This is a genomic window from Pseudomonas sp. PDM20 (assembly GCF_014852575.3).
Classification (GTDB): Bacteria; Pseudomonadota; Gammaproteobacteria; order Pseudomonadales; family Pseudomonadaceae; genus Pseudomonas.
In genome coordinates this window covers 3,213,987-3,270,693 of record NZ_CM181224.1, presented here as the reverse complement: position 1 = coordinate 3,270,693, position 56,707 = coordinate 3,213,987, and the positions used below count along the sequence as shown (strand labels likewise).

Genomic DNA, 56,707 nt, shown 5'->3' with positions numbered 1-56,707 from the left:
AGGGACAGCCCGATCCACAGCGTCGCCGAGCTGAAGGGCAAGCGCGTGGCATTCCAGAAAGGCTCCAGCTCGCACAACCTGCTGCTGCGCCTGCTGCAGAAGGAAGGCCTGAGCCTGAAAGACATCCAGCCGCTGTACCTGACGCCGGCCGATGCCCGCGCCGCGTTCGAGAGCGGCCGGGTGGATGCCTGGGCGATCTGGGACCCGTGGTATTCGGCGCTGCTGCTGGACGGCCATGCGCGCTTGCTGGCGGACGGTTCGGCGGTTGGCCTGAGCGGACCGTTCTACCTGTCCAGCCGGGAATACGCGGGCGCCAACCCGGCGTTCATTCACCAGGTACTGGAAGCCCTCAACGAGGCAGAAGCCCTGACCCGCAGCGACGAAGCCGGCAGCGTGGCGATCATGGCGCGCGTGACCGGGCTGGCGCCGGCGGTGATAGAGGAAACCTTCAGGCACCGTCCGCCCTCGCCCATTCAACCTGTGGGTGATGCGGATATTGCCGCGCAACAGCGCACCGCCGACCTGTTCCTCGCCGAGCGTATCCTGCCGCGCGCCGTGGATATCAGCGCGGCGCGCTGGAATCCCTGACTTGTGGTGCCGATGCACGCTGGCACACGCGGACTTTGTCCGCGCTCGCGGGAATGGCCCGCTCCTACAGTGAGAGTCCGCCGCTGGCCGGTGTAGGAGCGAGCCATGCTCGCGACCCGTAAGCAGGGCTTACGGCGCCGATGCACACCGGAGCTGCGCGGACTCCGTCCGCGGTTCGCGGGCATGGCCAGCTCCTATAGGGAAAGTCCGCCGATACCCTCAGTACTCGTCGTGCCGGCGCCACCAGACGCCCTGCTCGTTACGCCCCAGCGGCGCACGGTCGAGCCACTGGAACAGGCCCCAGAGCGAGTCCAGCCCACGGGCATAAGTGGAGTAGCAGTGGTAGATGCGGTCACCCTCGCGGATGAAGCTGCTCATCCCCGGCAGATCGCGGGTGAAGGTCGCCACGTCGGTGCCGCAGCAGGCGGCGGTTTCCACCACGGGCGCCGGCGCCGGCCCCGCGACGGGGCCTTCGCGGCGGAAGTTGTAGTCGACTTCCCCGCCTCGCTGCTGCGCTTCGGTGAACGACACGTTGAAGTCGTAGTTGAAGCCGCTGCCGTGGGATGACGCCCAGGGGAAGCTCCAGCCCATGCGCCGGCGGTACGCCAGCAACTTCTCCAGCGGCGCGCGGGAGACCGCCAGCAGGCTCACATCGTGGTTCGCCAGGTGGGTGGCGTAGCCATCGAAGCCATCGGCGATGTTCGAACAGGACGGGCAGCCGGCGCGGTAGTCCGGGCCGAACATGAAGTGGTAGACCAGCAACTGCGAGCGGCCGGCGAACAGGTCGGCAAGGCTTGCCGGGCCGTGCTCGGTGTCGAAGCGGTAGTCCTTGTCGACCAGCACCCAGGGCAGCGCCTGGCGCTTGCGCGCCAGTTCGTCACTGCGCCGGGTCAGGGCCTTCTCCTCGGCCAACAGGTCCAGGCGTGCGGCCAGCCATTCTTCGCGGGTAGCGGTGGGATGGGCAGTCATGACAGTTCTCCTCCGCCAGCGGCGGCTCGGTGGGCATGGCTTAGACTAGGCAGCGGGCCGTGCTCGACGGGAGTGACAAAGTTGGCAGGATTTCCATGGACTCGCTGATCACGGCGGCAGCCTGTGCCCTCGCGGCCGGCGATCCGCTGGGCGCGCTGAACCGCGTGGCGCTGCGCGAAGACGCGCCGGCGCTGGCCCTGCGCGGTATTGCCATGGCCCAGCTGGGTGATTTCCCTCGCGCACGTACCCTGCTGCGCCGCGCCGCCCGCACCTTCGGTGCCCATGAGCCGATGGCGCGCGCCCGCTGCTGCGTGGCCGAGGCGGAAGTCGCGCTGGCCAGCCGCGAGCTGAACTGGCCGACGGTACCGCTGGAGCAGGCGGCGCGGGTGCTGCAGCTCCATGGCGACAGGATCAACGCTGCCCACGCCCATTACCTGCTGATCCGCCGCGCGCTGCTGATCGGCCAGCTTGATCAGGCCCATGCAGCACTTGCCGAACTGGAACCGGAATCACTACCGGCGCCGCTGCGCGCGGTGCATTGGCTGATTGCTTCCGGCATCGCTGTGCGCCGGCTGCAGGCTGGTCAAGCACGCACGGCGCTTCGCAGGGCCGCCGAGGCAGCCGCCGCGTCGGGTATTCCCGCCCTGCGCGCGGAGATCGACCAGGCGGCGCGCACGCTCGCAGCGCCGGCCGTCAGGCAGATCGACAAGCAGCACACCCGCCTGCTGTCGCTGGATGAAGTGGAAAGCCTGCTGCATTCCGACGCCCTGGTGGTGGACGCCTGCCGCAACCGCATCGGCGACCTGTCGCTGAGCAGCCGCCCGGTGCTGTTTGCCCTGGCCCGTGTGCTGGCCGAAGCCTGGCCGGGCGATGTGACGCGCACCGAGCTGATCGGCCGGGTGTTCCGCACCCGTCACCCGGACGAAACCCACCGGGCACGCCTGCGCGTGGAAATCGGCCGCCTGCGGCGCCTGCTGCAGCCCGTGGCCAGCATCGAGTCGACTCCTCGTGGTTATCGGCTGGTCGCCGCCAATCCGGTGGTCCTTGCGCCTCCGCTGGAGGACGCCAACGCTGAAGTGCTGGCGCTGCTCAGTGACGGCCAGGCCTGGTCCAGCTCGGCGCTGGCCCTGGCGCTGGATACCAGCCAGCGCAGCGTGCAGCGCGCCCTCGAAACCCTGGCCGAAGCCGGCCGGGTACAGGCGCTCGGGCAAGGGCGCGCCCGTCGCTGGACGCTGCCGCCAGCGCCGGGATTCGCGACGACCTTGTTACTCCCCGCGCCCTTCGGTGTCTGAATAGGCTGAAGGCTCCCACCCACAACGTGCAGGGCTACACCATGACCACCCACTACAAGCAATCTCCGGCGCAGGTACTGCAGGAGTACGGTCCCTTCCCCGGCGTCAGCACCGTCCACGGCCTGACCTTCGACGGCCAGCGCGTCTGGTTCGCTGTCGGCGAGCGCCTGCAAAGCCTCGATCCGAAAGACGGCCACCTGGAACGTGCCATCGAAGTGCCCGCCCACGCCGGCACCGCGTTCGACGGCACGCACCTCTACCAGATCGCCGAAAGCCGCATCCAGAAGATCGACCCGGCCAGCGGCAAGGTCCTCTCGACCATTCCCGCGCCGGGCAACGGCGGCGATTCCGGCATGGCCTGGGCGGAAGGTTCGCTCTGGGTCGGCGAGTACCGCGCACGGAAGATTCATCAGATCGACCCGGAAACCGGCGAAGTCCTCCGTACGATTGATTCAAATCGTTTCGTCACCGGGGTGACTTGGGTCGAGGGCCAACTCTGGCATGGCACCTGGGAACCGGAATCGACCTACAGCGAGCTACGCCGTATCGACCCGCAGTCCGGCGCTGTTCTGGAGCAGCTGGACATGCCCGAAGGCGTGCATGTTTCCGGCCTTGAGGCCGATGGCGGCGAGCGTTTCTACTGCGGCGGCGGCAACAGCGGCAAGGTCCGCGCAGTACGCCGGCCGCGCTAAGGGCAGCGATCTGGGCTAGTGTGGGCACCTCACTGGAGATGGCCGCACCGGCCCGGAGACCGAGCATGGATTGGCTGGAACACCGTATTCCCCCACCCCTGGTGGCAATTATCACCGCCGTGCTGATGTGGCTGGCGGTGCGCCCGATCGAGCCGCTGGGCAACCGGCTGTGGCTGGCCCTGCTGGTGGCGCTGGCCGGGATCGCAGTCTGCCTGGCGGGCGTTGCGTCGTTTCGCCGCGCACGCACCACGGTCAACCCGTTGAAGCCGGAGTCCGCCTCTTCGCTGGTGGTCGCCGGTATCTACCGGCATACGCGCAATCCCATGTACCTGGGCTTCGCCATCGTCCTGCTGGGCTGGTGCGTGTTCCTCGGTTCGGCGCTGGCGGTGCTCGGTGTCGCGGTCTTCGTGCTGTATATCGGGCGCTTTCAGATTCGGCCGGAAGAGCGGGCGCTGCGCGAACTGTTCGGTGCGGAGTTCGAGGCTTTCTGCAGCCGGGTGCGGCGTTGGATCTGAGGCCGTTTCTGACAGATGCCAGGCAAATCGCCATTGCCTTCTGACAGAAAGGGGTGAGATATTTGCAAATGGTAAATATTCGCATCAAGGCCTGCTTTGTCCCCTTCGCTCTTGCTGGTGGAAGACGATTCCCGTCTTCGCCTGGACCTCGAACGTCATTTCTGTCAGCGCGGCTTTGTCGTCACTACTTGCGCGAACGGTGATCAGGGGCTGGTGGCCGTCCACCAGAACGACTTCGACCTGGTCCTGCTGGACATCATGTTGCCCGGCGTCGATGGCCTGTCCCTGCTGGATACGCTGCGCAGCGCGCGCACCACGCCGGTGATGCTGATGTCCGCCCTGGGCGCGGAACAGGATCGCATCACCGGCTTCACCCGCGGTGCCGATGACTACCTGCCCAAACCCTTCAGCCTGGCGGAACTGGATGCGCGCATCGATGCGCTGCTGCGCCGGGTCAATCTGGATCGCTCCCGCGAAGTGCCACGCCCGCAGGGCTCAGTGCAGTTCGACGATGAACTGCAGGACGTTTCCCGCAACGGTGAATACGCGGGTCTTACGCATTCCGAGTACCGCCTGCTGGTGACGCTGAACGCCCATGCCGGCGAAGCACTGAGCAAGAGTTTCCTCTACCAGAGCGTGCTGCACCGTGCCTACACGCGGCTCGACCGGGGGCTGGACGTGCATGTCTGCAACCTGCGCCGCAAGCTGGCGGTCATCGGTGCGCAACAGGTGCAGATCCAGGCCGTGCGCGGCCAGGGGTACATCCTGGTAGACGCGGAACGTCACTGATGCGTCGTCACCCGCTGCTGTGGAAGATCGCCGCGCTGCAGGTCGGTTTCTGCCTGCTGCTGACCTGGCTTATCTGGACCTGGGGCCTGTCGCTGGAGCGCAGCACCTACTTCCTCGGCACCGAGGATCGCGACTACCTGGCACGCTATGCCGAGCAGGCCGAAAGGGTCTGGGAGCAGCAGGGCGCCGAGGGCGTGGAGCAATTCCGCCGAGAGCTTTCCGCTGCCGAGGACACCTGGGTTGCGGTGATCGGCGAGCACTTGCAGAGCCTGGGCACCACGCCGCTGACGGCGGAGGAATCCAGCCACCTGACCTTCATGCGCATGCTGCACTGGCCGATGAGCCGGCGCCTGCAGGACGAGCTGCCCTATGTCAGCATCGAATTCCCCCGGCATCCCGAGCGCGGCCGGCTGGTCATGCAGTTGCCCGAGCGCCTGCTGCCGGGCGGCCTGACACCCTGGACGCACCTGTTCAGCCACGGCGTAGTGCCGACCCTGCTGGCCGCCCTCCTCGGCCTGCTGATCTATCGCCACCTGGTGTTGCCGCTCAATCGCCTGCGCGCCCGCGCCGATGCCCTGCGCGCCGACGACCTGGACAGCGAGGGCCCCGGCACACCACTGGCCCATCGCCGCGATGAGCTGGGCGAACTGGCGCTGGCCTTCGATCACATGGCCGACCGCCTGCGGCACAGCCTGGCGCAGCAACGCTTGCTGCTGCGCACGCTATCCCACGAGCTGCGCACGCCGCTGGCGCGCCTGCGCATCGCCCATGACAGCGACCTGCCGGCGGACCAGCTGCGGCAACGCCTGGACCGCGAGATCCAGGACATGCAGCGCCTGCTGGAAGACACCCTCGACCTCGCCTGGATGGACACCGAGCGTCCGCAGCTCGAGCGCGAGCCGGTACTGGTGTTGTCGGTCTGGGAGGCGCTGCGCGAGGACGCCTGCTTCGAAAGCGGCTGGGAGCCCGAGCGACTGCCCTGCTCGCTGGGCACCGAGTGCGTGGTGCAGGTGCACCTGGACAGCTTCGCCCAGGCCATCGAAAACCTGCTGCGCAACGGCATCCGCCATTCCCCGCGCGGTGGCAGCGTGCGCCTGGACGGCTGGCGCGAGGGCGCGTTCTGGCACCTGTGCGTCAGCGACGACGGCCCCGGTGTGGCCGAAGCAGACCTCGAACGCATCTTCCAGCCCTACCAGCGGCTGCAGCCGTCGGAGTCCAGCGGATTCGGCCTCGGCCTGGCCATCGCCCGGCGCGGCGTCGAGCTGGCGGATGGGCGGCTCTGGGCGGAAAACGGCACAGCCCATGGCAAGTCGGGGCTTTGCCTGCACCTGCTGCTGCCCGCCGCACTCTCGCCAACGAGCAAACTGGGCCAACAAAGCGCCGCAAGTGTTTAGAAAGTTAATGCGCTTTACTAGCAAATAGCAGTCATTATCATTTGGCGATCTTTCAGTTGCCGGAGATCACCGATGTCGTCCCGTCCGATGCAGTTCCTTCCGCCCTTCCTGCTGCTGTCCAGCTGCCTGCTGTCCTTCGCCGTGCAGGCCGCCAGCGCCGATTCCGATGTCGTCGAGTTCGACAGCGAGACCATCGTCGCCACCGCCGCCGAGGAAGCCAAGCAGATGCCGGGCGTGTCGATCATCACCGCCGAGGACATCAAGAAGCGCCCGCCGGCCAGCGACCTGTCGCAGATCATCCGCACCATGCCGGGCGTGAACCTGACCGGTAACTCCACCAGCGGCCAGCGCGGCAACAACCGCCAGATCGACATCCGCGGCATGGGCCCGGAAAACACCATGATCCTGGTCGACGGCAAGCCGGTCTCCAGCCGCAACGCGGTGCGCTACGGCTGGCGCGGCGAGCGTGATTCGCGCGGCGACACCAACTGGGTGCCGGCCGACCAGGTGGAGCGCATCGAAGTCCTCCGTGGCCCGGCGGCGGCGCGCTACGGCAACGGCGCGGCGGGTGGCGTGGTGAACATCATCACCAAGCAGGCCGGCAAGGAAACCCACGGCGACGTCACCGTCTACAGCAACTTCCCGCAGCACAGTGACGAAGGCGCCACCCAGCGCATGACCTTCGGCCTCAACGGCCCGCTGACCGACACCCTGAGCTACCGCGTGTACGGCAACGTCGCCAAGACCGACTCGGACGACTGGGATATCAACGCCGGCCACGAATCCAACCGCACCGGCAACCAGGCCGGCACCCTCCCCGCCGGCCGCGAAGGCGTGCGCAACAAGGACGTCAACGGCCTGCTCAGCTGGCACCTGACGCCCGAGCAGACGCTGGACTTCGAGGCCGGCTTCAGCCGCCAGGGCAACATCTACACCGGCGATACGCAGAACACCAACAGCAACGCCAACGTGAAGTCCATGCTCGGCCACGAGACCAACCGCATGTACCGCGAGAACTACTCGATCACCCATCGCGGCGAGTGGGACTTCGGCAGCTCCATGGCCTACCTGCAGTACGAGAAGACCCGCAACAGCCGCATCAATGAAGGCCTGGCCGGCGGCACCGAGGGCATCTTCAGCAACACCGATTTCTACACCGCCACCCTGCGCGACCTGACCGCCCACGGCGAAGTGAACCTGCCGCTGCACGCCTGGCGCGACCAGACCCTGACCCTGGGCAGCGAATGGGTGCAGCAGAAGCTCGACGACCCCAGCGCCAACACCCAGACCACCAGCGAAGGCGGTTCGGTGCCGGGGTTGACCAGTAGCAACCGTGACACCACCTCGCAGGCGCAGATCTTCTCGCTGTTCGCCGAAGACAACATCGAGCTGATGCCCGGCACCATGCTCACTCCCGGCCTGCGCTGGGACCACCACAGCATCGTCGGTGACAACTTCAGCCCGTCGCTGAACCTGTCCCACGCGCTGACCGATACCGTCACCCTGAAGGCCGGCATCGCCCGCGCCTACAAGGCGCCGAACCTCTACCAGCTCAACCCCGACTACCTGCTCTACAGCCGTGGCCAGGGCTGCTACGGCCAGAGCACCAGCTGCTACCTGCAGGGCAACGAGGACCTCAAGGCGGAAACCAGCGTCAACAAGGAGCTGGGCATCGAGTTCCAGAAGGACGGCCTGATCGCCGGCCTGACCTACTTCCGCAATGACTACAAGAACAAGATCGAGTCGGGCCTGTCGCCCATCGATCAGGCCAGCGGCGGCACCGGCAGCTACGCCAACGCGGCGATCTACCAGTGGGAGAACGTGCCCAAGGCGCTGGTCGAGGGCCTGGAAGGCACCCTGACCATCCCGCTGATGGAGCAGCTGAAGTGGAGCAACAACTTCACCTACATGCTGCAGTCGAAGAACAAGGAAACCGGCGACGTGCTCTCGGTAACGCCGAAGTACACCCTGAACTCCATGCTCGACTGGCAGGCCACCGACGCGCTGTCGCTGCAGGCCAGCGTTGCCTGGTACGGCAAGCAGACGCCGAAGAAGTACGACTACCACGGCGACCGCGTCACCGGCAGCGCCAACAACCAGCTCTCGCCGTACGCCATCGCCGGACTGAGCGGCACCTACGTGTTCACCAAGAACCTGAGCTTCACCGCCGGGGTGGATAACGTCTTCGACAAGCGCCTGTTCCGCGAAGGTAACGCCCAGGGCGTAAATGGCATCGAAGGTGCCGGTGCCGCCACCTACAACGAACCGGGCCGCACGCTGTACACCAGCCTCACTGCGTCGTTCTGATTAGAGAAAAAGCCTGATGAGCATTCGCCTCCTGGCCCTGGCACTGGCGTTCGCCGTGCCGGGGCTGGCAGCGCACGCAGCGCCTGCCCCCGACCAGAAAATGGACACCCACCTGCTGCAACACAACGACCTGGCGTACCGCTTCAGCGAGCTGAAGCTGGACTCCGCCGACGGCCAGCGTCACTACCAGCTGTGGATCGCCCGCCCGAACCATCCCGCCCCCGCTACCGGCTACCCGGTGGTGTGGATGCTCGACGGCAACGCCGCCATCGGCGCGCTGGACGAGAAACTGCTGACCGACCTGAACAGTGGCAAGGCACCGCTGCTGGTCGCCGTCGGCTACCAGACGCCCCTGCGCATCGACCGCAGTGGCCGTACCCGCGACTACACCCCGACGCGCCCGCAGCTTGCCGAGCAGAAAGACCCGCTCACCGGTGATCCCAGCGGCGGCGCCGACGCCTTCCTCGATCTGATGCGCGACCGGATGCTCCCGGCGGTAGCCGCCCAGGCGCCCATCGACCGCTCGCAACAGACGCTCTGGGGCCATTCCTACGGCGGCCTGCTGACGCTCCACGCGCTGCTCACCCGGCCGCAGCAGTTCAGCTTCTACGCTCCGGCGAGCCCTTCGCTGTGGTGGGGCGACGGCGCCATCCTCAAGGAGCAGGACGGCTTCGCCCAGCGGCTGGCCGGTCGCTCTGCGCAACTGCTGCTGATGCGCGGCGGTGAAGAACCCTTCCGCCCGCGCGAGGACATCACCCCCAGCGCGCCCCGCGCCGCCCAGCAACTGGTGGAAGATGTCGCCAGGGCTCCCGGCATGCAGGCGCAGTTCCATGCCTTCGACGGCCTGAGCCATGGGCAGACGCTGGCCGCTTCGCTGAAGTATCTGTTACGGCTGCGCTTCGTGGACTGATACGCCAGGACGCACTTGTCCTGCGTACTTGCTCGCGAACCCACCCAGAACGCCGAAGCCTCTTGTAGGAGCTTGTAGGAGCGCGCCATGCGCGCGATCGCGGGCATGGCCCGCTCCTACAGGTGTGTTCCGTTGTTAGACCGATGCGGCAATCCGCTCGCGCAACCACCGATGCGCCGGATCGCGGTGCGAGCGCTCATCCCAGAGCATCGACATCTCATAGCCCGGCACCGCCACCGGCGCTTCCACCACCCGCAACGCCGGGTTATCCCGCACCAGCCGCGCCGGCACCATGGCCACCAGGTCGCTGCTGGCCAGCGCCGAGATGACGAACAGGAAATGCGGCACCGACAGCGTCACTCGCCGGCTCAGGCCAACCTCCGCCAGCGTCTCGTCGGTCACGCCGCTGAAGCCGCCGCCGTCGGGCGACACCATCACATGCTCCAGCTGGCAGAACTGCGCCAGGCTCGGCTTGCGCTTGAGCTTCGGGTGCCCGGCGCGGCCGGCCAGCACATAGCGTTCGCTGAACAGCGTACGGCGGCGCATGCCTGGCGGGCTGCCTTCGCTGGTATGGAAGGCCAGGTCGATATCGCCCTGCTCCGCCTGCCGCGCGATGCGCGGCGGCGACAGCTCCAGCAGGGCCAGGCGGGTGCCCGGCGCGCTGCCGCGAATGGCGCTCAAGGCCGGCAGCAGGATGGTCGATTCGCCGTAGTCCGTCGCCGCGATGCGCCAGGTGTTGTCCGCCTGTGCCGGGTCGAAAGGCGCTGAGGGCGCCACCGCCTGCTCCAGCGCTTCCAGGGCGATGCGCAAGGGTTCGCGCAGGGATTCGGCCCGCGCCGTCGGGCGCATGCCGCGCGGGCCGGGCAGCAGCAACGGGTCGTCGAAGATGTCGCGCAGCTTCGCCAGGTGCACGCTCACCGAGGGCTGCGAGAAGTTCAGTCGCTGGGCCGCGCGGGTCACGTTGTGCTCGGAGAGCAGCACGTCCAGGGTCACCAGCAGGTTGAGGTCGAGCCTGCGCAGATTATTCATTCATATACCTGGGATACCGGATATTCATTTCCACTATACCTGCGGCAATCGCATCCTGCGCACACCCCCTTCTCAACGGAAGCAGCCGCCATGAATGTACTGATCGTCTACGCCCACCCCGAACCGCGCTCGCTCAATGGTTCGCTGAAGGATTTCGCCGTGCGCCGTCTGCAGGCCGCCGGCCATGAGGTTCAGGTCTCGGACCTCTACGCGATGAACTGGAAAGCCACGCTGGACGCCTCCGACAGCCTCGATCGCGATCCCGAGGCGCGCTTCGATCCATCCCTGGATTCCAAACGTGCCTACGCCGCCGGCCGGCAGAGCAGCGACATCGCCGCCGAGCAGGAAAAACTGCGCTGGGCCGACACGGTGATCCTGCAGTTCCCGCTCTGGTGGTTCACCATGCCGGCGATCCTCAAGGGCTGGTTCGAACGGGTCTATGCCTACGGCTTCGCCTATGGCGTCGGTGAGCACTCCGATGCCCGTTGGGGCGACCGCTACGGCGAAGGCAACCTGGCTGGCAAGCGCGCCATGCTCGTGGTCACCACCGGCGGCTGGGAGTCGCACTACAGCGCGCGTGGCATCAACGGACCGATCGAGGACCTGCTGTTCCCGATCCACCACGGCGTGCTGCACTACCCCGGCTTCGACGTGCTGCCGCCTTACCTGGTGTATCGCACCAGCCGGGTGAATGCGCAGCGCTACGCGCAGATCGAGCAGGAGCTGGGCGAGCGCCTGGACAACCTGCAGACCACCGCGCCCATCCCCTTCCGCCGGCAGAACGGCGGTGATTACGACATCCCTGCGCTGACCCTGCGCGAGCAGATCGAGCCGCAGGCCAGTGGATTTTCCGCGCATCTGGAGTGAGCTGCTGTTCGCGTGCAAGAACCCGCAGTAGGGCGCATAACGCGACAGCGTTATCCGCCGAGTGGCCGGCGGATAACCTGCTCCTGGTTATCTACCTTTCTGCGCCCCCTCAGGGCTTTACCCGCGGCTCCGCCTCGAAGGCGCGGCGCAGCAGTTCGACAAACTCCGGCGCCGGCGGAATCTCCGCGTCGCCGATGCGGCTCACCGGCACAGCCGGCGTCCAGGAGTTCATCACCACGGCGCCGGCCAGGCGCGGCAGGTCCTGCTGATCGATGCTCAGCGATGACTGGCGCGCGCCGAGTCTGTCCAACTGGCGCTGGAGGATGCCCATGGTGGTGCCGGTGAGCATCTTCGCCCGCGGCCAGATCACCGATTCACCGTCCCAGAAGGCCAGGTTCCAGATGGTCGCCTCGCTGAAGCGGCCGCGATGGTCGGTGAATACCGCATCATCGAAACCGGCGGCCACCGCTTCGCGCAGGTACCAGGTCTTGGCGATCTCGCCGACGTGCTTGATCTCCGGCAACACCCGCTCGTGCCCGGCAATGGCCAGCGACAGCGGTCCCTGTGGACCATCCGACGGCGGCGAAGTGCGCACCAGCAGCTCGGGACGGTGTTCAGGACCCGCGACAGTGAACTCCCCGGCGGGCGAGTACACCGTCGCCATCAGCGAAGTATCGTCCGGCGCCTGCTCCAGCGCGGAGCGCAATGCCGCGCGGATTTCCGCGTCGGCGTGGCTCTGGCCGAACAGCCGCAGCGAGGCATTGCGCAGACGCTCCAGGTGCAGGTCCAGACCGCGGATGCCACCGCCGCGAACTTGCATGGCGGTGAAATGGGCGTAGCCGGCGAAGGCCAAGGGCGCGAGGTCGTCGGCGCTGGCGGGCTGGGCGTTGCGTTGGGTGATATAGGGATGGATGGCGGCTGACATGGCTTTGGCTTCCTCTGCTCGGTGTTTCACTGCCTGGACATCTGCATGCCCAGCATCAAGTGGAATCACTATCGGCCTTTGACGAAGCCAGGAGAAACGAGTATTTCTCGACAGATCATCAAGCAGGATTTGAAGATCGATGAGCCGTCCCTTCCCCGGCATCCGTTCGCTGCGCACCTTCGAGGCCGCCGGCCGCCACCTGAACTTCACCCGCGCCGCGGAAGAAGTCGGCCTCACGCCGGCGGCGGTCAGCCACCAGATCAAGGAGCTGGAAGACCAGCTCGGCCTCGGCCTGTTCGTGCGCACCAGCCGCAGTATCCAGCTGACCCCGGCAGGCGCGCTGCTGCTGGAAGCGGCGGCAGAATCACTCGGCCTGCTGCACCGCGCCACCGTGCGGGCGCGACGGCTGGCACGCACTTCGGAGCAATTGCGGGTCTCGCTCACCGCGCGCTTCGCCACCCACTGGCTGCTGCCGCGCCTGCCCAAGTTCCGCGCGCTGCATCCGGGGCTGAAGCTCAGCTTCGACGTCAGCGACGAGCTGCGTGACTTCGCCGTCGACGACATCGACCTGGCCATCCGCTTCGGCAGCGGGCGCTATCCCGGTCTGCTGGCCGAGCGCCTGTTCGACACGCAGATCGTCCCGGTGTGCTGCCCGAGCCTGCTGGAAGACGGCCCGCCCTTGCGCGAGCCGCGCGACCTGCAGGCCCACACGCTGTGCCATGTGGTGTGTGAAACCGAGGGCGCGCCCTGGCCCGACTGGTCGCGCTGGATGGCGGCGGCCGGCGTGGAGGACTTCGACGCCAGCGGCTGCGTCACCTTCGAGGACACCAGCCACGTGGTGCAGGCGGTGCTCGAGGGCGGAGCGGTCGGCCTGGCCGACCACGCCATGGTCGCCCGCGAGCTGGAACAGGGCCTGCTGGTGCAACCGTTCGAATTGGGCGTGCGGGTCGCCGAGGACTACGCCTACAACCTGGTCTATCCGCAGGCCAGCGCCGACGAGCCGCGCGTCAAGGCCTTCCGCGAATGGATTCTTGGGGAAATGGCGGTGTAGGCCCGCCGCGCCATTCACCCACGGAGGTATTGCCGAAGGATCTTTCCCGTCTACGCTGTGCGACGACGGAGTCAACGGACTCGGATTGCTCAGCGTACCGATAGGGAAGATTCGCCTATGACAGAAAACATCGATACTGCTGCTGCCTTTGGTGCTCCCAAGGAAACCGCCCGCGAAGGCCGGCTCGGCTACCTGCCGGTCGCCCTGTTCGGCTCGGTGATGGGGCTCGCGGGCCTGTCGTCGGCCTGGAAGCTGGCCACGCTGATCTACGGCGCACCACCGTGGGTGTCGCAAGCCATCGGCCTGCTGGCGCTGCTGGCGTTCTTCGCCGTTGGCATCGGCTACGCAATCAAGGCCGTCACCGGCCCCCATTCAGTGAAAGCGGAATTCCTCCACCCTATCGCTGGCAACCTGTTCGGCACACTGTTCATCAGCCTGTTGCTGCTGCCCATTCCCCTGGTCGACTACAGCCTGTTCCTGGCCCGCGCCTGCTGGCTCATCGGCACGGCCGGCATGCTGCCGTTCGCCTGGCTGATCATTTCCCGCTGGCTCGGTCAACGCCAGCAAGCGGCCCACGCCACACCGGCCTGGATTGTCCCGGTGGTGGGCCTGGCGGATATCCCGCTGGCAGTGCCGCTGCTGCAGTGGCCGGGCGCCGCCGACGTCGCCTTCTTTTCCCTCGCGGTGGCGCTGTTCTTTGCCGTGCCGCTGTTCACCCTGATCCTCTCGCGGTTGCTGTTCGAAGAGCCGCTTGGCGTTGGCCTGCAGCCTTCCCTGCTGATCCTGCTGGCGCCCTTTGCGGTGGGCTTCTCCGCCTATGTCAGCATCGTCGGCGAGATCGACCGCTTCGCCAGCGCGCTGTACATGCTCACCCTGTTCATGCTGGCGGTGCTCGCCGGGCGCCTGCGCCATCTGGCGCGCAACTGCCCGTTCCGCCTGGCCTGGTGGTCGGTCGGTTTCCCGCTGGCCGCCGCAGCCGGTTGCGCGCTGCGCTACGCGGGTCATGCGCCCGGGCCTTTCACCAATGGCGTGGCGCTGTTCCTGCTCGCCGCCGCGACGGTCGTCATCCTCGGCATGGGCCTGCGCACGCTGATCGGCGTGGCGACGGGCCAGCTGCGCAACCTCGCCACCTGAGTCGCACGGCTTGCCATTGCCGACGAATCCTGCGAAAACGCACGCCCTCGCGGCGCTCGTGCCGCACCCGCAGCACCGGAGAACGCCATGAGCAGCGAACTGCAGATCGAAGATATCGTCGTCGGCGACGGCAAGGCCGTGGTCAAGGGCGCCCTGATCACCACCCAGTACAGGGGCACCCTGGAGGACGGCACCGTCTTCGACTCGTCCTGGGACAAGGGCCGCCCGTTCCAGTGCGTGATCGGCACCGGCCGGGTAATCAAGGGCTGGGACCAGGGCCTGATGGGCATGAAGGTCGGCGGCAAGCGCAAGCTCTTCGTGCCCGCGCACCTGGCCTACGGCGAGCGCCAGGTCGGCGCGCACATCCAGCCCAACTCCAACCTGCTGTTCGAGATCGAGCTGCTGGAAGTCCTCACCCGCGACGACTGATCGCCCGCTTCGGGCTCAGGCCGGCGCGGTTTCCACGTTGCGCCGCAGCGCCAGGATCGCCGTGGGCCCCTGGGCCTTGCGGGTGAACCAGAAGACCCGGCTCACGCCACGGGTGATCGCCACATAGGCCAGGCGCAGCTGCTCGTCCTGCTGGGCCTGCTCGTAGCTGCTGGCGAAGAAGCCGCAGGCCACGTACAGGGCGCCGCGCAGCGGGTGTTTCTCCGGCGGCGCGCAGTCGTCGACGATGATCGCCACTTCCGCCTGCAGCCCCTTGGCGCGGTGGATGGTCATACCCTTCACCGGCAGCTTGCGGTCCAGCTCGCCGAGGATGGTCTGCAACGTTTCATTGCGCCGGCTGAGCAGCAGCACGGCGGTTTTCTCCCGCGAGCCGCGCGCGGCGACGTGTTCGCACTGTTTGCGGATCTCCTCCAGCAGGAGTGGCAGGCTGTTGCGCGCGTCGAAGCGCTGCACCAGTTTCACCCCGTGGTCGCCCGCCTCTGCTGTCTTGAACGCCCGGCAGGTCTTGGCCTGCTTGTTGGCCACGCCAACCAGCACCCGCTCGCCGTCGCGGATCACCGGGTCGATGCTGCGGTAGTTGGTCTCCAGCAGCAGCACGCGGCTCTTGCGCCGGCCCTTGCTGGGGAAGTGCCGGTCGAAGTCCATGAATAACTCCGGCGAGCTGCCGCGCCAGGCGTAGATGGACTGCCAGTCATCACCGATGGCCATCAGACTGACCGCTTCGCCGCGCTTGGCGAGGTCGCGGTGCAGCGCCTGCAGCCATTGCACGATCTGCGGCGAGACGTCCTGGAACTCATCGATCAGCAGGTGCTGGAACGGCGCAAGCGCTTCGGCCGGCAGCTTGCCGTCGCCGAGCAGGTCGGTCAGGCGCTGGAACGCCAGGTTGAAGGTCAGCAGGCCCTGCTCCTGCAAGGCCGCATCGAAGGCCGCCCAGAACAGCTGCAGGGCCTCGACGAACTGCCGCTCGCGGGGCGGACAGGCGAGTTTCTGCGGCTGTAACTGGTCAATGCGCAGGCCGATGCTCTCGATGAAGCCGGACTGGGCGTAGAACGCCTCGAACAGCGGCAGCGCGGTGAATTCGCCCGGCAGCTTGAAGGCATCCAGCGGCGCCTTGCCGATGCGTGGCGGCTTACCGTCTTCGCCCGCTTCCGGCGGTGGCGGCAGCTCCAGCAACTGGTGCACCAGCGTGCGGAACGCCGGCTGTTCGGCGTAGCACTGCTGGTAGACCTGTTTGAGCAGGCGCTGCTGCGCCGGGCGCAGGCGGCCGGCGAGCAAGGGGTTGTCCAGTTCGCTGGCGGGGTCGCGTTCGTCCAGTTGCTCGAACCAGCGCGGGTTCTTCAGCGCGACTTTCGCCAGGGTCCCCATGGCCGAGTGGAAGGTGCGCACACACTGCCGCGCCTGCGCCGCATCGAACGGATGTCCCCAGTAGCCAAGCACCTTCACCAGTTGCTCGCGCAGCTGTGCGCAGGAAGCGTTGGTGAAGGAAATCACCGTCACCTTCTCCGCGTCTATCCCCAAGTGGCAGAGCATGTAGACCACCCGCAGCACCAGGGTGGTGGACTTGCCGGACCCGGCGCCGGCGAAGATGCGCGTCAGCGGCTCGGGCGCGAGGATCATCGCCCACTGTTCGTCCGAGGGCAGGCTGACTATCCCGTGGGCAGCCGCCTGGGCCACGCGCTGGCGCATGTCGAGGGCGCGCTGCTCATCCGCTGCGCTGGCGGTGCCGTAGATACCGGCAACGGTCGGCGTGCGCTGGCGCTTGGGCGCAGGCGCGTCGCCGTCCTTCCGGGCCTTGGCGCCGCGCTTGGCGGGTGCCTTGCCCGCTGCTTTCGCCTTGCCCTTTGCCTTGCCGCGCGCGCCGGCCTTGGGCTGCGCCGCCTCGCGCTCGGCGCGCAGGTATTCGGTGGTACGGGGGAAATAACGCGCAAGGGCTTCGGCAACCAGCCGCTTGTAGCGTTCGACAGCAGACTCCATGGGCCCTACCAGATCAGTTACAGCGTTGAATCATAAGCGGTTTGCGACAGTGACAGGCAATCAATCCGACGGTTCCGCAGCGCCCTGGAAAATTGATAACCATTAGCAATTGGATTAGAGTCGGGATCCCGCTTTTTCCGGCCACGCCGCCACTACGGATGACCCCATGTTCGAACTGGAAAATGTCAGTTTCAGCGTCCCCGGTCGCACGCTTCTGCAACCGCTGAGCCTGCAGCTGGCCGACGGCAACATGATCGGCCTGATCGGTCACAACGGTTCGGGCAAGTCCACCCTGCTCAAGCTGCTGGCTCGCCAGCAACAGGCCAGCGGCGGCAGCATCCGCCTCGATGGCAAGCCGCTGCAGGACTGGGGTAACCGCGATTTCGCGCGCCAGGTGGCGTACCTGCCGCAGCAGTTGCCGCAGACCGACGGCCTGACCGTGCGCGAACTGGTCGCCTTCGGCCGCTATCCGTGGCACGGCGCGCTGGGTCGCGTCACCGGCGAGGACCGCAAGCAGATCGACCGCGCGCTGGACCTCACCGACACCCTCGCCTTCGCCGATCGCCCGGTGGACCTGCTCTCCGGCGGCGAACGCCAGCGCGTCTGGCTGGCCATGCTGCTGGCGCAGAACAGCCGCTACCTGCTGCTGGACGAGCCGACTTCGGCGCTGGACATTGCCCACCAGGTCGAGGTGCTGTCCCGTGTCCACGAACTCAGCCGCGAGCTGGGCCTGGGCGTGCTGGTGGTGCTGCATGACATCAACATGGCGGCGCGCTACTGCGACCACCTGATCGCCCTGCACGGCGGCCGCCTGCTGGCCCAGGGCACCCCGGCGGAACTGATGCACGGGGAGACGCTGGAAGACATCTACGGGATTCCCATGGGTGTGCTGAGCAATCCGGTGGATGGGTCGCCGATCAGCTACCTGCGCTGAGCCCCTATAGGGGCAAACCGCCGCCCTCCCCGGCAAGCACATTTGCAGGATGGGTGGAGCTTGCGATACCCCATGCTGCTGCGGGTGCGCGAAATTCGATGGGTATCGCTGCGCTCCACGCCATCCTACGTTCACGCTCAGCTTTGACTGGCGGATAACGCTGACGCGTTATCCGCCCTACAGGTCGCTCGCTTCCGGCGGCGGCTCGTCGATCAGCGGGCAATTGTCGCAGTGCCCGATGCTGCCCAGTCGGTAGCGGATGCAGCAGGTGCGCCGCTGTCGCCACAGGCCGTTGGCCCGCTGCTCGCAGGACACCTCGACATACTGGATCGGCTTGTACAGCGGGTTGCGCGTGCCGTCCGGGCGGCGCTCGGTCTCCAGCAGTTCGCGGCCGTGGCCGAGCATCGGGGCCAGGGGCGGCAGCCTGGCCATCTCGCCGAGGAACCATTCGAGGTAGTTGCCGGCATTGCTCCAGAGCACCTTCGGCGACAGGCGCGCCTCGGCGGCGAGAACCTGGATGAAAGGCTGCAGGTGTCCTTCCAGCAGATGGGCAAAGCGCTGGAACGGATCACCCGGCGGCGCGGCGAAAGGCCCGCCCTCGCCCGGCAACTTGAACGCCTCGGGAATGCCCTGGGCATCCAGGACCACGTCCACCTCATCGAACGCCAGCGGCAGTGTGCGACCGAGCACCAACGCGGCAGCCACCACAGGTGGAATGAGGCGCACCAGGTACCACTTGGACCACTGCGAAGCCAGCGCGCGTCGGTCGCCATCGGCATGGGGCGGGTCGAAGCGACGCAGCACGCTGTCGAGCATCTCCCGTTCCAGCAAGGCACGCGCCGGGATCGATGGCCGGGGATCGTCGCGAGTCACCAGCACCTCGCGGTAGCTGGCGAACTCACCGAAATACAGGGGAGCGAGGGCTGCGATCACCGGCAGCCCTCAGGCACGCAGCGAACCGCTGTCAGCACAGGCCGCAACGCTCGAAGAAGGTTTCCCGGCTCTGCACCATCAGCGCGGCGCGCTTGTGCGGGAAGTTGAATTCCTTTTCGCGCCAGAAGCCCAGGCGCTGCATGTGGCCGATCATCTTCGCGTTGTCGGCGCGCGGCTCGGCGACTATGCGCTGGGAGCGCGGGTCGTCCAGCAGCAGGTAATGCACCAGCGCAGTCATCCAGCTTTCCACCTTGTGCGGGCCACGGTGGCTTTCCTCGCCCACCAGCATATGGATGCCGCGGTCGTAGTCGCCCACGTCGTAGAACGGCGCGATGCGGTCTTCCTTGGCCCAGTAGGCTTCGTAGTAGGCGAACGGCTCGTCGTCGATGCAGCCGATGAGGGTGGTGGTGTGCGGGTCGGCGGCGGCTTTTTCCAGGTAGGCGCGGTGCTGCTCCAGGGTGCCGCCCTCCTGCCAGAACTCCAGCACGCGCGGGCTGTTCTGCCAGCGATTGAAGCGTTCCAGGTCCAGTTCGATGTCGAGGGTGCGCAGGGAAATCCACTGGCCCAGCTTGGCGTCGAAGCGGCGATAGACCTCACCCTGCGGCTTGGGTGCGCGCAGCGGGTGGCGGCGGCCGCCGCTCATGCGATAGACCTGCGGATACTTGGCGCTGGCCAAGCCCCTGTGCCAGGCGGCGGGCAGTTGCCAGAACGCGGAACGCTCGATCTGCAGGCGCCCGCCAACGTCGTCGAGGCTCACCAGGCCTTGCTCGAGAGCTTCGACCGGGACATTGGCGGCAGCGAATTGCACGCGATCGCTCTGTGCATCGCCAGCGAAGGTCCAGTAGGCCAGCATCCACAGCGCCTCCGTGGTTGGCGCTGAACTCAGCTGCCAGCACTCACCTTCGCGTTGCGCGCTCAACAACGGCTGGCCGTCCAGCAGCAGGGTCAGGCCATGGGTTCCGAGATCGGCGGAGAGCTTGCGGCCATCGGGCAGCGGCAGGGAAAAACTGGGCGTCATGGTGGGTTCCCTTTCGTGAATGCAACGACCCCGCTCGTATGACGAGCAGGGTCGGCAGAAATTTACTCGACCCGGACTTCGATTCCGGGCCTTGCGGGTCAGGCGCTTTCCGCAGTCAGCGGGCGCGTCGGCTTGTGCGCGGTCTCGTGCGGCGGCAGGTGCTCGAACATCGACGCGGCGATTTCCTGCGCGCGCATCGGCAGCACCGACAGCAGCGTATCGCTCAGGCCGTGGCTGTCCTGGGTGAAGCCCTGCAGGTAGATGCCGGCATGCAGGCGCTTGTCAGCCAGCACGCGGTAGTCGCGGCCCACTTCGAAGTCACCCAGGTACTCCTGCAGCGGCGCAAGCAGTTCGCGGTGCGACTTGCGCTCGTAGCCGGTGGCGAGGATCACCGCATCGTAGCGATGGGTTTCCACCGCCCCGGTGGCGCTGTCGCGCAGGGTCAGCTCGATACCGTCGGCGTCAGCCTTGGCCGCCTCGACATTGCGGCGGCAGAGGAAGGCATGGCGATCCACGCCGGCCACTTTCTGCCGGTAGAAGATGCCGTAGATGCGCTCGATCAGGTCCAGGTCCACCACCGAATAGTTGGTGTTGTGGAATTCCTGGATCAGCTTCTCGCGCTCGGCCTTGGGCTCGTTGAACACCAGGTCGGTGTAGCGCGGGGCGAAGATTTCGTTGACGAAGGGGCTGTCGTCGGCCGGCTTGAGCACCGCCGCGCGCAGGACCATGTCGACCTTCACCGAGGGGAAGCTGTCGTTCAGGTCGATGAAGGCTTCGGCCGCGCTCTGGCCGCCGCCGATCACCGCGATGCGCATCGGCTCGTTCTGGTTGCAGCGCTGCCTGGCCATGCATTCCAGGTAACGGGCGTGGTGGAACACGCGCGGGTCGTCACGCAGGTGACTGAAGGCCGACGGGAAGCGCGGCGTGCCCCCGGTGCTCACCACCACGCTGCGGGCCAGGCGGAAGCGTTCGTGGCCACGGGCGTCGGTGGACAGCACCTTGACCAGCTCGATGCCGTCCGGGCCCTGCACCGGCTCGACACGGCTGACAGTCTCGCCGCAGACGCGCTGCTCGGCGAACTGCTCGCTGACCCAGCGCAGGTAGTCGTTGTACTCCATGCGGCACGGGTAGAAGGTGCCCAGGTTGGTGAAGTCGATCAGCCGGCCCATCGCATGCAGGTAGTTGACGAAGCTGTACGGGCTGGTGGGATTGCGCAGGGTCACCAGGTCCTTGAGGAAGGAGATCTGCAGCTCGCTCTGCGCCACCAGGGTGTTGCCGTGCCAGCGGTAGTCGGCCTGCTTGTCGAGGAACAGCGCGTGGTAGTGGCGACCCTCGCGTCGCGCCTGCTCCTGCAGGGCGATCGCCAGCGCCAGGTTGGAGGGGCCGAAACCGATGCCGAGCACGTCGTAGGTCGGGGTGATCATCTGGGTCATGGTGCCAATGTCCTGTATCGCGATGGCCGTGGGGCATGACCACGCAGGAGTCGGCGGCTTACTGCTCTGCCTGGAGCGCTCCGCCAGCCGGCGGTTGGCGCTCGCTCCTGCGTGTCGCCCATGATTTGCGCTGTCGATAGCGCGTTATCTGGAGAGACGAGACAGGCCTGGGGAAATTTAGAATGATTCTCACTAAGTCATGAAAATTTCAGAATGACGAGCAGTGATCGAGGGCGGAATCTTTCCCAGAAAACCCGCGCGGGCCGCGTGGGACTAAATCCAGGCGAGATCGGCACGTCTGTCCTTTGTAGGAGCGGGCCAGGCGCGCGATCGCGGGCATGGCCCGCTCCTGCAGGGCGTGTGACCAGCCTCAGTCCTGACCATCCCAGGCCTTGAGGCGCAGCCGGCAATGCTTCATCGCGTTGACGATGTGTTTCTCCACCATGTCGCGGGAGATGCCCAGGGCTTGCGCGATCTCGACATGGCTGCAGCCCTCGACCTTGCGCAGCACGAAAGCGCGGCGACAAGCCTCGGGCAATTCGCCGAGGGCGCGCTGGAGCAATTGCAGTTGCTGCTGCTGGCTGGCTGCTTCCTGCGGGCAGCGCTCGTCGAGACAACCTTCGCGATCGAGGGTTTCCAGCTCTTCGGTGCGGCGCACGCGGCCGCGCCGGTGCAGGTCGATGCTGAGGTTGACCGCCGTGCGATAGAGAAATGCGCGGGGTTGTTCGATATGCTCGTCACCCTTGCGGTCGAGCAGGCGCAGGAAGGCTTCCTGTGTCACATCGGCGGCCGCCTGGCGGTCGCCAAGGCTGCGATTGAGGTACAGGACCAGTTCCTTGTAATACCGGATGAACGCGCTTTCCACCCCGTCGGGCATCCTATGAAAAACAGTCGAGGCTGTAGGCGCCTGCTGACAGTCCGAGTCAGGCTTATTTATAATCACTCGCATCAACGCGAAAAGAAAGTGTGATATCGGCCGCAAACGGCCTTACCGAGATTCCCGATGACCAGCTCCCCCTCCCCGTTCGACGATGACCGCATCAGCGCCGAAGCTGCGCACTGGTGCGCGCGTCTGCACGACGAAGAGTGCAGCGATGCCGAGCGCGCCGAGTTTGCGCAATGGCTCGCGCTCGACTCGCGGCACGAGGTCGAATACCAGGCGATGCTGGACATCTGGCAGCTCTCGGAGCTGCTGCCGCCGACTCCGCAGGTCGCACCCGCCCCGATAGCACCTACCCCCTTGAACGGCCGCCGTCCCCGCAGCAGCGCTCGCCGCCCGCGCAGCGGCAAGCGCATCGCCGCCGTGGCCGCTGGCGTGCTGGTGGCCATCGGCGCCGTGTGGTCGGCAGGCTGGTCAGCCGGCTGGCTGCCTTCGAAGGTCGGCTATTACGCCGCACAACCTGGCGCACGCGACGTGGAGCTGGCCGACGGCTCGAAAGTCGAGCTCAACAGCAACTCGCAGCTGTTCTTCGCCGACTTCCGCGACCGCCGCAGCGCCTGGCTGAAAAGCGGTGGCGAGGCGTATTTCCGCGTTACACACGACACCTTGCAGCCCTTCTCGGTCTATACCGACAACGGCAGCGTGCGGGTCACCGGCACGCGCTTCAACGTCTGGACCGACCCGAACCAGATGCTGGTCACCCTGCTCGAAGGCTCGGTGGTGGTCAGCCCGCCCGACAGCGTCGACGGCAACAGCGCCCAACTCACGCCGGGCATGCAGGCGCGCTACAGCCAGGGCAGCCAGCGCATCGAACTCGCCCAGGTCGCGCCGGCCGGCGCCATTGCCTGGATCGAAGGCAAGCTGGTGATCGATGACCTGACGCTGCAGTCGGCCATCCCGCTGATCAATCGCTACCTCAAGCAGCCGGTGTTCCTCGACGATGCCACCGTTGCTGCCATGCGCATCGGCGGCATCTACCGCACCGACGACCTGCAGGCGCTGGTGGATTCGCTGCCCAAGGTGCTGCCGCTGGAGCTGCGCAAGGACAACCAGGGGCGCACCGTTCTCGCCAGCCGTTACGCGCAGCTTTAGGCCCAACCATTGTAGGAGCGCGCGATCGCGGGCATGGCCCGCTCCTACAGGGTCTCCATCACGGCGCTACACGGCGGACGGTTCCGCCACGATCTCCTGCGTCTTCTTAATTGCGACAAATTCGCAAATTCTCTTCAGTTTTCTTCCGGCTCATTCGTCTTGATAGGAACGATTCGGATTTGCCGATGATTTCCTGATTCGCGCGCCGTCTCGCCCCGTTGTGCGGCCTGCCCACTGGCAGGCCGGGTCCAGGAAAAGACGATGCAAACACCCGCTCCAAGCGCCTTCCCCGAGATGCTCAAACTGCTGCGGCCGCACTGGCTGCCGCTGACCGCTGCGACCCTGCTGGGGATTCTCGGTGGCTCTGCTATCACCGCGCTGCTCGCCACCATCAACTACAGCCTGCATTCGCCAGGCGGCATGCCGGCCGGCCTGCTGCTGGGGTTCGCCGGCCTTTGCGCCATCGCCCTGATAGGTTCGATCATTTCCGACATGGGCACCAACTATGTCGGCCAGCATGTGATCGCGAGGCTGCGCAAGGACCTGGGCAGCAAGATCATTTCCGCGCCCATCGAGCAGATCGAGCGCTACCGCAGCCACCGCCTGATCCCGGTGCTGACCCACGACATCGACACCATCAGCGATTTCGCCTTCGCCTTCGCGCCGCTGGCGGTGGCCCTGACCACCACGCTTGGCTGCCTGGGTTACCTGGCCTGGTTGTCGCCGCCGATGTTCCTCGCTACCGCCATCGCCATCGTCGTCGGCAGCGCCGTGCAGTACGTCGCGCGGGCCAAGGGCATCAAGGGGTTCTTCGAGGCACGGGACAAGGAAGACGAACTGCAGAAGCACTACCGCGCCATCGCCGAGGGCGCGAAGGAGCTGCGCATCAGCCGTCCGCGCCGCTTCCAGCACTACAGCGAACGCCTGCAGGGTACCGCCGACGAAATCTGTGACATCCAGCTGCGCTCGATCAACCTGTTCAACGTCGCCAAGGGCTTCGGCTCGACGCTGTTCTTCATCGTCATCGGCGTGGCGCTGGCCTACCAGTCGCTGTGGCCGAGCACCGACCAGGCCACCCTGTCCGGTTTCATCCTGGTGCTGCTGTACATGAAGGGGCCGCTGGAAGGTCTGATCGGCCAGCTGCCGGTGGTGACCCGCGCCCAGGTCGCGTTCCGCCGCATTGCCGAGCTGTCGGTGCGCTTCTCCTCGCCGGAGCCGAACCTGCTGCTGGCCGATGACGGTCGCAAGCCGCTGGACTTCCAGTCCATCGAGCTGCGCGACCTGGCCTACCACTACCCCACCGACGACGGCTCCCGTGGTTTCGGCGTCGGCCCGCTGAACCTCAAGGTCAGCCGTGGCGAAATCCTTTTCATTGCTGGCGAGAACGGCTGTGGCAAGACGACCATGATCAAGCTGCTGCTCGGCCTCTATGCCCCTCGTGGCGGCGAGCTACTGCTCAATGACGAACCGGTGACCGACACCGGCCGCGACGACTACCGCCAGCTGTTCACCACCATCTTCGCCGACTACTTCCTCTTCGAAGACCTGCTCAAGGGCAGCCAGGACATTCCGGCAGAAGCCGGCCGCTACCTGGAGCGCCTGGAAATCGCCCACAAGGTCAGCCTGCAGGGCCAGGAATTTTCGACGACCGATCTGTCCACCGGCCAGCGCAAGCGCCTGGCACTGGTGCAGGCCTGGCTGGAGAAGCGCCCGGTGCTGGTGTTCGACGAGTGGGCAGCGGACCAGGACCCGGAATTCCGCCGGATTTTCTACACCGAGCTGCTGCCCGAGCTGCGTGCCCAGGGCAAGACCCTGATCGTGATCTCCCACGACGACCGCTATTTCGACGTCGCGGATCGCCTGCTGCGCATGAGCGCCGGGCAGATCGTGGAGATCGAGGAGCACCGCGCTACAGCGCCACCAGGCGGTTCCGGCATGGCCATGCACTGACGGCCCGGCGGCCTGGACGGCCGCCCTTTCCTGCCGCCGTCACTCAGCAACAAAAAAAGATCGAAAGGATTTTTCCGGTTTTTTCCAGCCGGCGCGTCACATAAAGCTGAATCATTCTTATTAGAAATTGCATTACAAGATCATGCCTTCAAGGTTAAAGGAGCTAAACAAGTGAGTCGCAACCGCTACGCGCTGCAATCCCAGCACAAGGTGAAGCCTCTGGCCCGCCTGGTCCGCGCCACCGCCCTGGGGATGGTATTGGCGGCTTCCGCCGTCGAGGCCGCCCCGGTCCGCATCGACATCCCGGCCCAGTCCCTGGCTTCCGCGCTCACCAGCCTGGGCGCGCAGTCGAACCTGCAGATCGTCTTCAACCAGAGCCAGGTGCAGAACCTGCGCGCCCCCGGCGTGCGCGGCGAGATGGAGCCCGCCCAGGCGCTGGAACGCCTGCTGCAGGGCACCGGCATCAAGTACCAGGTCGAAGGCAGCCGCGTGACCCTGCTGGGCGCCGACTCCGCCAGCGGCGACACCCTGAACATGTCCGCCCAGGTCATCACCGGTACCGTCGAAGGTGAAGACAGCTACGTGCCGCGCACCTCCAACAGCGGCAGCAAGACCGACACCCCGCTGCTGGAAATCCCCCAGTCGATCTCGGTGATCACCCGCAAGCAGATGGACGCCCAGGGCGCGCAGACCGTGACCGAAGCACTGCGCTACGTGCCCGGCGTCAAGGTGGAAGCCTATGGCCTGGACCCGAAAGGCTTCGACTGGATGTACATCCGCGGCTTCAACGCCCAGGCCACCAGCGACTACCTCAACGGCCTGCGCCAGCAGAACAACAGCTACGCCTTCTTTCGCAGCGAGCCCTATGCCTTCGAGCGCATCGACGTGGTCCGTGGCCCGTCCTCCAGCCTGTTCGGCATGGGTGACGCCGGCGGTATCGTCAACCGTGTGAGCAAGAAGCCCACTGCCAACCACATCAACGAAGTCGAGCTGACTGGCGGCAACCATGACCGCAAGCAGGGCCAGTTCGACCTCGGCGGCGCGCTGGACGACCAGAACCAGTTCCTCTACCGCGTGGTGGGCCTGGCCCGCGACGCCAACACCCAGGCCGAGTACGACGACGGCCACGAGGTCGAGGACGACCGCTACTACATCGCCCCGTCCTTCACCTGGGCGCCGGACGAAGACACCAGCCTGACCGTGCTCACCGACTTCCTGCGTGACCGCAACTCCGGCTCGATCTTCGACTACAGCGTCAACGGCCACCCCACCGGCACCCTGCTCGGCGACCACAACTACAACCACTTCGACCAGGACCAGTACACCCTGGGCTACGAGTTTCGCCATCGCTTCAACGACACCTGGGAATTCCGCCAGAACGCGCGCTACGGCCAGGTCGACCTGATCTTCAACAACCTGCTGCCGCAACTGCAGGTGGGGCGAAACATCATCCGCACCGCGGATCGCTTCGATCAGCACATGGACACCTTCAACCTGGACAACCAGCTGCAGGCCAACTTCGACACCGGCTCCATCAAGCACACGCTGCTGATGGGCACGGACTACAGCTGGCAGGACGCCAATGTCGCGCGCTGGCGCACCCTCGGCCCGTCGCTGAACCTGGATAACCCGGTGTACGGCCAGAGTGTTCCGCGTCCGAACAAGGGCAACAGCATCCAGTCCATCGACTACGACCAGAACATCGAGCAGATCGGCGCCTACCTGCAGGACCAGGTCAAGTTCGACGACCACTGGATTCTCACCGCCGGCGGCCGCTACGACTACGTGCGCAATGACCTGGACAACCACGTCGGCGCCCACAGCATGCAGAAGGACAACGCCTTCACCGGTCGTGTCGGCCTGACCTACCTGACCGACTTCGGTCTGGCGCCCTACGTCAGCTACTCCGAGTCCTTCGTGCCCAACACCGGCATCAGCTCCGACGGCAGCGCCTTCAAGGCCAGCGAAGCGCACCAGTACGAAGCGGGCGTGAAGTTCCAGCCGGACGAAACCCTGCTGATCACCCTGGCCGCCTACGAGCTGACCAAGGAAAACATCCTCACCAACCAGCTGAACGCCAACGGCGTGCCGACCGGCTTCAGCGAGGCCACCGGCGAGCAGCGCTCGCGCGGCATCGAGGCCGAGCTGAAGGCCAAGCTGGACCAGAACTGGGACCTGCTGGCCTCGTACACCTACACCAAGGCCAAGATCACCAAGAGCAACGACGCCAACGAAGGCAACCGCCCGGCCAACGTGCCCGAGCACATGGCCAACGGCTGGCTGAATTACACCTTCCACGAAGGTGCGGTCGACGGTCTCTCCATCGGCGGCGGCGTGCGCTATACCGGCTCGCTCTACGGCAACAACGCCAACACCTACCACGTCGACAACTACACCCTGTTCGACGCCGGCGTGAGCTACCCGCTGAACAAGAACGTGACCCTCTCGGTGAACGCCCAGAACCTGCTGGACGAGGAGTATGCCGCGACCTGCGACAGCCCGATCTCCTGCTACCCGGGCCTGCGCCGCACCGTCATGACCAGCGTGAAGTACAGCTGGTAAGGCACTGGCGGAGGCGGCCGCGCGCTGCTTCCGCCTGCTGTTTCCGGGCTCCCTGTTCGCAGGGGGCCCTTTGTTGTTTCAAGCGTTTGTTGTTTCAAGAGCCTGTTTCACGCGAGGAGTAGTGCATGTCCCTCACCCGTCGCCACCTGCTGCAGGGCCTCGCCATCGGCGGGCTGGCCTGCGCTTCCGGCCTGCCGGTGTTCGCTGGCGAGCGCCTGACGCGGATCATCGCGCTCAACTGGGTGGCCGCCGAGACGCTGCTGACTCTGGGCGTACCGCCCCTGGCGATCTCCGACGACCGCTACTACCGGGTGCGCATGCCGACTCAGCCGCTGCCCGAGAGCGTGCGTGACGTGGGTCCCTACTGGGAACCGAACCTCGAACTGATCCAGCAGCTGCAACCGCAACTGATCCTCAGCGACCCGATGACCCCGACCCTGGAGCGCCGCCTCAACGGCATCGCGCCGACCGAACGCGTGGCCATCTACCCGGCCGCTGACGGCGCCTGGCGCGCCACCACCGGGTTCATGAACGACCTGGCGCGGCGCCTCGGCGTCGAACAGGTCGCCGCCGATTACATCGCCGCGGGCGAGCAGCGCCTGGCCGAGCTGCGGGCGAAACTGGCGAGCCGCCCACTGCCGCCGGTGTGCGTGGCCGTGCTCAACCAGGATGGTCGCCACGCGGCTGTCTATGGCAGGAGCAGCATGGTGCAGGACGTGCTCGACCGCCTGGGCGTCGAGAATGCCTGGCAAGGGCCCGTCGGCCCGGTGGGGCTGGCGATGGTCAGCATCGAGCGCCTGGCCGAGCGCCCGGACGCACACCTGGTCTACGTCGACATCCCCACCACCTCGGCACGCCTGCAAAGCCTGCGGCAGCCCAACGACCTGTGGGCCAACCTCCCCGCCGTGCGCCAGGGCCACACCCTGACGCTGCAGCGCTTCTACCCCTACGCCGGCGCCGCTTCGGTGCTCGACCTCGCCGAACGCATCGCCGCCTACCTGGACAGCGCCACGGAGGTCGCCCATGTCTGAATCGACTCTCGGCCTCGCCGCCCCGCGTAGCGGTCTGCCGCTTGGCCCGGCGATCTGCACGCTGGTGCTGGCGATACTCGCGGGCCTGCTGGTGTTCCATGGCCTGCAGGGCGCCCTGCCCCGCGACCTCTGGTGGCAGGCACTGTGGTCGCCGGACCTGGACGACGTGCGCCAGGTGCTGCTGCACTTCAGCTTCTTCCCGCGCCTGGCGGTGAGCCTGATGGCCGGCGCCGCGCTGGCCCTGGCCGGCACGCTGTTCCAGCAGATCCTGCGCAACCCGCTGGCGGAACCGGTGACTCTCGGCGTCTCCGCCGGCGCCAACCTTGCCCTGTCGGCGGCCACCATCTTCGCCCCGACCCTGCTGGTGCACGGCCTGGAAGCCGTCACCCTGACCGGCGCGGCACTGGCCGCCTGCCTGCTGTTTGCCTTCGCCTGGGGCCGCACCCTGTCGCCGCTGCGCTTCATCCTCGCCGGCATGGTCATCAGCCTGTACTGCGTGTCGCTCAACGCGCTGCTGGTGCTGTTCAACCACGATTACCTGATCGACCTGCTGCTCTGGCAGGCCGGCTCGCTGAACCAGAGTGGCTGGGACGGCGCCCTCTACCTCGCCCCGCGCCTGGCGGTGGCGATGGTCATCGCGCTGCTGATGGTGCGCCCGCTGGCCGTGCTGGGGCTGGAGGATGAAGGTGCCGCCGCGGTGGGCGTGAACCTGTTGCGTACCCGCGTAATGGGCTTGGCCATGGCTGTAGCGCTGAGTGCGTTCGTCACCAGCGCCGTGGGCATGCTGGCTTTCGTCGGCCTTGCCGCACCGGCCATTGCGCGGTTGTGCGGTGCGCGCACGCTCAAGCAACGCTTGGTCTGGGCGCCACTGCTGGGGGCCGCGCTGCTCTGCGTGGTCGACCAGATCGCCCGCGAACTGTCGCGCTTCGCCGGGGAAATTCCCGCGGGCATCCTCACCGGCATCTTCAGCGTGCCGCTGCTGCTGTGGCTGCTCAGCCGCCAGCGCAGCGGTGGTATCGTGCCGCGCCCGGCGCCGGCCAAGCCACAGCGCGAGCACCCGTGGCGGCTGATCATCGGCGCGGCGGTCCTGCTCGGCCTGCTGACCTTGCCGGCCATCTACTTCGCAGTGGACGCCAATGGCTGGCACTGGGGCGATGCCGGCCTGAGCGACGCCATCGCGCAATGGCGCCTGCCGCGCGTGCTCGGTTCACTGGCAGCCGGCGCCATGCTCGCCGTCGCCGGCCTGCTGGTGCAGCGCCTGACCGGCAATCCCATGGCCAGCCCGGAAGTGCTGGGCGCCACTTCCGGTTCGGCGATTGCCGTGCTGGTGCTGTTCCTGGTGATACCGCAGCCGCAGGCCTACATGGTCCCGGCAGCCAGCATCGGCGCACTGCTCACCCTCGGCCTGCTGCTGTGGTTCGCCTGGCGCAAGACCTTCAATGCCGAGCGCCTGCTGCTCACCGGCGTGTGCCTGACGACCCTGCTGCACTCGCTGAGCACCCTGCTGCTGGCCAGCGGCGACCCGCGCATGACGGCGATGATGAGCTGGATGACCGGCTCGACCTATCAGGTGGACGTGATGTCGGCGAGCACCGGGCTGGTGGTCGGCACACTGATGATTGGCGTCAGCCTGTTGCTGGCTCGCCCGCTGGACCTGCTGACGCTGGGCAACGGCACGGCGACTGCCCTGGGACTGAGGCTGCGCCTGAGCCACCTGATGATTCTGCTGACGGCCGCGGTGCTTACCGCCACCGCGACCATCATCGTCGGCCCGCTGAGCTTTGTCGGTCTGATCGGCCCGCACATCGCCCGCCACCTCGGCGTGCGCCGCGCGGCACCGCAAGTGCTGCTGAGCGCGGTAGCCGGAGCGCTGATCATGGTGGTGGCGGACTGGCTGGGGCGGAACATCGCCTATCCGTGGCCGGTGTCGGCAGGATTGCTGGCGGCGTTCATCGGTTGCCCGTACTTCCTCTGGCTGATGCATAGGGAGCGGCGGGGCTGAACTGAACGCTTCCTAATACAGCGGACGTTGTCCGCGGGTCGCGGGCATGGCCCGCTCCTACAGTGTTGGCACAGCGTTGATCTGTAGACAGCCCAACTGCGGAGCTACAGAGCGCTCAACGTAGGATGGTGGGGAGCGCAGCGATACCCATCAATCCGTGCGCCGACAGCCATGGGTATCGCTCCACCCTACGTCGGGGTTACCGGCAAAGTCGCAGCGTTGGCGGGAATCAGGCTTCCTGCAAGGCGCGGGGACGGTTGCTGCGATCCTCCGCGTCGGCGGAAACCGCCTGCTGCAGCTGGAAGTCGAACTCGATCTCGGCGAAGCGCCCTTCCACGCCGCGCGCCTTGGCGGCAGCCGCGTCCTCGACAAAACGCACCTCGCCGATCAGTCCGTCACGGGTGGCATAGGCGAAGTCGTCCCATAGGTACTGGTCACCGGCGAGGTTGATCTGCGTGGTCAGGTGGCGATGCCCCGGTGCGGAGATGAAGAAGTGGATGTGCGCCGGGCGCTGGCCGTGGCGGCCAAGCTGATCGAGCAGCTCCTGGGTCGGGCCGTCCGGCGGGCAGCCGTAGCCGCTGGGCACGATGCTGCGGGCCTTGTAGCGGCCTTCGGCGTCGGTGACGATGCGCCGGCGCAGGTTGAACTCGGACTGAGTGCTGTCGAAGTACGAGTAGGTGCCCTGGGTGTTCGCGTGCCAGAGGTCGACCACGGCGCCGGCCAGCGGCTTGCCCTGCGGGTCGAACACGCGGCCGGAAAGGAACATCACGGTCCCCGCGTCCTTGCCGTCGTCCATCCGCGCTTCGCCTTCAGACAGCGGCGCGCCGGCCACATACAGCGGGCCTTCGATGGTGCGCGGGGTACCGCCGCTGAGGCCGGCAGCTTCATCCTGGGCGTCCAGCAGCAGGTCGAGGTAGTGCTCGACGCCGAGGCCGGCGACGACCAGGCCGGCTTCCTGGCGGGAGCCAAGACGGTTGAGGTAGTCCACCGCCTTCCAGAATTCGTCGGGGGTGACGTTCATGTCTTCGATGAGCCTGGCGGAGTCCTGCAGCACTCGAAGGATCAACTGCTTCACGCGCGGGTTGCCGGCGTCATTGAACGCGCCGCTGGCTTCCTGGAAGAACTTCTGGATGTCGGCAGTCTGGGAAATCTTCAGGGTCACGGTGATTACCTCGTTCTTGTTGTTAGATAAGGATCAACTGGCGCAGCGCACGGCCTCGCGGTCAACGCGGTGGAACACGCGGTTGAAGTACACCAGGCTGTCCTGGCGCTCGCGCACCGCGACCTTTTCCAGCTCGACGAACATCACGGTGTGCGAGCCGACTTCCTTGCAGTCGCTGATCCGCCCTTCCAGGCTGACCAGCGCCTGGCGCAGCACCGGCAGGCCGGCATAGCCGTCGTCCCAGAGGTCCCAGGTGAAGCGCTCTTCCATGGACACCTTGGTCATCCCCGCGAAGTGCTTGGCCAGCTCTTCCTGCTCGCCGCACAGCACGTTGACGCACAGGTGGCCGTTGCTGCGGAACACATCGTGGGTAGCGCTGCCGCGATTGACGCAGACCAGCACGGTGGGCGGCGAGTCGGTGACCGAGCAGACCGCGCTGGCGGTGATGCCGCAGCGGCCTTCCGGGCCATTGGTGGTGATGATGTTCACCGCCGCCGGCAGCTGCGCCATGGCGTTGCGGAAGTCGATCTGGGTCTGGCTGAGGGTGTTGGCCATTTATTCGCTCCTGTTTGCCGGAGTGGCATGTGCTGGAGTGGCCGGCACGCCCGGCCTTTCTTGTATGGGGCCAGCGTAGGGCAGCGCGGCGGCGCGCCATATTCAGACGATCACCACGCTTGGGGGGGCGGGCCGCTAGTCATCTAGGTGGTTTCTTTATCGTCAGCACCGGCGACTATGGGTATGCTCCGGGTCATGCCATTCCGACGACCGCGGCAAAAGCCCGGCGTACGCGGCCTACGTGCAGCTTCACAACGATAAGAAAGAAAGTGGCAACGCCTGATGGAAGCTAGAAAACCCGTGGTCTACATCGTCGACGACGACAAGGACCTGCGCACCTCCCTCGCCTGGCTGCTCGAATCGGTCAGCATCGAATCGCTTTGCTTTGGCGGCGCCGAGGAGTTCCTGCGCGAATACGACCCCAGACTCCCCGCCTGCCTGGTGCTCGACGTGCGCATGCCCGAGACCAGCGGCTTCCAGCTGCAGGAGATGCTCAACGACAAGGGCATCAACCTGCCGACCATCTTCGTCACCGCCCACGGCGATATCCCGATGTCGGTGAAGGCGATGAAGAACGGCGCGCTGGATTTCGTCGAGAAGCCCTACAACCCGCAGCAGATGCTGGACCGCATCCAGGCGGCGCTGAAAAGCGCAGTGCAGGTGCACGCGGGCCAGGAGCAGAAGCAGAACCTGCAGCACAAGCTGGACCTGCTCACCGGGCGGGAGCGGGAAATCCTGATGATGGTGGTGGACGGCAAGGCCAGCAAGGTCATCGCCCGCGAGCTGAACATCAGCGTCAAGACGGTCGATGTGCACCGCACCAAGATCAAGGAAAAGATGGGCGTGAGCAGCATCGCCATGCTGGTGCGCGAGGTGCTCAACGTGCCGCTGGAAGAATCGCGCCCCTGAGCGGGGCGCGTTCCGTTTCGATCAATCAGTCGATCAGTCGACGCGCTCGCCGCACAGATCGAGGGCGAACAGCCGTTCCACTTCCGTAGCCGGCAGGCCGCAACCCAGCAGGCTGAACAGCTTGCCGAGCGCCGCTTCGCGGGTCATGCCGCCACCAGACACCAACCCGGCATCACGCAGGCGACTGCCAGCGGCATACACGTCGAATGCCACATACCCCTGCGGGCACTGGCTGATCGCCGCCAGCACCACGCCGCGGGCGTGGGCTTCGCGCAGCGCAGCCAGCAGGTCTTCGTTGTCCGAAGGGCCGGTGCCGCTGCCGAAACACTCCAGTAGCAGTGCCTGAACGCCACTGCCCAGCAGCGCACGCAGGTGCTCTGCGCGCAGGCCGGGGAACAGCGGCAACACCGCGAGATTCACCGGCTGGCGCGGCTGGCGATAGCTCAGCTCGCCGGGCAGCGACTCTGCATGCGCACCCTTGCGCTCGCGCGGCAGCACGGCGAAAGCATCGAAGGTGTCGCTGCGCAGCTTGGTGACGCGGGCGCCATGCATCAGTTCGCCGTTGAAATACAGCCATACACCCGGCTCGACGCCGGTTTCCAGCGCCTTCAGTGCGCCCAGCAGATTGCCCGGTGCATCGCTGCCCGGCGCGCCCATGGGCTGCATGGAGCCAGTCAGGATCACCGGGACATCCAGCCCCAGCAGCAGGAACGACAATGCCGCGGCGCTGTAGGCCAGGGTGTCGGTGCCGTGCAGCACGAGAACGCCGTCATGGCCGCCCTGCTCCACCGCGTTGACGATGGCATCGCGCATGGCCAGCCAGTTGGCCTGGGTCATGTTGGCGCTGTCGAGCAGCGGTTGCAGCTCCGCGAAGGACCAGTCGAGGCGAATCTCGGTGTGGCCTTGCAGCTGTTCGCGCATGCGAGCTTCGAATCCGCCGGCCGGCGCCAGGCCTTCGGCGGTCTGCAGCATGCCGATGGTGCCGCCGGTATAGAGGACGAAGAGGTTCTTCACTCGACGCATGCCAGTGCTCTTGTAGGAAAGTTCACAGGATAAACCGCGAGGCCGGGAGAAGTCCCGGCCTCGCGTGTCAGACCTTGGTCCGAGGGGGATCAGCCCTGGGCCGGCAGGCTGCCGTGGGCCGGAGCGGTCGAGTTGATCTTGTGGGCATCGCGCCAGGCATCGTGGTCGATGTCCAGGTCGGCGAACTTGCTGGCGTCGAACACCGGGCGCTCGACGCCGGCGGCGCGCTGCTCGTCGTAGTCGCGCATCACGCGCAGGCCGGTCTTGATCAGCATCGCCAGGGCCACCAGGTTGACGAAGGCCAGGCAGGTCATGGTGATGTCGGCGAAGGCGAACACGGTGCCCAGGTTCTGCATCGAGCCCCAGAGGATCAGGCCCAGCACCAGTACACGGAAGGCGATCAGCGCCGAACGGCTGCGGCCGACGATGAACTGCAGGGCGTTTTCGCCGAGGTAGTAGTTGTAGGTGATGCAGGTGAACACGAACAGCGACAGCGCGACGCTGACGAAGATACGGCCCCAGTCACCGACCACGGCGGCCAGCGAGTTCTGGGTCAGGGTGATGCCGTCGCCTTCGAAGCCCGGGGTGTAGAAGCCCGAGAGGAGGATCAGCAGCGCGGTACAGGTGCAGATGACGAAGGTGTCGAGGAACACGCTGAACGCCTGGACCACGCCCTGAGAGGCCGGGTGACGCACGGCGGCGACGGCGGCCACGTTCGGCGCACTGCCCAGGCCCGCTTCGTTGGCGAACACGCCACGCTTGACGCCCATCACGATGGCCGCACCCAGCAGGCCGGCGAACGCCGGTTCCAGGCCGAAGGCACTCTTGACGATGGTGGTCAGCATGCCCGGCACCAGTTCGATCTGGGTGACGATCACGTACAGGGTCACGGCGATGTAGGCCAGGGTCTTGACCGGCACCAGCAGGTCGGAGACCGCAGCGATGCGCTGGATGCCGCCGAAGAACACCACGGCCAGCAGCACGGCCAGGGCGATGCCCGAGTACAGCACCGGGATGTCGAAGGCGTTCTGCAGCGAGTGGGTCACGGTGAAGGCCTGCAGGCCGTTGAAGGCGAAGCCGTAGGTAACCAGCAGCAGGACCGCGAAGGTCATGGCCATCCAGCGCAGCTTCAGGCCGTGCTGGATGTAGTAGGCCGGGCCGCCGCGATACAGGCCGTTGCCGTCGCTGCGCTTGTAGACCTGGGCCAGGGTGCACTCGAAGAAGCTGCTGGACATGCCCACCAGCGCGGTGACCCACATCCAGAACACGGCGCCGGGGCCACCCAGGGTCACGGCGATACCGACACCGGCGATGTTACCGGCGCCCACGCGGCCGGCGAGGCTCAGCATCAGGGCCTGGAACGAGCTCAGCTGCCCGGACTGGCCGCGGATCGACTCCTTGAACACGCCGAACATATGGCCGAAGTGGCGGAACTGGACGAAGCGGGAGCGGATGGTGAAGTACGCACCGAGTCCTACGATGAGGACGATGAGGACTTTCCCGGAGAGGAAATCGTTGATCGCGTCGAGCATGTGCTGGGGCCTCGATTGTTATTGTGGGAGCACGGGCCTGGGGCTGGCCCGCTCACTGGGGGCGCATGGTTGCGCCCGAAGCCTCCCGAAACAATTTCGCGGCTTGCTACGAATTGATGCTACCTGACGCTATAATTGCGCCAGTCGCATCACCTGGACCTGGCACGAATGTCCGAAAACCTCGGCCCCAACCTCAAGCTACTTTGCGCTCACTACCGCTCTATCTCGGAGGTTTGCCGCAAGCTCGCAATCAACCGCGCGCAGTTCAATAAGTACCTCGGCGGGCAGAGCCAGCCCACTCCTTTCAACCTCAAGAGGATTGGAGATTTCTTCGGCGTCGAGGATTACGAGCTGCAATTGCCGCCGGAGCAGTTCGCCCGCCTGATCGGTGCGCGCGGCACTTCGCCGGCCAATGTGCAGCGCGACGACCCGCTGCTGGAGATGCTCCGTCCGCTGCGCGACCACGCGGGCAACCTGTCGCGCTACTGCGGGTATTACTTCGAGTATTCCAACTGCATGTCGGTGCCCGGCTCGATCCTGCTGTCACTGGTGCACCTGTACGAGCAGGACGGCAACTTCCTCTTCGAGCGCCAGGAGCGCCAGGAGCGTTCCAGCAGCACCGACGTGCAGGCCGAGGACTGGGTGCGCTGCCGCTACCTGGGCGCGGCCTTCCAGCTACAGGACCGGCTGTTCCTGATGGACTACGAGTCGCTCACCGTCAACGAGATGAGCCAGACCATCCTCATTCCCAGCTTCAAGAGCCGCATCACTCGCCTGAATGGCCTGAAGACCGGCGTCTCCAGCGGCGACCGCCGAACTCCGGCGTGCACCCGCGTGGTCTGGGAATACCTGGGCCCGGAGATCAACCGCATCAGCGCCTATCGCCAGGTAAAGCTGTACCAGCCGGACGATGCGCGCATCGACGATGACGTACGCCAGCGCCTGCAGGTCGGGCCGATTCGCCACGGCCTGTTCGAAATCGAATGATGATGCCCGTGTAGGAGCGGTCCATGCCCGCGATCGCGGAAAAAGCCCGCGTCTACCGCTTGCGACTCTGCAACCACGCCGCCGCCAGCCCGCTGCCGCAGATCACTGCGATACCCAGCAACGCCGACGGCTCCGGCGTATGGCCGAAGATCACCAAGCCCAGCAGCCCGGCGAAGACAATCTGGCAATAGCTGAACGGTGCCAGCAGCGCCGGCGCGGCATGCTTGAAGGCCTGGGTCAGGAACAGGTGCGCAGTCATCCCGCAGGTGCCCAGGGCCAGCATCATCAGGCCATGCACCAAACCCGGCCATTGCCAGAAGAACGGCACCAGCGCGCTGACGATCAGGGTGTTGCACAGCCCGGCGAAGAAGTTGCTGGTGGTCGGGCTGTCCACCTGGCTGAGCTTGCGCGTCAGCAACTGGTAGAAGCTGAAGCACAGCGCCGAGCCGAACGGCAGCAGCACCGCCGGGGTGAACAGGTCGCCGCCGGGGTGGACGATGATCAGCACGCCGATGAAGCCGACTATCACCGCCGACCATTGCCCGAAAGTCACCCGTTCGCCCAGCAGCGGCACCGACAACGCCGTCACCAGCAACGGCGCGAGGAAGTTCACCGAGGTCGCCTCGGCCAGCGGGATGTACTGCAAGCCGGTGGTGAACAGGAAGCTGGTACCCAGCAGGCACAGCGCGCGGGCCGTCTGCAGGAACGGGTGGCGGGTGCGCAGCACGGCGAGGCCGGCGCGCGGCAGGAAGATGCCCGCCATCAGCAGCGTGTGCACCACATAGCGCGCCCACACCACCATGACGATGGGATAGATGCTCGCCAGGTACTTGGACAGCGCGTCGTGGCTGGAGAACAGGAAGGTCGCCAGGACGATGAGCAGGATGCCCTTGAAGGGCTGGTGGACGCCGGACAACGGCGATTGGCTGGTACTCATCGACTCACGGAATCACTGGGCAGAAAGGTTGGCGTACGCGACTCGACAGCCTAGCAAGTTGCACCGGGGAAAGAACCCACCCCACGCCGGCGCGCGGACCTCGCGGGTCCGCTGCAAGGCCGGGCGATGACAGTCCCGCGCGGCGTTATTCCGGCCATGCTACGCGGAATCTCCCTACACAAATGTTCCATTTGGTTAATTCGTGTTCGAACAGCGAACAGATACGCCTCGGGCGAATTGCGGCGAGCCGCCGCGGACCACCACTATGGCCCCAGCCGCCGCCGCGATGCGGCGCCAACAACTATAAGAAAGGTCCGTTCACATGCTCACGCTCTCCCTGGCACGCCTGCGCGCGTGTATCGCCTCCGCTCATTGTCTGCACCCTCACCCTCGCATTTCCGTCGCGCCTGGCTGATCGCCTGATCCGCGCTCGCTGACCGCCTTGAACCTCCATCCGCCGCTCCCGACAGAGCCGCGCGGAGGACTCCGTTCGCCCCGAACAACGACAAGAATGCCGAGGGAACACCCATGCTCCGCCACCTGCCCCACCTCACCATCAGCGCCTGCCTGCTACCCGCCCTGCCCGTCCTGGCCCATGCCGAGGATGGCGGTTTTCTCGAAGACGCCAAGACCAGCCTGCTGCTGCGCAACTTCTACATGAACCGCAACTACGTCGGTGATGCCCGGCAGGACAAGGCAGAGGAATGGACCCAGAGCTTCATCCTCGACGCCCGCTCCGGCTACACCCAGGGCACCGTCGGATTCGGCCTGGACGTGCTCGGGCTGTACAGCCTGAAGCTCGACGGCGGCAAGGGCACGGCCGGCACCCAGCTTTTGCCGACCCACGACAACGGCCGCCCCGCCGACGACTTCGGGCGCCTGGCGGTCGCCGGCAAGGCCAAGGTATCGAAGACCGAATTCAAGGCCGGTGAATGGATGGTGGTGCTGCCGATCCTGCGCTCGGACGACGGGCGCTCGCTGCCGCAGACCTTCCAGGGCGCGCAGGTCACCTCGAAGGAAATCGACGGCCTGACCCTCTATGGCGGCCAATTCCGCCAGAACAGCCCGCGCAATGACGCGAGCATGGAAGACCTGTCGCTGTTCAACCGCCCCGCCTTCACCTCCGACCGCTTCAACTTTGCCGGCGGCGAATACCGCTTCAACGGCGACCGCACGCTGATCGGCCTGTGGAATGCCCAGCTGAAGGACATCTATCAGCAGCAGTACCTGCAACTGCAGCACAGCCAGCCACTGGGCGACTGGGTGCTCGGTGCGAATATCGGCTACTTCTGGGGCAAGGAGGACGGCAGCGCCCGTGCCGGCGACCTGGACAACCGCACCTTCTCCGGGCTGTTCTCGGCCAGGTACGGTGCGAGCACTTTCTATCTCGGCCTGCAGAAGGTCATGGGCGAGGACGAGTGGTTCCGCGTCAACGGCACCAGCGGCGGCACCCTGGCCAACGACAGCTTCAACGCCAGCTACGAGAGCGCGAAGGAGCGTTCCTGGCAGTTGCGCCATGACTATGACTTTGCCGCTTTCGGCGTTCCCGGCCTGACCCTGATGAACCGCTACATCCAGGGCCGCAACGTACACAACGCCAGCACCGACGACGGCAGTGAATGGGGTCGCGAAAGCGAGCTGGCGTACACCGTGCAGAGCGGCACCTTCAGGACGCTGAACATCAAGTGGCGCAACTCCACCATGCGCCGCGACTGGGGCAGCACCAACAGCTTCGACGAGAACCGGCTGATCATCAGTTATCCGCTGTCGCTGCTGTAGCTACCCATCAATCACCAACCGTAGGGCGCATAACCTGGAACAGGTTATCCGCCGAACCATTCGCGGCGGATAACGCTGACGCGTTATTCTCCCTACGAAACGGTTAGCCTCCCGATGCTCCCGGCGCCAAAATTGAATCGGGCACCCGCGAACAGACGTCGGCCCTGCAGGGGCATCCATCGCCCATGAAAAAGCCCCGGCATACCGGGGCTTTTTCCGTTCGGTTGGCGACTTATTGGCCTGCCGGCTTATCCGCGTCTTCCGCCTCGATCTCCTCCAGGGCCAGCTCCAGCCCCCAGCTGGAAGCCTCCACCGGCTGCGCCGCTACCGGAGCGGCAACCGGCGCCGGTGCTGGCGCAACAGGTTTGGCTGCCGCAGGCGTGGCAGCGCTGCCGACGCTGCCCGGGTTGTCCTTGTAGAGCTTGAGCTTCAGACGCAGGTTGTTCGCCGAGTCGGCGTTCTTCACCGCTTCCTCCTCGGTAATCGCCCCTTCCACCGCGAGGTCGAACAACGCCTGGTCGAAGGTCTGCATGCCGAGGGCACGGGATTTGTCCATGATTTCCTTGATCGAGCTGAAATCACCGCGCTTGATGATGTCGCTGATGGTCGCCGTGCCCAGCAGCACCTCCACCGCCGCGCGACGCTTGCCGTCCTGGGTGCGCACCAGGCGCTGGGAGACGAAGGCCTTGAGGTTGTTGCCCAGGTCGTTGAGCAGCTGCGGCCGGCGCTCTTCGGGGAAGAAGTTGATGATGCGGTCCAGCGCCTGGTTGGCGTTGTTCGCGTGCAGGGTGGAGATTGCCAGGTGGCCGGTGTCGGCGAAGGCCAGGGCGTGCTCCATGGTCTCGCGGTCGCGGATCTCGCCGATCAGGATCACGTCCGGCGCCTGGCGCAGGGTGTTCTTCAGCGCGGCGTGGAAGCTGCGGGTGTCCACGCCCACCTCACGCTGGTTGATGATCGACTTGCGGTGCCGGTGCACGTACTCGATGGGGTCTTCGATGGTGATGATGTGGCCGCCGCTGTTACGGTTGCGGTGGTCGATCAACGCCGCCAGGGAGGTGGACTTGCCCGAGCCGGTGCCGCCGACGAAGAGCACCAGGCCACGCTTCTCCATCACCACCTTGAGCAGCACTTCGGGCAGGTTCAGGTCGGCGAACAGCGGGATATCCAGCTTGATGTTCCGCGCCACGATGGACACTTCGTTGCGCTGCTTGAACAGGTTGATACGGAAGCGTCCGACGCCGGCGACGGAAATCGCCAGGTTCATCTCCAGCTCACGGTCGAACTCCGCGCGCTGCTCCTCGTCCATCAGCCCGTAGCCGATGCGGGCGACGTCGCCGGCCTTCATCGGTTCGTTGGTCAGGGGCTTGAGCACCCCATTGAACTTGGCGCAAGGCGGAGCACCGGTGGAGAGGTAAAGATCCGAACCATCCTGGGTGGCCAGGATCTTGAGCATCGCTTGGATATCCATTGAACTGCATCCGTACGCAAGGTGGCGGCGGACGCCGTCTGTAAGCAGCGTCCTATAAATAAGAATTGGCTTATTGACTCTATGGAGCGCTCCTGCGCCAGACAATGCAACCCATCGCGAAATGCGACCTGTGTCACTGCTGCCGTACAATGCCGCCCAGACGCTTTCATTCAAGGACCCAACCAATGCCCGTCGCCATGGCCCGCCACATCCTGGTCAAGACCTCCGCCGAAGCCGAGCAGATCAAGCAGCGCCTGGCCAAGGGCGAGGACTTTGCCGCCCTGGCGCGCAAGCATTCCACCTGCGCTTCCGGCAAGCGCGGTGGCGACCTGGGCGAGGTTCGCCCCGGACAGATGGTCCGCAGCATCGACCAGGTGATCTTCAGGAAGCCGGTCGGCGTGGTTCATGGGCCGGTCAAAAGCCAGTTCGGCTACCATCTGGTCGAAGTCTATTTCCGTGACTGAGCAAGGCCGTGACTGATCGAAGCCGCGCCTGACCGAAGGAACGCACGCCAATGACGCCGCAACAGATCGCCCGCTTCTGCCTGGAACTACCCGGCGCCCGCGAAGACATCAAGTGGGGCAGCAACCGCGTGTTCTCGGTGGCCGGCAACAAGATGTTCGCCATCCTCGACTTTCTCGACAGCGGCCACGGCGCTCTGGCCTTCAAGGTCGGCCCGGAGCTGTTCCTGGGCTACGTCGACCGTCCCGGCATCCGCCCGGCGCCCTATCTGGCGCGAGCCTTCTGGATTTCCATGCAACGCCCCTACCCCATGGGCGACGCCGAATTGCGCGAAGCGCTGATCCGCTCGCACCAGCTGGTGGTCGCCCGCCTGCCCAAGCGCCAACGCCTGGGCCTCGTGCTGGAGACTTCCTGATGCGCACGCTCGACTGGGAAGGCATCTGGCACGCGCCGACGGCCAGCTGGGAATCGCTGCAACTGGGCGAGTTGCGCGCCGAGAGCCAGTTGCGTGCCATCGATGAAGCGGGCGGGCCGTCCTATCAGCTCGATTACCAGCTGGATTGGGACGACCAATGGCGTCTGCGGGAAGCGCATTTCAGCGTGGAAAGCGCACACGGCACGCATCAGTTGCACCTGCTGACCGATGGCGAAGGCCACTGGCAGAACGCTGAGGGCGTGTCACTGAAAGACCTGGAGGGCTGCGTGGACATCGACATCTGGCCGTCGCCCTTCACCAATACCTTCCCCATCCGCCGCCTGCACCTGGCCGACGGCGAGCGCCGCGAGCTGGCGGTGGTGTACCTGGAGGCTCCGAAGCTCAAGCCGGCACGGATGCGCCAGGGCTATACACGGGTCGATTCCCATCACTATCTGTACGAGAACCTCGAAGGCACCGATTTCAGGGCGCTGTTGAGCGTGGATGACGATGGCCTGGTGATCGATTACCCCACGCTGTTCCGCCGAGTCTGACCCCATTGTTTCCTGTAGGAGAGCGCCATGCGCGCGATCGCGGGCATGACCCGCTCCTCCAATAAGTCGGCAACTGAAGGTGCCTGCGCAGGGCGCATAACCTGGATCAGGCCAAACAACGGCGGATAACGCTGACGCACCATTCGCCCTACGGACGGAGGATATTTCAGGTAGTTCGTTAGCTAGCTTTCCTACACGCCACACCCGGTCCATCATGTAGGACCACTCGCCGTACCGAACCGCAGCAGATGTCCGCCGATTCCCGCTCGTCCTCGTCCACCACCCTGCAAGTGGTGTCCGTCGTCCTTTTCACCTTCATCGCCTACCTGACCATCGGCATCCCGCTGGCCGTGCTGCCCGGCTACGTGCACAGCGACCTGGGCTTCGGCTCGGTGATGGCCGGCCTGGTCATCAGCATCCAGTACCTGGCCACCCTCCTCACCCGCCCGTACGCCGGCAGAGTTATCGACACCCTCGGCCCCAAGCGCGCCGTGCTCTACGGCATGGTCGGCTGCGCCGGCAGCGGTGCGCTGATGCTCGGCTCCTGGGCGATGCAGGGCCTGCCATTGCTCAGTCTCGGCCTGCTGATGGTCGCGCGCCTGGTGCTGGGCACCTCGGAAAGTCTGGTCGGCAGCGCCTCGATCGCCTGGGGCATCGACCGCGTGGGCGCGGCGAACACGGCAAAAGTCATTTCCTGGAACGGCATCGCCAGCTATGGCGCCCTGGCCATCGGCGCGCCGCTGGGTGTGCTGATGGTCGGCCAACTCGGGCTGGCCAGCCTGGGCGGCAGCGTGGTCCTGCTGGCCGCGCTCGGCTTCGCCCTGGCCTGGCCCAAGCGTGCCGCCGCTCTGCTGCATGGCGAGCGGATGCCTTTCCACCACGTGCTCGGCCGGGTATTGCCCCACGGCATGGGCCTGGCACTGGGCGGCATCGGCTTCGGCACCATCGCCACCTTCATCACGCTCTATTACGCCAGCCTCGGCTGGAAAGATGCGGTCTACTGCCTGACCGCCTTCGGCGGCTGCTTCATCGGCGCACGACTGCTGTTCGCCAATGCCATCAATCGTCACGGTGGCTTCCGTGTCGCTATCGCCTGCCTGTCGGTGGAGAGCCTCGGCCTGCTCCTGCTGTGGAGCGCCCCGACGCCCTGGATCGCACTCGCCGGCGCAGCGCTGACAGGCTTCGGTTTCTCCCTGGTGTTCCCCGCGCTGGGCGTGGAAGCCGTGGGCCTGGTGCCCGCTTCAAGCCGGGGTGCCGCACTGGGCGCCTATTCGCTGTTCATCGATGTATCCCTGGGTATTACCGGGCCACTGATGGGTGCCGTCGCCAACGGCTTCGGCTTCGGTTCGATCTTCCTCTGCGCCGCACTCGCAGCATTCAGCGGACTGATCCTCAGCCTCTGGCTGTTCCAGCGCTCGTTTGCTCGCTGAGCCAGTCACGCGGCAATCTGCCGCGACTTCGCCCATCCCCCGCGAGCCGCCGCGATCCGGCGGCCAAAACCGCTGATCAGGTAATCATGACGAGAGCATGACAGAGGCTGGACGAAAAAGTTCGAACCTCTGCTATCATCCCGCGGCGCCGGGGCGACCACGCCCCGAATACAACCAAAAGAATATGCCAGCACAGGACTCCACCTACCCCGATCACGCACTTCGGGGCGGAGAGCTTTTTTCTTTCTGTTCGCTGGCGCTGCACCATTAAGGAAATCATGATGCTGAACCACCGGATCAGTCTGCTCGCACTGGGGATCCTCGCGTCGACCGCCGCCATGGCCGAAGACCAGTCCACCGCCAAGGGCTTCACCGAAGACAGCCACCTGGACCTGTTCTTCCGCAACGCCTACATGAACCGCGACTACAAGCACGGTCGTGACGACAAGGCCGAGTGGGGCCAGGCCGCCACCGCGACCTTCACCTCCGGCTTCACCCAGGGCACCGTAGGCTTCGGCGTTGACGCGTTCGGCATGTACGCCCTGCGTCTGGACGGTGGCCAGGGCAAGAGCGGCGCTGCCGGCATCGACTTCTTCAAGCAGGGCGACAGCGGCGAAGCTGCCAACGACCTGGCCCGCGCCGGTGGCGCAGTGAAGGCTCGCTTCTCCAACACCGTGATCAAGTACGGTGACCAGATGCCGGCCCTGCCGATCCTCAGCTACGACAACTCCCGCCTGCTGCCGGAAAGCTTCACCGGCACCCTGATCACCTCCAAGGAGATCGAAGGCCTGGAGCTGAACATCGGCCGCTTCACCTCGGAAACCCGCAAGAGCGCCGAAGGGCGTGACAGCGGCGGCCTGAAGCGCATCGACGTGTTCGGCGGCAGCTACAAGTTCACCGACAACTTCAGCGGCTCGCTGTACGGCTACGAAAGCGAAGACGTCGCTCGCAAGCAGTACATGAACCTGAACTACGTCATCCCGGTGGCCGACAAGCAGTCCCTGACCCTGGACTTCAACGGCTACCGCACCCGTGTGAACGAAGACTTCGCTTCCGACAACGGCATCGACGGCACCAAGAACACCATCTGGAGCCTGTCGGCCGCCTACAACATCGGCGTCCACACCTTCATGATCGCGCACCAGCGCAACAACGGTGATTCCGGCTACAACTACGGCTGGTACCAGAACCAGGGCGGCCTGGGGGACGGCGGCACCACCATCTGGCTGGCCAACTCCTACTGGTCGGACTTCAACGGTGAAGACGAGCGTTCCTGGCAGGGCAGCTACAGCCTGGACTTCTCCGAGTACGGCGTACCGGGCCTGAGCTACACCGTGGCCTACGTCTACGGCGACAACATCAAGACCGCCGAGACCAGCAACGGCAAAGAGCGCGAAATCTTCAACCAGCTGAAGTACGTCGTACCGAGCGGCCCGGCCAAGGACCTGTCGGTCAAGCTGCGCGGTTCCTGGCTGCGCGTGTCCAACGACGCCCGCTCCTACAACGACGACGGCAACGAAGTGCGCGTCTTCGTCGAGTACCCGGTCAACATCTTCTGATGATCTGATCAGGCTCTAAGGAAAACGCCCCGTGGCATCGCTGCCACGGGGCGTTTTTCATTCTGGCGCCTTTCTTTCCAGGCAGGCGGTTCACTCCAGAGAGCGGCGTCTGTGCAGCCGGGGCATCGGCGGCAGCGCCATGCGCAGGATGTGGAAGCACAGCAGCAGGATCAGCGCGCCGGCCACGAAGGAGCCCAGACGCTGGGCCGGCTCGAGCGTGTCATTGAGCACGTTGAGGAACAGCATCGCACTGCCGCCCAGCATGCAGGCCAGCAGGAACACCGAGAGGATGTAGATCTTCAGCGTCAGCAGTCGCCAATGCCAGCGCATGCGGCGGCGGACGGGGACTTCATCGGGGGGAAGTTGCGGCATGATCCATTGCCTCCTGACAGGTTTCTGACGGACTCACGCAACTGCAGCATGCGACGTCGAGATATTGGCAGGATGCTAGCCATCATCGTGCAGAATGCCAAGTCGCACAGCTCGCGACCGTCGGGTCGCAGGCTGTGCGCCGATGAATGGCTGCTTAGCGCACCACACTATTGATGTCGTGGCGATTGAGCGAAGTCCGCATTTCTTCGTACCACTCCGGGATCACGTCCTTCAGGCGCTCCTTGGCGTCCTCCAGCTTGAACGGCTGGGTGTAGCGCTTCTTGCGGTAGGAGTAGATGTAGTAGGTGCCGTCGCGGTAGAGGATGCGGTCGAAGGTGTAGAAGCCGATGTGCGTGCCGTTGCAGCGTGCGGTCAGCACCATGTCGCCCTCTTCGTAGGGCAGCACGCCTTCGGCGCACTCATAGGTGAAGAACTCGCGCACGTCGTCCCAGTCCACGCCATCGCTGCTGGCATGCAGGAAGGCTTCGGCCTTCTCCTCGGAGTCGTCGGAATGGTCGCTGTACCAGATGAACAGCGGGATGCTCTGGTTGGTCTCGTCGCCCAGCCAGCTCTCGCCGTCCAGGTATTGCGCACTGCGCGCGAGGCTGGCCTGCACGCGGCGGTGACTCTGGCGGTATTCCTCCAGCTGCTCGTCGAAAGCCGGCGAATCCTCACCCAGCACCACGCCTTCCATGCCCTTGATCTCGGCCACGCGCGCCAGGTACTCGGCGTAGAGCGCCGCGTCCTGGATCACGGTGCAGGTGTCACGGGTGAGGCTCAGGCCGATTTCGGTGAAGTTGGCGCTACCCAGCACGACCACGTCCGGCTCGATCAGGATCAGTTTCCAGTGCACGCTGTTCTGCGCGCGGAAGTCGACGTGCAGGGTGACGTTGGCGCCGGCATCGCGGACGCAGTAGTCGATGAAGTCCGGCGAGCTGAACGAGTTGATGGTGCCCACCAGCAGATCGAGGCTATTGCCCTTCTCCACCAGGGTTTCGATCAGTGACTCGGTTTCACTGGCGGAGGCCGAGACCACGGTAATCAGCTTGCCGCTGACCTGCTCCAGGTAATGCCTGAGCGAATGTTGAGCGTTTAGGATTTTCATACAGCCCCCACCAGAATTCTGAACACCGAATTCTGATGCAGGACCATGGAGGGTTTCAACTGTCTGATCTCGCCATACGCCCGCATCACGGGCGCTGCAGCGGCAAAGCATGCAGCGCAGGCCCGGCTGTGGCATAATGAGCGGCTTTGCCAGGCGCCTGTCGGCCTTCTTCGACAGCGCATGCCTTCCCTGCCCGCCCGCGCCGTCCGCGCCCGGCGCGCACCATGTCCAGCCAAGGGTCAGTCAGTTGATTTCCACCGCCAATATCACCATGCAGTTTGGCGCCAAGCCGCTGTTCGAAAACGTTTCCGTCAAGTTCGGCAACGGCAACCGCTACGGCCTGATCGGCGCCAACGGTTGTGGCAAGTCTACCTTCATGAAGATCCTCGGCGGTGAGCTGGAGCCTTCGGGCGGCCAGGTAATGCTGGAAAACGGCGTACGCCTGGGCAAGCTGCGCCAGGACCAGTTCGCCTATGAAGACTTCAGCGTGATCGACACCGTGATCATGGGCCACGAGGAACTGTGGAAGGTCAAGGCCGAGCGCGATCGCATCTACTCCCTGCCGGAGATGAGCGAAGAAGACGGCATGGCCGTGGCCGAACTGGAAGTCCAGTTCGCCGAGTTCGACGGCTACACCGCCGAATCCCGCGCCGGCGAGCTGCTGCTGGGCCTGGGCATTCCGCTGGACCAGCACTTCGGCCCGATGAGCGCGGTCGCTCCGGGCTGGAAGCTGCGCGTGCTGCTGGCCCAGGCGCTGTTCTCCGATCCGGACCTGCTGCTGCTAGACGAACCGACCAACCACCTGGACATCAACACCATCCGCTGGCTGGAAAACATCATCACGGCGCGTAACAGCACCATGATCATCATTTCCCACGACCGTCACTTCCTCAACAGCGTCTGCACCCACATGGCGGACCTGGACTACGGCGAGCTGCGCCTGTTCCCGGGCAACTACGACGAGTACATGACCGCGGCCGAACAGGCCCGCGAGCGCCTGCTGTCGGACAACGCCAAGAAGAAAGCCCAGATCGCCGAGCTGCAGACCTTCGTCAGCCGCTTCTCGGCCAACGCCTCCAAGGCCAAGCAGGCCACCAGCCGTGCGCGCCAGATCGACAAGATCCAGCTGGAAGAGGTCAAGCCGTCCAGCCGCGTCAGCCCGTTCATCCGCTTCGAGCAGCACAAGAAGCTGCACCGCCAGGCGGTGACCCTGGAAAAGGTCAGCCAGGGCTTCGACGGCGGCTCGCTGTTCAAGAACCTGAGCATGCAGGTGGAAGCTGGCGAGCGCATCGCGATCATCGGCCCGAACGGCATCGGCAAGACCACCCTGCTGCGCACCCTGGTCGGCGAGATGGCGCCCACCGCCGGTGAAGTGAAGTGGACCGACAGCGCGGACGTGGGCTACTTCGCCCAGGACCACGCCGAGGACTTCGAGGACGACTACAACCTGTTCGACTGGATGGCCCAGTGGACCCAGGGCGGCGAGCAACTGGTGCGCGGCACCCTCGGCCGCATGCTGTTCTCCAACGACGACATCAAGAAATCGGTGAAGGTGATTTCCGGTGGTGAACAGGGCCGCATGCTGTTCGGCAAGCTGATCCTCAAGCGCCCCAACGTGCTGGTGATGGACGAGCCGACCAACCACCTGGACATGGAGTCCATCGAGTCGCTCAACCTGGCGCTGGAAAACTATCCGGGCACCCTGATCTTCGTCAGCCATGACCGCGAGTTCGTGTCCTCCCTGGCCACCCGCATCATCGAGCTGTCGGAAAACGGCGTGACCGACTTCAGCGGCACCTACGATGACTACCTGCGCAGCCAGGGCGTGATCGTCTGATCACTGCCTTGATGCAATGAAAAAGCCCCGCCAAGCGCGGGGCTTTTTCTTGGGTGTTTCTCGGCAGGCGCGGACGTGGCCGCTCCTGCAGGAGGGGGCGCATCGCGGGGGATCAGCGCCCCGACGTCTGCATCGTCGCACTGCCCAGGCTGACGTCGAAGAACTCCGCCGCCGAGGCCGCGAGGTCACGGTGGATGGCCTTGCGATCCAGGTGCTGGGTGTCGGTGCACAGGTCCGGGGTAGCTTCCACCTCCTCCTCCGAACAGGGCGACATGAAGACGAAGTGCCCTGCCCCATCCAGCACCCGCAGATCCGCCTGCTGCGGCAGTTTGCGAGCCAGCGCGCCGGCATTCTTCTTCCAGTCGAGGATCTGGTCATCGTTGCCGGTGTAGAGCAGCACCGGCACCTGCACATCTTCCAGCTCATGGACGCCATACATCAGGCTTAGCGGCGCGAGCAGGAGCAAGGCGCCGATGCGCGGATCGGCCATGGGCACCAGGTCGTTGCGATCGGCACGCACCTCGCCCTTCTCGCTGCAGGCGTCGGCGTCGTCCGGGCGCTCCTGGCAATACTTGATCAGCCGCTCCAGGCGCGGCTGGGCGCCGGCCAGGATCAGCGCCGTTTCACCCCCCGCGGAATAGCCGATTACCCCGACCTTGCGCGGATCGGCAATGGCCGCGACCTTGGGGTCGAGCAGCGCGGCACTGAGGGTTTCCGACACCTGCAGCGGCCGCCCGTAGAGGTTGCTCTTGGCGCCCAGGCGGCTGTGGTCATGCAGGTTGTCGCCGGGGTGCAGCAAGGTCACCACCACGAAGCCCTTGCGCACCAGCGCCGCGATCAGGTCGCGGTGGGCCAGCGGCGTGCCGTAGTTGCCGTGGGACATCACCAGCAGCGGGAAGCGGCCGTTGGCGGTCTGCCCCTCGTAGGCGACGTCGAGGATGAAATTGCCCAGGTGCAGGGGCTGTTCGGGCGCGCGCGTGGGGTAGAAGGCGATGGCCTTCATCGGCTGCTGGTCCAGCGGGTCGCTCACCTGCAGGCGGTGAAAACCCACGTTCCAGCCCTGTGCCGCCCAACTCGCGGTACTGAAGGTAACGAGCAGCAGGAACCAGAACACGCGCCTCGCCATGGTGCAGTTCGCTCCGATTTGTCTCCGGATCAGGCGCCACGAGGCTTGCTGGTGAGTACAGAGGCCGTCGGACGCCGCCTGGAGGGAACCTCTGCATAGTACGCGCCAGTGGGACTCGCTCCGTGCCCGCAGACAGGCGGTACCGACCGGGCACAAAAAAGCCCCGCATCGGCGGGGCTTTTTCTTCTGCTGGCAGCAATCAGGCGGCAGCGAACTGGCTGGCGATGCTCGCCTGGGCGCCTGCGATGGCGTTGCGGCGCGGCTCGTCACCGTAGGCAAGGCCCTCAGCACGAACGACCTCGATGTCGGTAATGCCGAGGAAGTTCAGCACCAGCTCCAGGTAGCTCTCGTGGGCGATGCCAGTCGGCTGGCCGGCGTGGATGCCGCCCGCAGTGGAGACGATGATCACTTTCTTGCCGCCTGCCAGGCCTTCCGGGCCGTTCTCGGTGTAGCGGAAGGTCTTGCCGGCGACGGCGATACGGTCGATCCAGGCCTTCAGCTGGCTGGGGATGGAGAAGTTGTACATCGGTGCACCGATGACGATGGCGTCGGCGCCGAGGAATTCCTCGATGCTCTGCTCGCCCAGCGCGGCTTCATGCTTCTGGGCAGCGTCGCGCAGTTCGGCCGGGGTGCCGGCGGCAACCAGGCTGGCGGAGGACAGGTGGCTGATGGCGTCGGCGGCCAGGTCACGGTAGGTGACTTCGACGCCCGGCTCAGCGGCGGCCCAGGCAGCAACCAGTTCGGCGCTCAGTTGGCGGGAAGTGGAGTTGTCGCCGAGGATGCTCGAGTCGATGTGCAGCAGTTTCATGTGTGTTCTCCAGGAAAGGTGCCAAGTGGGTTGGCGGAGGAATTCGTCGTTGAAGGCAAGACTACGCATGTAGCCAATCTTCGATAAGTCGGCAAAAATGCAATGATTCGTCTCACCAGCAGGACAATCCCATGCAGGACCTCAATGACCTCTTCTACTTCGCCAAGGTGGTGGAAGCCGGCGGCTTCGCGGCCGCAGGGCGCCTGCTGGGTCTGCCGAAGTCGCGCCTGTCGCGGCGTGTAGCCGAACTGGAAGCGCGCCTGGATGTGCGTCTGCTGCAGCGCACGACCCGCAAACTCGCGCTGACCGACCTGGGCGAACGCTATTACCGGCACTGTCAGGCGATGCTGGTGGAAGCCGAGATGGCGGATGAAGTAGCGGCGCAATTGAGCGCGGAACCGCGCGGACGAGTGCGCCTGTCGTGCCCGGTGGCGCTGGCGGAGACCTCGCTGAACGAGATGCTGCCCGGTTTTCTCGCAGCGTATCCGCAGGTGAACCTGGAGCTGATGCTGACCAACCGCCGCGTCGACCTGCTCAATGAAAGCATCGACGTCGCACTGCGCGTGCGGGCACCGGGGGATGAGGACCTGTCGCTGATCTCGCGGCGCCTGCGCCTGGCGAAGACTGAGCTGGTGGCCGCACCGTCACTGCTCAAGGGCGTCAAGCTGCGTGCGCCGGAGGACCTGGCCGCCCTGCCCGTCCTTGGCGCCATCGACAACGATCGCCGCGTGCACATGAAGCTGACCGGCCCACAGGGCGAGGTGAAGGAAGTGGCCCTGGAGGCGCGTCTGGCGGTGGAAGACTTCAACCTGCGCAAGAATGTGGCACTGGCGGGACTGGGCGTGACGCTCCTGCCGCTGCACTACTGCACCGAGGAGCTGGAGGATGGCCGGCTGGTGCGCGTGCTCCCCGCCTGGAGCGAGCCGGAGGCCTACCTGCAGGCGGTATACCCTCACCGGCGCGGCATCCTTCCGGCGGTGCGGGCGCTGCTCGACTATCTGCAGGAAGGCTTCTCGAAGGACGACTGGCCGGTCTGACGCCGGGCCAGTCCCTGAATGGGATCGCCGATTACGCGGGGTTGACGCCCAGACCCATGAGTGCGCCGATCCAGTTCAGCAGCCGGCCGCCACTGAGCCAGTCGATCCAGAACAGCTGGTGCAACACGACGATGGCCCAGAACACCAGCTGGAAGGACAGCTTGCGGGTCTTGTGGCGAAACACCTGCTGGGCAAGGAAAGCACCCGGCCAGCCGCCGAGCAGCTCCAGCAGGTGCAGGCTCTGTTCGGGAGTTCGCCAGTCGTTGCGCTCGGCGCTGCGCTTGTCACGCCAGTAAGCGAAAAAGGCCAGGACGCTGAAGACCGGATAGAGCAGCAGGAACCAGACGAAGTAGGCCTCCTTCAGCCAGAGCACCGAGCCGATGACGGGCAACGCGAGCAGCACGCCGAGGACTGCCAGCGCCTTGCCCAGAGAGCGCTTTGGCGCACTGGGGAAGGCGACTTCACGGCCACTGCGAGCGCGCTCGCGGGTGGCTGTCGCGGCGGGCTTGCGGCGAATCGCCGGGGTATCGATGGCCAGCCCGGCAAGGCGGGCATGATCGGCGCGGGGACGGCCGTCCTTGCCGGTGCCTTCGACGTAACGCACCTGATCACCCGCTTCCGGGCGGCGGTCGCCACGGAAGTCGGAGATGTGCAGGAAGACTTCCTTGCCGCCGGCCTGGGGGCGGATGAAGCCGAAGCCCTTGTCATCGTCCCAGCGGCTGATGGTGCCGTTCTTTTCCACGTTCACTCACTATCGGATCAGGGTTTGACGCTGCTCCAGTCGATCAGGGCGAACTGCCAGGTCGCCAGGATCAGCAGGCCGAACACGATACGGTACCAGGCGAAGGCCGCATAGCTGTGGTTGGCGATGAACTTGAGCAGGCCGCGCACGGCGATCATCGCGAAAATGAAGGAGGTGACGAAGCCGATGGCGAAGACCGGCAGGTCCGAGGGCTGGAAGATGTCACGGTACTTGTAGCCGGAGTAGACCGCGGCCCCCACCATGGTCGGCATGGCCAGGAAGAAGGAGAACTCGGTAGCTGCCTTGCGCGACAGGCCGAACAGCAGGCCGCCGATGATGGTGGCGCCGGAGCGCGAGGTGCCCGGAATCAGCGCCAGGCACTGGCAGCAGCCGACCTTCAGCGCTTCCTTCCAGGTCATGTCGTCAACGGTCTCGGCGTGGACCACGTGCTGGCGTTTCTCCGCCCAGAGCATGATCACACCGCCCACCACCAGGGCCACGGCCACGGTGATCGGGTTGAACAGGTAGTGGTGGATGTAGTCGGCGAAGGCCACGCCCAGGATCACCGCCGGGAAGAAGGCGATCAGCAGGTTGATGGTGAAGCGCTGCGCCTTGCGCTGGGTGGGCAGGCCGCAGACGATCTCGAGGATCTTGCGGCGGAACTCCCAGACCACCGCCAGGATGGCGGCCAGCTGGATGATGATGTTGAAGGCTTCGGCACGCTCACCGCCAAATCCGATGAGGTCCGCCACGATGATCTGGTGGCCGGTACTGGAGATCGGCAGGAACTCGGTAAGCCCCTCGACCACGCCAAGAATGAAGGCCTGAAAGGCGCTCCACAGATCCATACTACTGTCCCCCGCGAGGCACGCTGGCTCGCACGTTTCTAATGGTTTTATCCCGCTGCCTGCTCCTGGCGCGTGAGCGCCGCAGCGGCGTCGGCATGCTAATGCATTGCCCGCGGATCGCTACGAAATTCACAAAAATTTCTCTTGCGCAGCGCGGGCAGAGGAAGCGTTGGCACTTCAGCAACAATGAGCTGCCTTTCGTCGCCAGGAAGATGCAGACAACCGCAATCCGGACGGGTTCGCGCCATCATGCAAAATGCCTAATTCATTGAAAAGCCTGCTGCACTCAAGTACCAGAAAGTCTACAAACGACCCGATTCTGTTAACGACGCGAAACACTCGACACGCCGCAAACGCTGACGGGCCATGCTTCGGGCCTTCCCACCCAAAGTTGTGTATCAGCCGCGCAACAGAATCCGCCTCTCCCGTGATACGGGCCGCGTGCTAGGGCCCGCGCGCGGCTTTCGTACGAACGTCCTGTATCAGCGCCGAGACATCCGCTCCGTGATGGCTCACATGGCCTTACGCCATGTCATTGATTCTCAATAGCTGATTAAAAGCGGCACGGCCCCTGCTCCACCTTGGTACCGCTGGTTAGGGCTCAGCGCACCAAGAAGGAACCGCCATCATGGGGACCATCGACTCACGGATAGTCGGCATTCTCGTCACGCTCGCTTGCGGCGCGGCCAGCGTCCCGTTGTGTCCGCTCGCACAAGCCGGCGACGGCACCATCGTCCTGCAGCGCCAGGTGCAACCGCGCGTTGCCACCCGGCCGACCGACATTCCCGACCCGAACCCGATCACCGTCAACCCGAACATTTCCGACCAGATCGTCCGCCAGACCGGCAATGCCGAACTGAGCGACAGCGATTTCGCCGGCGTCACCAGCGGCTCCAGCCTGCAGCGGCACATCCTGCCCGGCGGCCAACTGGTGGGCATGGACAACGGCGCCAACCAGACCCTCAACGGCAACGGCCTGGGGGCTGGCGCGGCTGGCGGCGGCGCCGGCATCTCCAACTCGGTGAACCGCACCGTCCAGCAGGGGCTCTCGCCCCTGCGCATGCTGACGGGGGACCGCTGAGATGAACGCCCGCCTGCTCGCTCCTCCACTCCTGCTCTGCAGCTTCACGGCCCTGGCCGCTGATCCTTCGACGGTCAACAACGCCAGCATCGACAGCGCCGTGCGCAACTACCGCGGCGTCGCCAGCGTGAACCAGGCCGCCGGTGACTCCCAGCAACAGGCCAACGGCCGCGCCATCGCCATCGGCAGCAATGCCCAGGCCACCACCCAGTTCCGCCAGGCGGTCAACGCCAGCGTCGATCTCAACCAGGCCGCGTCCGCCAGCATCACCGGCAACGCCTTCACCAACGGCAACGGCGCACTGGGCGTGAACCAGGCTGCCGGGGCTGCCAACCAGCAAGTGAACGCCATGCGGATCAGCGTCAGCGCCATTCCGCAGAGCGTCGATGACAGCGTGCTTTCTCAGCAGAACGTCGCGCTGCCAGTGAACTCAGGCTCGAAGGACTCCACCACGGGTAGCCGGCAGGTCGTCACCAGCGACCAGGCCTTTGCCGGCAGCCGAGGTGTCGTCCAGATGAGCCAGAGCGCCGGGGTCGGCAATCGCATTGCCAACACCCTGAGCATCCGGGTCGCGGATTGACCCAAGCCAACTCCAATAACACTAAACACGCCAAACAAAGCAAAGGAGATACACCATGAAACCAAGAATGGCTCTGAAGCCTCTGGTTTTCGCTGTTGCAGCGGTCATGGCTGTAGCAGTGCAAGCAGATAATCGCGACAACGACCGGGGTCGTGGCCATCACGACAACCATGGCCATCATCACCAGCAACCCAAGCCTCCGTACGATCCCTACAAGGACCCGCGGATCGATGCAGGCGCCAGCGCCACGGTGGAAGACACCCAGGAGAGCAGCGACAACACCGTGGTGAACATGGGCACCAAGAACAACGCGACAGTCGACGGATCGTTGGGGAACGCATCCGGCAACGTGGGCGTCAACGTCGCCGCTGGCGACATGAACCAACAGGCCAACGCTGCCGCCCTGGCGACTGCCGATGAGAAGTTCATCTTCGGTACCGCCTATGCGTCAACTGAAGTGACCCAGAACAACACGGACAACCAGGCCTGGAACTTCTCCACCACCAACAAGGCGTCGCTGAACAACTCCGGCAGCAACTCCTCAGGGAACATCGGCATCAACATCGCCTCGGGCAACTACAACCAGCAGAAAAACGACATGGCAGCCGCCGTGTCCGGTGGTCGTAGTGCCGACTCCTACAGTGGCGCCACCCAGACCTCCAGTGGCAACACCGTGGGCAACGTGGCCTTCCTGACTTACGAGAAGGAAACCTTGCGCTCCACCTTCAGCGCCCATGGCACCTACAAGGGCGCAGGCGCAGGCTACGTGGTCGACGAGTCGGGCCGTGGCGGTCATGACGACAGCCGTCACAGCGGTGGCAGCAAAACCGACAAGGATCCGCTGTTCTTCGTCGAAGCTGGCACTGTTGACCTGAGAGGCCAGGCCACCTATCAGGTGCTGATCCCCACCGGCTGGAAAGACCCGGTGCGCAACGATGCCTCCATCAACAACTCGCTCAACAACGTCTCGGGCAACCTGGGCGCGAACGTTGCGGCTGGCGTAGGCAACCAGCAGAGCAACTCGCTGTCCATCGCCGCAGGCTGCAAATCCTGCCTGTAAGCGAACTGGCGTAGCACCTGGAGGCTCCGGCGACGGAGCCTCCTTCTCCTAAGGCCACCCCAAGGCGTCACGATCATGCGTACGTCCGCCCTGCTTTTGCTCGCCCTCTTCAGCCTCACGACGCAGGCCGCGCAACTCCCCTTCGCCACCCTTCCCGGCGGGTCGATGGCCTACAAGCACGTCGAGAGCATCCGCGAGCGCAAGTTCAGCAACCTGGTCCAGCAGAAGACCGACTTCAGCTGCGGCGCCGCCGCGCTGGCGACGATCCTCCGCCAGGCCTATGCGCTGGACGTGGACGAGGAATTCGTGATCAAGGGGATGCTCGTCCGGGCCGACCCGGACCTGGTGCGCACGCAGGGCTTTTCGATGCTCGACATGAAGACGTATCTCGAAGGCATCGGCATGCGCGCACGCGGGTACCGAATCCCGCCGGCGTCTCTGGAGAAGCTGACGATCCCGGTGATAGTGCTGATGGATATCCGTGGCTACAAACACTTCGTCGTGATGCAGCGTGCCTATAAAGGCTACGTCTATATCGGCGACCCGGTGCTGGGCCACAAG

General features: G+C 65.5%; 52 protein-coding genes (2 of these 52 only partly in view). 32 read left to right on the top strand and 20 right to left on the bottom strand.

The window, feature by feature from the left end:
- Positions 1-588, top strand: partial view of a sulfonate ABC transporter substrate-binding protein gene (locus IB261_RS14915; protein WP_192382452.1) — the 3' portion only. 342 nt of this gene lie to the left of the window's left edge; the window shows 588 of its 930 coding nt (coding positions 343-930); its start codon lies beyond the left edge, outside the window; the stop codon is at positions 586-588.
- Between the two features lie 219 nt (positions 589-807).
- Here IB261_RS14915 and IB261_RS14910 read toward each other — a convergent pair whose 3' ends face one another.
- Positions 808-1,557: a DUF899 domain-containing protein gene (locus tag IB261_RS14910; RefSeq protein ID WP_192382451.1), complete on the bottom strand. Its 750-nt coding sequence runs from the start codon at positions 1,555-1,557 to the stop codon at positions 808-810.
- A gap of 95 nt (positions 1,558-1,652) precedes the next feature.
- Between IB261_RS14910 and IB261_RS14905 the strand changes: the two genes are divergently transcribed.
- The 7 genes from IB261_RS14905 to IB261_RS14875 all read left to right on the top strand — a co-directional run bounded on the left by IB261_RS14905 (position 1,653) and on the right by IB261_RS14875 (position 9,456).
- Positions 1,653-2,849 carry a winged helix-turn-helix domain-containing protein gene (locus IB261_RS14905; protein ID WP_192382450.1) on the top strand — a complete coding sequence of 399 codons (1,197 nt, stop codon included), beginning with the start codon at positions 1,653-1,655 and terminating at the stop codon, positions 2,847-2,849.
- A 41-nt stretch (positions 2,850-2,890) separates the two neighbouring features.
- Complete coding sequence (locus IB261_RS14900; RefSeq protein ID WP_192223414.1) at positions 2,891-3,541, top strand: Vgb family protein; 651 nt, start codon at positions 2,891-2,893, stop codon at positions 3,539-3,541.
- A gap of 65 nt (positions 3,542-3,606) precedes the next feature.
- A complete protein-coding gene (locus IB261_RS14895; RefSeq protein ID WP_192382449.1) occupies positions 3,607-4,056 on the top strand; it encodes a methyltransferase family protein in 450 nt (149 codons plus the stop codon).
- A 96-nt stretch (positions 4,057-4,152) separates the two neighbouring features.
- Positions 4,153-4,845, top strand: coding sequence for a response regulator transcription factor (locus tag IB261_RS14890; RefSeq protein ID WP_192382448.1), 693 nt, complete (start codon positions 4,153-4,155; stop codon positions 4,843-4,845).
- Positions 4,845-6,239: a HAMP domain-containing sensor histidine kinase gene (locus IB261_RS14885; RefSeq protein WP_192223411.1), complete on the top strand. Its 1,395-nt coding sequence runs from the start codon at positions 4,845-4,847 to the stop codon at positions 6,237-6,239. The genes IB261_RS14890 and IB261_RS14885 overlap by 1 nt, the downstream gene beginning before the upstream one ends.
- Before the next feature lie 72 nt (positions 6,240-6,311).
- Positions 6,312-8,546, top strand: coding sequence for a TonB-dependent siderophore receptor (locus IB261_RS14880; RefSeq protein WP_081519871.1), 2,235 nt, complete (start codon positions 6,312-6,314; stop codon positions 8,544-8,546).
- A 16-nt stretch (positions 8,547-8,562) separates the two neighbouring features.
- Positions 8,563-9,456 (top strand): alpha/beta hydrolase, encoded by an 894-nt coding sequence (locus tag IB261_RS14875; protein WP_192382447.1) that lies wholly within the window; start codon positions 8,563-8,565, stop codon positions 9,454-9,456.
- A gap of 135 nt (positions 9,457-9,591) precedes the next feature.
- Here IB261_RS14875 and IB261_RS14870 read toward each other — a convergent pair whose 3' ends face one another.
- A complete protein-coding gene (locus IB261_RS14870) occupies positions 9,592-10,485 on the bottom strand; it encodes a LysR family transcriptional regulator (RefSeq protein ID WP_192382446.1) in 894 nt (297 codons plus the stop codon).
- Between the two features lie 90 nt (positions 10,486-10,575).
- On the opposite strand from IB261_RS14870, the gene IB261_RS14865 reads away from it, so the two are divergent.
- A complete protein-coding gene (locus IB261_RS14865; RefSeq protein ID WP_192382444.1) occupies positions 10,576-11,352 on the top strand; it encodes an NAD(P)H-dependent oxidoreductase in 777 nt (258 codons plus the stop codon).
- A 109-nt stretch (positions 11,353-11,461) separates the two neighbouring features.
- Here IB261_RS14865 and IB261_RS14860 read toward each other — a convergent pair whose 3' ends face one another.
- Entirely contained in the window at positions 11,462-12,277 is an 816-nt protein-coding gene (locus IB261_RS14860; RefSeq protein WP_192382442.1) for an aminotransferase class IV family protein, read from the bottom strand.
- Positions 12,278-12,416: 139 nt separating this feature from the next.
- On the opposite strand from IB261_RS14860, the gene gcvA reads away from it, so the two are divergent.
- The 3 genes from gcvA (at position 12,417) to IB261_RS14845 (ending at position 14,891) form a co-directional block, all read left to right on the top strand.
- The gene (gcvA, locus tag IB261_RS14855) at positions 12,417-13,328 is read left to right on the top strand and encodes a transcriptional regulator GcvA (RefSeq protein ID WP_151187057.1); all 912 of its coding nucleotides are present in this window, start codon (positions 12,417-12,419) and stop codon (positions 13,326-13,328) included.
- Positions 13,329-13,445: 117 nt separating this feature from the next.
- Entirely contained in the window at positions 13,446-14,462 is a 1,017-nt protein-coding gene (locus IB261_RS14850; RefSeq protein ID WP_081519865.1) for an SLAC1 anion channel family protein, read from the top strand.
- Positions 14,463-14,549: 87 nt separating this feature from the next.
- A complete protein-coding gene (locus IB261_RS14845) occupies positions 14,550-14,891 on the top strand; it encodes an FKBP-type peptidyl-prolyl cis-trans isomerase (RefSeq protein ID WP_081519864.1) in 342 nt (113 codons plus the stop codon).
- A 15-nt stretch (positions 14,892-14,906) separates the two neighbouring features.
- On the opposite strand, the gene IB261_RS14840 is transcribed toward IB261_RS14845, so the two are convergent.
- Positions 14,907-16,883, bottom strand: a complete 1,977-nt coding sequence (locus tag IB261_RS14840) for a DEAD/DEAH box helicase (RefSeq protein WP_192382440.1) — start codon at positions 16,881-16,883, stop codon at positions 14,907-14,909.
- A 166-nt stretch (positions 16,884-17,049) separates the two neighbouring features.
- Between IB261_RS14840 and IB261_RS14835 the strand changes: the two genes are divergently transcribed.
- Entirely contained in the window at positions 17,050-17,817 is a 768-nt protein-coding gene (locus IB261_RS14835) for an ATP-binding cassette domain-containing protein (protein WP_081519862.1), read from the top strand.
- A 177-nt stretch (positions 17,818-17,994) separates the two neighbouring features.
- On the opposite strand, the gene fhuF is transcribed toward IB261_RS14835, so the two are convergent.
- From fhuF to IB261_RS14815, 4 genes are all read right to left on the bottom strand, one after another.
- Positions 17,995-18,750, bottom strand: coding sequence for a siderophore-iron reductase FhuF (gene fhuF, locus IB261_RS14830; RefSeq protein ID WP_192382438.1), 756 nt, complete (start codon positions 18,748-18,750; stop codon positions 17,995-17,997).
- Between the two features lie 31 nt (positions 18,751-18,781).
- Entirely contained in the window at positions 18,782-19,768 is a 987-nt protein-coding gene (locus IB261_RS14825) for a GNAT family N-acetyltransferase (RefSeq protein WP_192382436.1), read from the bottom strand.
- A 98-nt stretch (positions 19,769-19,866) separates the two neighbouring features.
- Positions 19,867-21,201 carry a lysine N(6)-hydroxylase/L-ornithine N(5)-oxygenase family protein gene (locus IB261_RS14820; protein ID WP_081519859.1) on the bottom strand — a complete coding sequence of 445 codons (1,335 nt, stop codon included), beginning with the start codon at positions 21,199-21,201 and terminating at the stop codon, positions 19,867-19,869.
- Between the two features lie 370 nt (positions 21,202-21,571).
- The gene (locus IB261_RS14815) at positions 21,572-22,078 is read right to left on the bottom strand and encodes a sigma-70 family RNA polymerase sigma factor (RefSeq protein WP_151187053.1); all 507 of its coding nucleotides are present in this window, start codon (positions 22,076-22,078) and stop codon (positions 21,572-21,574) included.
- A 126-nt stretch (positions 22,079-22,204) separates the two neighbouring features.
- On the opposite strand from IB261_RS14815, the gene IB261_RS14810 reads away from it, so the two are divergent.
- The 5 genes from IB261_RS14810 to fhuB all read left to right on the top strand — a co-directional run bounded on the left by IB261_RS14810 (position 22,205) and on the right by fhuB (position 30,778).
- Complete coding sequence (locus IB261_RS14810; protein WP_192382434.1) at positions 22,205-23,233, top strand: FecR family protein; 1,029 nt, start codon at positions 22,205-22,207, stop codon at positions 23,231-23,233.
- Between the two features lie 261 nt (positions 23,234-23,494).
- On the top strand, positions 23,495-25,183 hold the full coding sequence (locus tag IB261_RS14805) for a cyclic peptide export ABC transporter (protein WP_081519856.1): 1,689 nt from the start codon (positions 23,495-23,497) through the stop codon (positions 25,181-25,183).
- A 171-nt stretch (positions 25,184-25,354) separates the two neighbouring features.
- Positions 25,355-27,745, top strand: a complete 2,391-nt coding sequence (locus IB261_RS14800) for a TonB-dependent siderophore receptor (protein ID WP_081519855.1) — start codon at positions 25,355-25,357, stop codon at positions 27,743-27,745.
- A gap of 125 nt (positions 27,746-27,870) precedes the next feature.
- On the top strand, positions 27,871-28,776 hold the full coding sequence (locus IB261_RS14795) for an ABC transporter substrate-binding protein (protein WP_192382432.1): 906 nt from the start codon (positions 27,871-27,873) through the stop codon (positions 28,774-28,776).
- Entirely contained in the window at positions 28,769-30,778 is a 2,010-nt protein-coding gene (gene fhuB, locus IB261_RS14790; RefSeq protein WP_192382430.1) for a Fe(3+)-hydroxamate ABC transporter permease FhuB, read from the top strand. Before IB261_RS14795 ends, fhuB begins: the two co-directional genes overlap by 8 nt.
- A 229-nt stretch (positions 30,779-31,007) precedes the next feature.
- Here the strand turns inward: fhuB and catA are convergent, their stop codons facing one another.
- Both catA and hpaC read right to left on the bottom strand, forming a co-directional pair.
- Complete coding sequence (gene catA, locus IB261_RS14785) at positions 31,008-31,940, bottom strand: catechol 1,2-dioxygenase (RefSeq protein ID WP_192382429.1); 933 nt, start codon at positions 31,938-31,940, stop codon at positions 31,008-31,010.
- Between the two features lie 33 nt (positions 31,941-31,973).
- The gene (hpaC, locus tag IB261_RS14780) at positions 31,974-32,495 is read right to left on the bottom strand and encodes a 4-hydroxyphenylacetate 3-monooxygenase, reductase component (RefSeq protein WP_081519852.1); all 522 of its coding nucleotides are present in this window, start codon (positions 32,493-32,495) and stop codon (positions 31,974-31,976) included.
- A 282-nt stretch (positions 32,496-32,777) separates the two neighbouring features.
- Between hpaC and IB261_RS14775 the strand changes: the two genes are divergently transcribed.
- Positions 32,778-33,404, top strand: a complete 627-nt coding sequence (locus tag IB261_RS14775) for a response regulator transcription factor (RefSeq protein WP_081519851.1) — start codon at positions 32,778-32,780, stop codon at positions 33,402-33,404.
- A 33-nt stretch (positions 33,405-33,437) separates the two neighbouring features.
- On the opposite strand, the gene IB261_RS14770 is transcribed toward IB261_RS14775, so the two are convergent.
- Together IB261_RS14770 and IB261_RS14765 are read right to left on the bottom strand one after the other, a co-directional pair.
- Entirely contained in the window at positions 33,438-34,427 is a 990-nt protein-coding gene (locus tag IB261_RS14770) for an asparaginase (RefSeq protein ID WP_192382427.1), read from the bottom strand.
- Positions 34,428-34,516: 89 nt separating this feature from the next.
- Positions 34,517-35,959 carry an alanine/glycine:cation symporter family protein gene (locus tag IB261_RS14765; RefSeq protein ID WP_081519849.1) on the bottom strand — a complete coding sequence of 481 codons (1,443 nt, stop codon included), beginning with the start codon at positions 35,957-35,959 and terminating at the stop codon, positions 34,517-34,519.
- Between the two features lie 168 nt (positions 35,960-36,127).
- On the opposite strand from IB261_RS14765, the gene IB261_RS14760 reads away from it, so the two are divergent.
- Complete coding sequence (locus IB261_RS14760; protein ID WP_192382425.1) at positions 36,128-36,946, top strand: helix-turn-helix domain-containing protein; 819 nt, start codon at positions 36,128-36,130, stop codon at positions 36,944-36,946.
- A 52-nt stretch (positions 36,947-36,998) separates the two neighbouring features.
- Here the strand turns inward: IB261_RS14760 and IB261_RS14755 are convergent, their stop codons facing one another.
- Complete coding sequence (locus IB261_RS14755) at positions 36,999-37,883, bottom strand: DMT family transporter (RefSeq protein ID WP_081519847.1); 885 nt, start codon at positions 37,881-37,883, stop codon at positions 36,999-37,001.
- A 528-nt stretch (positions 37,884-38,411) separates the two neighbouring features.
- Here IB261_RS14755 and IB261_RS14750 point away from each other — a divergent pair.
- Positions 38,412-39,662: an OprD family porin gene (locus IB261_RS14750; RefSeq protein WP_192382423.1), complete on the top strand. Its 1,251-nt coding sequence runs from the start codon at positions 38,412-38,414 to the stop codon at positions 39,660-39,662.
- Between the two features lie 232 nt (positions 39,663-39,894).
- Here IB261_RS14750 and IB261_RS14745 read toward each other — a convergent pair whose 3' ends face one another.
- On the bottom strand, positions 39,895-41,130 hold the full coding sequence (locus IB261_RS14745; protein ID WP_177429498.1) for a PilT/PilU family type 4a pilus ATPase: 1,236 nt from the start codon (positions 41,128-41,130) through the stop codon (positions 39,895-39,897).
- Between the two features lie 185 nt (positions 41,131-41,315).
- On the opposite strand from IB261_RS14745, the gene IB261_RS14740 reads away from it, so the two are divergent.
- The 5 genes from IB261_RS14740 to IB261_RS14720 all read left to right on the top strand — a co-directional run bounded on the left by IB261_RS14740 (position 41,316) and on the right by IB261_RS14720 (position 45,550).
- On the top strand, positions 41,316-41,594 hold the full coding sequence (locus IB261_RS14740; protein ID WP_081519844.1) for a peptidylprolyl isomerase: 279 nt from the start codon (positions 41,316-41,318) through the stop codon (positions 41,592-41,594).
- Positions 41,595-41,644: 50 nt separating this feature from the next.
- Positions 41,645-42,007 (top strand): MmcQ/YjbR family DNA-binding protein, encoded by a 363-nt coding sequence (locus IB261_RS14735; RefSeq protein ID WP_151187045.1) that lies wholly within the window; start codon positions 41,645-41,647, stop codon positions 42,005-42,007.
- The gene (locus IB261_RS14730; protein ID WP_192382421.1) at positions 42,007-42,561 is read left to right on the top strand and encodes a putative glycolipid-binding domain-containing protein; all 555 of its coding nucleotides are present in this window, start codon (positions 42,007-42,009) and stop codon (positions 42,559-42,561) included. The genes IB261_RS14735 and IB261_RS14730 overlap by 1 nt, the downstream gene beginning before the upstream one ends.
- A gap of 248 nt (positions 42,562-42,809) precedes the next feature.
- A complete protein-coding gene (locus IB261_RS14725; protein ID WP_192382419.1) occupies positions 42,810-43,991 on the top strand; it encodes an MFS transporter in 1,182 nt (393 codons plus the stop codon).
- A gap of 281 nt (positions 43,992-44,272) precedes the next feature.
- Positions 44,273-45,550, top strand: a complete 1,278-nt coding sequence (locus IB261_RS14720) for an OprD family porin (protein ID WP_192382417.1) — start codon at positions 44,273-44,275, stop codon at positions 45,548-45,550.
- A 90-nt stretch (positions 45,551-45,640) separates the two neighbouring features.
- Here IB261_RS14720 and IB261_RS14715 read toward each other — a convergent pair whose 3' ends face one another.
- Both IB261_RS14715 and IB261_RS14710 read right to left on the bottom strand, forming a co-directional pair.
- Positions 45,641-45,922, bottom strand: a complete 282-nt coding sequence (locus tag IB261_RS14715; RefSeq protein ID WP_192382415.1) for a hypothetical protein — start codon at positions 45,920-45,922, stop codon at positions 45,641-45,643.
- Between the two features lie 154 nt (positions 45,923-46,076).
- On the bottom strand, positions 46,077-47,027 hold the full coding sequence (locus IB261_RS14710) for a phospholipase D family protein (RefSeq protein ID WP_192382413.1): 951 nt from the start codon (positions 47,025-47,027) through the stop codon (positions 46,077-46,079).
- Positions 47,028-47,274: 247 nt separating this feature from the next.
- On the opposite strand from IB261_RS14710, the gene IB261_RS14705 reads away from it, so the two are divergent.
- Complete coding sequence (locus IB261_RS14705) at positions 47,275-48,864, top strand: ABC-F family ATPase (protein WP_081519837.1); 1,590 nt, start codon at positions 47,275-47,277, stop codon at positions 48,862-48,864.
- 112 nt (positions 48,865-48,976) lie between these two features.
- Here IB261_RS14705 and IB261_RS14700 read toward each other — a convergent pair whose 3' ends face one another.
- Both IB261_RS14700 and IB261_RS14695 read right to left on the bottom strand, forming a co-directional pair.
- Positions 48,977-49,990 (bottom strand): alpha/beta hydrolase family protein, encoded by a 1,014-nt coding sequence (locus IB261_RS14700; protein WP_081519836.1) that lies wholly within the window; start codon positions 49,988-49,990, stop codon positions 48,977-48,979.
- A gap of 199 nt (positions 49,991-50,189) precedes the next feature.
- A complete protein-coding gene (locus IB261_RS14695; protein WP_081519835.1) occupies positions 50,190-50,798 on the bottom strand; it encodes an FMN-dependent NADH-azoreductase in 609 nt (202 codons plus the stop codon).
- Positions 50,799-50,929: 131 nt separating this feature from the next.
- Here IB261_RS14695 and IB261_RS14690 point away from each other — a divergent pair, with 131 nt between their 5' ends.
- Complete coding sequence (locus IB261_RS14690) at positions 50,930-51,835, top strand: LysR substrate-binding domain-containing protein (RefSeq protein ID WP_192382410.1); 906 nt, start codon at positions 50,930-50,932, stop codon at positions 51,833-51,835.
- Positions 51,836-51,866: 31 nt separating this feature from the next.
- Here the strand turns inward: IB261_RS14690 and IB261_RS14685 are convergent, their stop codons facing one another.
- Positions 51,867-52,577: a DUF1294 domain-containing protein gene (locus IB261_RS14685; protein WP_168190539.1), complete on the bottom strand. Its 711-nt coding sequence runs from the start codon at positions 52,575-52,577 to the stop codon at positions 51,867-51,869.
- Between the two features lie 17 nt (positions 52,578-52,594).
- Positions 52,595-53,425 carry an undecaprenyl-diphosphate phosphatase gene (locus IB261_RS14680; protein WP_081519833.1) on the bottom strand — a complete coding sequence of 277 codons (831 nt, stop codon included), beginning with the start codon at positions 53,423-53,425 and terminating at the stop codon, positions 52,595-52,597.
- Between the two features lie 628 nt (positions 53,426-54,053).
- On the opposite strand from IB261_RS14680, the gene fapA reads away from it, so the two are divergent.
- From fapA to fapD, 4 genes are all read left to right on the top strand, one after another.
- Entirely contained in the window at positions 54,054-54,506 is a 453-nt protein-coding gene (fapA, locus tag IB261_RS14675; protein ID WP_081519832.1) for a functional amyloid chaperone FapA, read from the top strand.
- 1 nt (position 54,507) lies between these two features.
- Positions 54,508-55,086, top strand: a complete 579-nt coding sequence (gene fapB, locus IB261_RS14670; protein ID WP_192382408.1) for a fibril amyloid subunit FapB — start codon at positions 54,508-54,510, stop codon at positions 55,084-55,086.
- Between the two features lie 55 nt (positions 55,087-55,141).
- Positions 55,142-56,146 (top strand): amyloid-like fimbrin subunit FapC, encoded by a 1,005-nt coding sequence (gene fapC / locus IB261_RS14665; protein ID WP_151187039.1) that lies wholly within the window; start codon positions 55,142-55,144, stop codon positions 56,144-56,146.
- Positions 56,147-56,221: 75 nt separating this feature from the next.
- Positions 56,222-56,707, top strand: partial view of a fibril amyloid maturation endopeptidase FapD gene (fapD, locus tag IB261_RS14660; protein WP_192382406.1) — the 5' portion only. It continues 195 nt past the right edge of the window; only the first 486 of its 681 coding nucleotides appear in the window; the start codon lies at positions 56,222-56,224; the stop codon falls past the right edge of the window.

Bases quoted from the DNA above. Each gene is read 5' to 3' on its own strand.
- IB261_RS14910 (WP_192382451.1), bottom strand. From the start codon at position 1,557: ATGACTGCCCATCCCACCGCTACCCGCGAAGAATGGCTGGCCGCACGC.
- IB261_RS14905 (WP_192382450.1), top strand. From the start codon at position 1,653: ATGGACTCGCTGATCACGGCGGCAGCCTGTGCCCTCGCGGCCGGCGAT.
- IB261_RS14900 (WP_192223414.1), top strand. From the start codon at position 2,891: ATGACCACCCACTACAAGCAATCTCCGGCGCAGGTACTGCAGGAGTAC.
- IB261_RS14895 (WP_192382449.1), top strand. From the start codon at position 3,607: ATGGATTGGCTGGAACACCGTATTCCCCCACCCCTGGTGGCAATTATC.
- IB261_RS14885 (WP_192223411.1), top strand. From the start codon at position 4,845: ATGCGTCGTCACCCGCTGCTGTGGAAGATCGCCGCGCTGCAGGTCGGT.
- IB261_RS14880 (WP_081519871.1), top strand. From the start codon at position 6,312: ATGTCGTCCCGTCCGATGCAGTTCCTTCCGCCCTTCCTGCTGCTGTCC.
- IB261_RS14875 (WP_192382447.1), top strand. From the start codon at position 8,563: ATGAGCATTCGCCTCCTGGCCCTGGCACTGGCGTTCGCCGTGCCGGGG.
- IB261_RS14870 (WP_192382446.1), bottom strand. From the start codon at position 10,485: ATGAATAATCTGCGCAGGCTCGACCTCAACCTGCTGGTGACCCTGGAC.
- IB261_RS14865 (WP_192382444.1), top strand. From the start codon at position 10,576: ATGAATGTACTGATCGTCTACGCCCACCCCGAACCGCGCTCGCTCAAT.
- IB261_RS14860 (WP_192382442.1), bottom strand. From the start codon at position 12,277: ATGTCAGCCGCCATCCATCCCTATATCACCCAACGCAACGCCCAGCCC.
- gcvA (WP_151187057.1), top strand. From the start codon at position 12,417: ATGAGCCGTCCCTTCCCCGGCATCCGTTCGCTGCGCACCTTCGAGGCC.
- IB261_RS14850 (WP_081519865.1), top strand. From the start codon at position 13,446: ATGACAGAAAACATCGATACTGCTGCTGCCTTTGGTGCTCCCAAGGAA.
- IB261_RS14845 (WP_081519864.1), top strand. From the start codon at position 14,550: ATGAGCAGCGAACTGCAGATCGAAGATATCGTCGTCGGCGACGGCAAG.
- IB261_RS14840 (WP_192382440.1), bottom strand. From the start codon at position 16,883: ATGGAGTCTGCTGTCGAACGCTACAAGCGGCTGGTTGCCGAAGCCCTT.
- IB261_RS14835 (WP_081519862.1), top strand. From the start codon at position 17,050: ATGTTCGAACTGGAAAATGTCAGTTTCAGCGTCCCCGGTCGCACGCTT.
- IB261_RS14825 (WP_192382436.1), bottom strand. From the start codon at position 19,768: ATGACGCCCAGTTTTTCCCTGCCGCTGCCCGATGGCCGCAAGCTCTCC.
- IB261_RS14820 (WP_081519859.1), bottom strand. From the start codon at position 21,201: ATGACCCAGATGATCACCCCGACCTACGACGTGCTCGGCATCGGTTTC.
- IB261_RS14815 (WP_151187053.1), bottom strand. From the start codon at position 22,078: ATGCCCGACGGGGTGGAAAGCGCGTTCATCCGGTATTACAAGGAACTG.
- IB261_RS14810 (WP_192382434.1), top strand. From the start codon at position 22,205: ATGACCAGCTCCCCCTCCCCGTTCGACGATGACCGCATCAGCGCCGAA.
- IB261_RS14805 (WP_081519856.1), top strand. From the start codon at position 23,495: ATGCAAACACCCGCTCCAAGCGCCTTCCCCGAGATGCTCAAACTGCTG.
- IB261_RS14795 (WP_192382432.1), top strand. From the start codon at position 27,871: ATGTCCCTCACCCGTCGCCACCTGCTGCAGGGCCTCGCCATCGGCGGG.
- fhuB (WP_192382430.1), top strand. From the start codon at position 28,769: ATGTCTGAATCGACTCTCGGCCTCGCCGCCCCGCGTAGCGGTCTGCCG.
- hpaC (WP_081519852.1), bottom strand. From the start codon at position 32,495: ATGGCCAACACCCTCAGCCAGACCCAGATCGACTTCCGCAACGCCATG.
- IB261_RS14775 (WP_081519851.1), top strand. From the start codon at position 32,778: ATGGAAGCTAGAAAACCCGTGGTCTACATCGTCGACGACGACAAGGAC.
- IB261_RS14770 (WP_192382427.1), bottom strand. From the start codon at position 34,427: ATGCGTCGAGTGAAGAACCTCTTCGTCCTCTATACCGGCGGCACCATC.
- IB261_RS14765 (WP_081519849.1), bottom strand. From the start codon at position 35,959: ATGCTCGACGCGATCAACGATTTCCTCTCCGGGAAAGTCCTCATCGTC.
- IB261_RS14760 (WP_192382425.1), top strand. From the start codon at position 36,128: ATGTCCGAAAACCTCGGCCCCAACCTCAAGCTACTTTGCGCTCACTAC.
- IB261_RS14755 (WP_081519847.1), bottom strand. From the start codon at position 37,883: ATGAGTACCAGCCAATCGCCGTTGTCCGGCGTCCACCAGCCCTTCAAG.
- IB261_RS14750 (WP_192382423.1), top strand. From the start codon at position 38,412: ATGCTCCGCCACCTGCCCCACCTCACCATCAGCGCCTGCCTGCTACCC.
- IB261_RS14745 (WP_177429498.1), bottom strand. From the start codon at position 41,130: ATGGATATCCAAGCGATGCTCAAGATCCTGGCCACCCAGGATGGTTCG.
- IB261_RS14740 (WP_081519844.1), top strand. From the start codon at position 41,316: ATGCCCGTCGCCATGGCCCGCCACATCCTGGTCAAGACCTCCGCCGAA.
- IB261_RS14735 (WP_151187045.1), top strand. From the start codon at position 41,645: ATGACGCCGCAACAGATCGCCCGCTTCTGCCTGGAACTACCCGGCGCC.
- IB261_RS14730 (WP_192382421.1), top strand. From the start codon at position 42,007: ATGCGCACGCTCGACTGGGAAGGCATCTGGCACGCGCCGACGGCCAGC.
- IB261_RS14725 (WP_192382419.1), top strand. From the start codon at position 42,810: ATGTCCGCCGATTCCCGCTCGTCCTCGTCCACCACCCTGCAAGTGGTG.
- IB261_RS14720 (WP_192382417.1), top strand. From the start codon at position 44,273: ATGCTGAACCACCGGATCAGTCTGCTCGCACTGGGGATCCTCGCGTCG.
- IB261_RS14715 (WP_192382415.1), bottom strand. From the start codon at position 45,922: ATGCCGCAACTTCCCCCCGATGAAGTCCCCGTCCGCCGCCGCATGCGC.
- IB261_RS14710 (WP_192382413.1), bottom strand. From the start codon at position 47,027: ATGAAAATCCTAAACGCTCAACATTCGCTCAGGCATTACCTGGAGCAG.
- IB261_RS14700 (WP_081519836.1), bottom strand. From the start codon at position 49,990: ATGGCGAGGCGCGTGTTCTGGTTCCTGCTGCTCGTTACCTTCAGTACC.
- IB261_RS14695 (WP_081519835.1), bottom strand. From the start codon at position 50,798: ATGAAACTGCTGCACATCGACTCGAGCATCCTCGGCGACAACTCCACT.
- IB261_RS14690 (WP_192382410.1), top strand. From the start codon at position 50,930: ATGCAGGACCTCAATGACCTCTTCTACTTCGCCAAGGTGGTGGAAGCC.
- IB261_RS14680 (WP_081519833.1), bottom strand. From the start codon at position 53,425: ATGGATCTGTGGAGCGCCTTTCAGGCCTTCATTCTTGGCGTGGTCGAG.
- fapA (WP_081519832.1), top strand. From the start codon at position 54,054: ATGGGGACCATCGACTCACGGATAGTCGGCATTCTCGTCACGCTCGCT.
- fapB (WP_192382408.1), top strand. From the start codon at position 54,508: ATGAACGCCCGCCTGCTCGCTCCTCCACTCCTGCTCTGCAGCTTCACG.
- fapC (WP_151187039.1), top strand. From the start codon at position 55,142: ATGAAACCAAGAATGGCTCTGAAGCCTCTGGTTTTCGCTGTTGCAGCG.